This window comes from Streptomyces sp. NPDC001904 (assembly GCF_040297005.1).
Classification (GTDB): Bacteria; Actinomycetota; Actinomycetes; order Streptomycetales; family Streptomycetaceae; genus Streptomyces.
In genome coordinates this window covers 57,020-114,069 of the sequence record NZ_JBEOYI010000013.1, presented here as the reverse complement: position 1 = coordinate 114,069, position 57,050 = coordinate 57,020, and the positions used below count along the sequence as shown (strand labels likewise).

The following is a 57,050-nucleotide window of genomic DNA, read 5'->3' as shown; positions in this document are numbered from 1 at the left end:
CGCGCGCGTCACGTGTACGTGAATCGCGAACATATTCGACCACCGCAAGGATAGGGCGAAAACCGCGCAATTTGATTGCCAATTCTGGCCCGCGGGCGCCGGAAGCGTGGTGGATAATTGCGCCATGGACGCGATCGACCTGCATATCTTGCGCGAGCTCCAGAATGACGGCCGGCTCAGCAACCAGGAGCTGGCCCAGCGGGTGGGGCTGAGCCCGTCGCCCTGTCTGCGCCGGGTCCGCCAGCTCGAACAGGACGGGGTCATCCAGGGCTACCGCGCGATGGTCGACCCGACGGCGGTCGGCCGCGGTTTCGAAGTCCTCGTCTCCATCGAGGTCCGCCGCGACCGGGAGTCCGTCGAGGCGTTCGAGCAGGCGCTCCAGGACATCCCCGACGTCATCGAGGCCTACCGCCTCTTCGGCAGCCCGGGCTGCCTGCTGCGCATCGCGGTCGCCGACCTCGCCGCGTACGAACGCCTGTGGATCGAGCGGCTCACCACGCTCGGCGGGGTCACCGAGGTGAACTCCCAGATCATCATGAAGCGCGTGAAGGAGCCGCGAGGCCTGCCGGTCTGAGTCGACCGGCAGGCCCGAACGCCGTCAACGGCGCCTCCGCGACGACCGGCTGCGCGCCCAGCCGACCGCGCCCGCCACATGCAGGGCCAGTGCGGTGAGTCCGAGGAGCATGAGGTTCACGGACGTGAAGGTGTCGTTCGTCGAGATGTCGGCGGCGTTGATCAGGAACGCCAGGAAGAACAGTACGGCGGCGACTATGGCGAGCATGGGAACTCCAGTTCCTCGTCGGGATGTTGACGCCCGTGTGCCCCCGATCGTGTTCTGTAGTGCATCCCGGGTATGCGCAGGAGAGAGCGAGTTCGAAAGAGCCGAACGAGCCGAACGACACGACGGAGGCGTCATGCCGGGCATCCTGAACCGGATCAAGAACTACAGCCGCAGCCCGCAGGGCCGACGGGCCATCGCGACAGCGCGCCGGACCGCCTCCGACCCCCGCCGGCAGGCCCAGGCCCGCGCCTGGCTCGGGCGACTGCGCCGCCGCTGACGGTCCCGGGGGAGAGCGGTGAAAAACCACTGGCGCCGTCCCGGCGCGAGTGGCTAACGTCGGGTCCGTTCCCGCGGCGCCTTCGGGCTGCCGCTGCCGACCGTGTGATCTGGAGGTGTCGACCGATGGCTGTCGTCGCGCAGGGCTCTGCCCGCATCCGGAAGTTCGTCAAGTCCACCTCCGTGGCCACCGGCTGATCACACACGCTCGTTCTTCTCCGCGTCCGAGGACGCGGCGCCGGGGCCACCCCTGTGAAGGGTCCCCCTTGTCTTCCCTGTCTTCCTCTTCTTCGTTCTCTTCCCTTTCGGATTCCTCTCTCTCGGGCGCGGCACCGTCGCACCCGCTCACCCCGTACGGCTGGGACGCGGACCGGGCCTCCGCGTTCGCCCGGTACGACGCGCAGGGACTGGTGCCCGGCCGGGTCGTCCGCGTCGACCGCGGGCAGTGCGACGTGGCCACCCCCGAAGGCGTCGTCCGCGCCGACACCGAGTTCGTCGTGCCCCGCGACCCGATGAAGGTCGTGTGCACCGGCGACTGGGTGGCCGTCGACCCCGAGGGCGGCGACCCGCGGTACGTGCGGACGCTGCTGCCGCGGCGCTCCGCCTTCGTACGGTCGACCTCGTCGAAGCGGTCCGAGGGGCAGGTGCTGGCGACCAACGTCGACCACATCATCATCTGCGTGTCCCTCGCCGCCGAGCTGGACCTCGGCCGCATCGAGCGGTTCCTCGCCCTCGCCCACGCCAGTGCGAGCGGCGATGCCCTGCTGCACGACGCGGGTTTCTCCGCGGAGTCGGCCGCCCAGCCCCTCGTCGTCCTCACCAAGGCCGACCTCGTGCCCGACGCGGTCGGCCTCTCCTACCTGGTCTCCGACGTGGAGGCCGCCGCGCCCGGCGCCCAAGTGGTGGCCGTCAGCGCCCGTGACGGCGACGGCACCGATGTGCTGCGGGCCATCGTCGCGGGCGGCACGTCCGTGCTGCTCGGGCAGTCCGGCGCCGGCAAGTCGACCCTCGCCAACGCGCTGGTCGGCACCGACGTCATGGAGGTCCAGACCGTCCGCGACATGGACGGCAAGGGCCGGCACACCACGACCACCCGGAACCTGTTCGTGCTGCCCGGCGGCGGTGTCCTCATCGACACCCCGGGGCTGCGCGGGGTCGGGCTCTACGACGCCGAGGCGGGCGTGGAGCAGGCGTTCGCCGAGATCGCCGAGCTGGCGGAGCGGTGCCGGTTCCACGACTGCGGGCACCAGGTCGAGCCCGGGTGCGCCGTCCTCGCCGCCGTCGACGACGGATCGCTCCCGCAGCGGCGCCTCGACAGCTACCGCAAGCTGGTCCGCGAGAACCGGCGGCTCGCCGCCCGGACGGACGCGCGGCTGCGCGACGAGATGCGCAAGGTCTGGAAGCAGCGCGGACAGCAGGGGCGCGCCGCCATGGAGGCCAAGCGGGGGCGCCCCATGCGGTAGCCGTGCGGGTGCCGGCCGGTCCCACCGGTCGGCACCCGGCAACGCGGTGTCCGATTCCCGCCAGCCCGAGCGGCGCGGACCGGCGACACTTGAAGCGTGATGATCGACGAGGACACGCGCTACGAAGCCGTGCGCAGCCGGGACGCCCGGTTCGACGGGGAGTTCTTCTTCGCGGTCGAGACCACCGGGATCTACTGCCGCCCGAGCTGCCCGGCACTCACCCCGAAACGGCAGAACGTCCGCTACTACACGACGGCCGCCGCCGCCCAGGGCTCGGGCTTCCGGGCCTGCCGCCGCTGCCGCCCGGACGCCGTACCGGGCTCGGCGGAGTGGAACGTACGGGCGGACGTCGTCGGCCGCGCCATGCGGCTGATCGGCGACGGCGTCGTCGACCGGGAGGGCGTCGGCGGGCTCGCCGGCCGCCTCGGCTACAGCGCCCGCCAGGTGCAGCGCCAGCTCACCGCCGAGGTGGGCGCCGGGCCCGTCGCGCTCGCCCGCGCCCAGCGCGCGCACACCGCGCGGGTCCTGTTGCAGACGACACCGCTGCGGGTCACCGAGATCGCGTTCGCGGCCGGGTTCGCGAGCGTGCGGCAGTTCAACGACACCATGCGCGAGGTGTACGCCCGCACCCCCACCCAGCTGCGGGCCGACGCGCCCGGCCGGCGCAGGGCCGTCGAGGCCTGCGCGGGCATTCCGTTGCGCCTCGCCCACCGGGGCGCCTACCAGGCGGGGCCCGTCTTCGACCTGCTCGCCCGCGAAGGCATCCCCGGCGTCGAGGAAGTGACCGGTGACGGCGCCGGGTCGCGGATCTTCCGACGCACGCTGCGGCTGCCCCACGGCACCGGCGTCGTCTCCGTCGACGAGGCCGGGCACGAGCAGCCCGGCGCCCGCGCCGAGCACCGCGGCGGCTGGCTCGACGCCCGGATCCACCTCACCGACCTGCGGGACCTGACCACCGCCGTGGGCCGGCTGCGCCGCCTGTTCGACCTCGACGCCGACCCGTACGCGATCGACGAACGGCTCGGCGCCGACCCGCGGCTCGCCCCGCTCGTCGCCGCCCGCCCCGGGCTGCGCTCGCCCGGCGCCGTCGACCCCGACGAAGTCGCCCTGCGCCTCGTGGCCGGGACCGCCGGGGCGGCCCGGCTCGTCGAGCGGTACGGCAAGCGGCTCGACGCGCCCTGCGGCACCCTCGACCGGCTCTTCCCCGCCCCGGACGCCCTCGCCGACGAGCCCGGCACGCTCGGCGCCCTGGCCCGCGCCCTCGCCGACGGCACCCTGCGGCTCGACGCGGGCGCCGACCGCGACGACGCCGAGACCGCACTGCGCGCCCTGCCCGGCATGGACGCCCGCACCGCCGCGCTGATCCGCATGCGCGCGCTCGGCGACCCGGACGTGACGGTGCCGGGCGACGACAGCGCGGCGTGGCGGCCCTGGCGCTCCTACGCACACCAGCATCTCCACGCAGAAGGACAGTTGTGACCGCCATGAACGTCAAGGACGCACCCGCCGACCCGACCCCCCGCTCCACGACCCGCTACACCACCCTCGACAGTCCGCTCGGCGAGCTGCTGCTCACCGCCGACGCGTCCGGTGCCCTGACGTCCCTGTCCGTCCCCGGGCAGAAGGGCGGCCGCACGGTCCAGGACGGCTGGGTGCGCGACCCGGCGCCGTTCGCCGAGGCCGTGCGCCAGCTCGCCGCCTACTTCGCCGGTGAACTCAAGGAGTTCGACCTGGAGTTGCGGCCCGAGGGCACCGAGTTCCGGCGGCGCGTGTGGGACGCGCTGGACGACGTCCCCTACGGCTCCACGACCACGTACGGCGAGGTCGCCGCCCGGATCGGCGCCTCCCGTGCCGCCGTGCGGGCCGTCGGCGGCGCGGTCGGCGCCAACCCGCTGCTGATCCTGCGCCCCTGCCACCGCGTCATCGGCGCCGACGGCTCCCTCACGGGGTACGCGGGCGGCCTGGACCGCAAGGTGACCCTGCTGACCCTCGAAGGGGCCGGGAGTGAGGACTTTCGACACACGCCCTACCCCGGGGCGATCGCGACCGCCGCCAGATAGCCGTCCGGCACCGGCACGTCCCGGAGCGTCCAGCCGCCGGGCGCCCCGGGCGCGTCCGGCAGCGTTCCGACGTAGTCGAGGTCGGCGGCGCGGGCCAGGCCGGTGCCGAGGCCCTTGAGGTAGGCCTCCTTGCGGACCCAGGCGCGGCCGAGGGCGGCACGGTGCCCCGGCGTGGCGTCGAGCGCGTCGAGTTCGGCCCGCTCGCGCGGGTGCAGGACCGTCACGAGATCCTGGGCGGCGTCGGCCGACGGCAGTTCCTCCACGTCGGCGCCGACCGGGACGGGCGCGAGTGCGACCAGCGCCAGGTCGCCGCTGTGGGAGAGCGAGAAGTGCAGGTCCGGGGTGTCCGCGACGGCCGGCCGGCCGTGCGGCCCACCGCATTCCGGGCAGGGCTCGCGCACGAAGCGCACCGCACCGGGAGGGCACCCCAGCCGCTCGCCGAGGATCCCGCGCAGCGCCAGATGCGCGGCGACGTACCGCACCCGGTGCCGGGCGAAGCGGAAACCGGCGGCGCGCCGCGTCTCGTCCTTGTCGAGCACCCCGGTTCCGGAACCGGCGCCGTCCTCGGGCAGCCCGTCCGTCCGCACCAGCCACAGCCGGGCCCGGTCCCGCGGCGCCAGCTCCCTCACGTCGTCCATGTCACCCGCACGAGGAGCGAGCCTACCGGCCCTGTCCGGCCCGGTGGCGGCCCTTCTGCCGGGCCCCGCGCACCCGTACGACGACGTAGGCGATCACCGCGACGAGCGCCGCGCCGAGCACCACCTTCGACAGGACGCCCACGTACCGCTCGACCAGCTCCCACTGGTCGCCCAGCCAGTAGCCCGCGAGCACGAGCACGGTGTTCCACACGAGCGAGCCGAGTGCGGTGAGGGAGAGGAAGACCGGCAGGCGCATGCGTTCCACCCCCGCCGGGACCGAGATGAGACTGCGGAAGACGGGCACCATGCGGCCGAGCAGCACCGCCTTCGTGCCGTGCCGCCGGAACCAGGCCTCCGTCCTCTCCAGGTCGGAGACCTTCACCAGGGGCAGCCGGGCCCACAGCGCGTACATCCGGTCGCGGCCGATCGCCCGGCCGATGCCGTACAGGGCCGCCGCGCCCACCACCGAACCGAGCGTCGTCCAGAACAGCGCCGAGGCCAGACCGATCGCCCCCTGCGCCGCCGCGAAACCGGTCAGCGGCAGGATGATCTCGCTGGGCAGCGGCGGGAACAGGTTCTCCAGCGCGATGGCCAGGCCCGCGCCGGGACCGCCCGCCACCTCGACGAGACGGGCCGCCCACCCCGCGACTCCGGAGGTCGGCTCGCCAGGGGCGGCGGCCAGGGGCACGAGATGCATACGAGGTCTCCAGGCGGGGGAAAACGGCGGCCCGGCGCCACCACGAGGGTAAACGCTTGGCAAAGTCAGGAGTTCCCGGCCCGGCGGTTCCGCCCGCTCAGCCCCAGACGACCGCGCCGATCCAGGCCCCCGCGATCAGCAGGCACGCGAACAACTCGGCGAGGACGCTGGAGCCGCCCGCGCGCATGGCCGTCCGGGTGGAGGCGACCGCGTCGCCGTGGCTGCCGAGCCGCAGCCGCTCGTAGCCGTAGATCCCGCCGACGTACCCCGGGATCGCCCCGATCACCGGGATCACGCAGAACCCGACGAGCGCGCCGACCCCCGACCACAGCACCAGCCGCCAGGTCGCCCCGGCCTGCCGCAGCCGGCGCGGCGGCAACTGCCAGCGCAGCACCTGCGCGGCGAGCAGAACGGCGGTGGCGCCGACGAGGACCCCCCAGGCGAGGCCGCTGGGCTCACGCAGGGCCCAGACCGCGACCGCGGCCCACACCAGCCACGACCCGGGCACGCCCGGCACCAAGACTCCGCACAGGCCGAGGAAGAGCACCGCCCCGACCAGCAGGAGTTCCCACGTTCCCATGCGGTAACCGTGCCATGGTCATGCCGCTCCGGCACGGCCAGCGGAGCGTCACCGGGAGACCCAGCCCCGCTCGAAGGCGTGCCAGCCCAACTGCAGCCGCGTCGTCACTCCGGCCAGCTCCATCAGCCGTTTCACCCGCCGCTGCACCGTCCGGAGACCGAGATCGAGCTGCTTGGCCACGCTCGCGTCGGTCAGCCCGGCGAGCAGCAGCGAGAGGATCCCCAGATCGACGGAGTCGGGGCCGTCCGGGCCGTCCTCGGTCACCTGCCCGTCCCCGCCGAGCCGCAGCGGCAGCGACTGCCGCCACACCGCCTCGAAGAGCCCGCTCAGCGATTCGAGCAGCCCGCTCCCGTGCACCACGAGCGCGGCCGGCTCGGCCGACCGGGAGGTCAGCGGCACCATGGCGAGCGAGCGGTCGGCGATCACCAGCTTCGTCGGTACCCGGTCCACGAGCCGTACCTGCTCGTCCCGGCCGATCGCCGCGGACAGCTCCGCCAGGCCTCTGGGCAGGGCCAGCACCTCGCGCTCGATGACGACCCGGTAGCCCACCCCGCGGCTGACGGCCTGCGGCTCCGCCTCGTTGTCCGTGCCGGTCACCGCGATCGGATTGTCGGTGACCAGGGCGCAGACCTCCTCGGTCGCGCCGAGCTGGATCTGGAGGAAGCGCTGGGTGACGGCGGCCGCCCCGGTGACCACCTCGACCAGGTCGTGCACCGCCGTCTCGGACGCCTGCGCGCGGTACTCCTCGACGAGCCGCGCGGCCGTCAGCTCGGCCTTCTCCAGCTCGTGCCGCTGCTGGGCGAGCAGGGCGCCGAGCGCGATCCCGGGCGGCGCCGCCACCCAGCGGCCCGGCCGCGCGGAGGACCGCGCGGCGAGTCCGTGGCGTTCGAGGCGGCGCAGGATGCGCTCGGTCTCGTACTCGGCGTGCGAGAGCCGCAGCGCGAGATCCGGCACGTCGGCGGCCCCCACTCCCACCAGCGCGCGGTAGGCCGTCTCGTGCGCCTCGTCCAGACCTATCGCACCCAGCATGCGGTGATGCCCCTCCTTCGCCTCGTGCTCGCTCGCCCGGTGGCGGGAAGCAGCCACGGCACATTCCCGCCGCGCTCATCTTCCCCGCACCTGCCGTCACTCTGCCAATGTGGCGCCACCGCAGCACCAACACCCGCCGGGAATACGGGCTTTGCCCGGAATTCACCTGCGCATTCACCTGGGGAGAGCGATGCGCCCGATAGCGCGTACGGCCCTGGTGGCGGCGACCGCCGCCGTCCTGGCCGTCACGGTGGCCGTGCCGTCCGGAGCGGTGGAGGGGACCGCACCGGACCACGGCCGTCCACCGGTCGGCAGCACCGCCGCGGCCGCGAGAACCACGACCGCGACGGTGACCCTGGTGACCGGAGACCGCGTCCTGGTCACCACCGACGCCGACGGCAACAGCTCCGCGACGGCCCTGCCCGCCGAGGACGGCTCCACGCCGCTGCTGCAGACCCGCCGTTCCGGCAAGGACCTCTACGCCTATCCGGACGGCGCCGCGCGGGCGCTCGCCGCGGGCCGGGTCGACGAACAGCTGTTCAACGTCACCGGGCTGATCCGGCAGGGCTACGACGACCAGCACAGCGCGACGCTCCCGCTCATCGCCACCTACGCCCCGTCCGTCGACGTCGCCCGCAGCGTGCCCGCGGCTCCGCGCGGCGCGAAGCGCGGCCTCGTCCTCGACGCGATCGACGGCGTAGCCCTCAAGGCCGACAAGAAGAAGGCCGCCGACTTCTGGGCCGACATCGCCACTCCCCGCTCCCGCGCGGCCGGTGACCTCAAGAAGCTGTGGCTCGACGCCAAGGCCCGGTCGCTGCTCGCCGATTCGACGAAGCAGGTGCACGCCGATCAGGCGTGGGCGGCCGGCTACGACGGCAAGGGCACCAAGGTCGCCGTCCTCGACACCGGCGCCGACACCGAACACCCCGACCTCAAGGGGCGGGTCGCCGAGTCGAAGAACTTCACCGACTCCGCCGACGCCGACGACCACAACGGCCACGGCACCCACACCACGTCCACCGTCGGCGGCAGCGGCGCGGCGAGCGGCGGCAAGGAGAAGGGCGTCGCCCCCGAGGCCACCCTGCTCAACGGCAAGGTCCTGAACGACAGCGGCTCCGGGGCCACTTCGTGGATCATCGCCGGAATGCAGTGGGCCGTCGACGAGGGCGCCGACGTGGTCTCCATGAGCCTCGGCAACCCCTCCGAGCTCGACTGCTCCGACCCGATGGCGCAGGCCACCCAGGAACTCGCGCGGTCCGCGAAGAACACGCTCTTCGTGATCGCCGCCGGCAACGCGGGCCCCACCCTCAACTCGGTCTCCTCGCCCGGCTGCGTGCCCGAGGTGCTCACCGTCGGCGCCGTCGACGGCGACGACGCCACCGCGAACTTCTCCAGCCGCAGCCCCGTCCGGCGCACCCACACCCTGAAGCCGGAGATCGCCGCACCGGGCGTCGCCATCAAGGCCGCGGCGGCGGGCGGCCGGGGCGTGTACGCGTACCAGTCCATGAGCGGTACGTCGATGGCCACCCCGCACGTCGCGGGCGCCGCCGCCCTCGTCCGGCAGCGCCACCCCGACTGGAGCGCGGCCCGGATCAAGCAGGCCCTCGTCTCCTCCGCGGACTCCGCCGTCCCCGGCGACGTGCGCGAGACCGGTGGCGGCCGGCTCGACGTGAAGGCCGCGATCGACCAGAGCGTCCTCGGCGCCGACGCCGTGCAGGGCGGCACGTTCAACTGGCCGCAGGACAGGAGCGACCGCACCACCGTCCAGGTCCCGTACACCAACACCACCGGCAAGCCGGTGAAGCTGACCCTGTCCGTCGCCCGCGTCACCGGCAACGACGGCTCCACGGTCCGCTCCGGTGTCGCCGCCCTCGATGCCCGTACGGTCACCGTGCCCGCGGGCGGCACCGCCCAGGTCCCGCTGAAGCTCGACCCGGCGGCGTCCCTGAAGGCCGCCCAGTACGGCGACGTCACCGGCCGCGTCCTCGCCACCGGACCGGGCGGCCTGCACCTGAGCACGCCGTTCTCCCTCTACGTCCAGCCCGAGACGGTCACCCTGCGCGTCAAGGTAATCGACCGGCAGGGCCACCCCGCCACGGGCGCCTCCTCCCTCGACGTGATCGGGACGGACGTGGCCTCCGGCGAGCGGCGCGTGAACGACGGCGCCACCGACCAGACCTATCAACTGCGCCCCGGCGCCTACTTCCTGTCGAGTTTCGTCGCGACCCCGGCCACCACGGGCACGCTCGTCGACTCGGCGACCTTCCTCGCCCGCCCCCAGCTGACCCTCACCAAGGACACCACCGTCGTCCTCGACGCCCGCGAGGCCCACCGGCTGAGCGTCAGGACCGACCGGGACAGCGAGGTGCGCGGCGCCTCCCTCGGCTTCGCCCGCACCTTCGGCGCCGACAACTGGCTGCACTCGGCGACCATCCAGGGCTCGCGCACCGTGCGCGCCTACTACGCGGACGTCCAGGGCCGCGCCACCGACGGCACCTTCGAGTTCGACAGCTTCTGGCGCGCCGCCGCCCCGCAGATCAGCGCGTTCGGCGTGACCGGGGGACCCGCCCTGCACCCGGTGACCGGCTCCACCAACTCCGCCAACCTCGACGGCACCGGCAGCGCCGAGATCGTCGACGGCGGCTCCGGCACCGCCGCCGAACTGGCCGCCGCCGACGGCAGGCTGGCACTGGTGAAGCTGCCCGCGGGCGGCTCCGCGTCCGCCGTCACCCAGGCCGCGGCCAAGGCGGGCGCCAAGGGCGTCGTCCTCTACCGCGAGGCCGCGGGCCGCTGGTACCCGGCGACCGGTTTCACCGGAGGCCCGCTGCCGACGCTCGCCCTGGAGACCGCCGAGGGCACCGCGCTCGCCGCCCGCATCGCCTCCGGCACCACGACCGTCCACTGGAAGGCCACCGCCAAGAGCCCGTACAGCTACACCCTGGCGTTCCCCGAGAGCGGCCAGATCCGCGCCGACCGCGCCTACCGCGTCGCCGACCGCGACCTCGCCGTGAACACGGCGTCCTACCGCGCGATGGGCACCGCCGCCGACTACCTCGACTTCCCGTCGGTGTACCGCCCGAACGGCCTGACGGCCGGCTTCGGCGACCTCCTCACGATCGCCGCACCGTCCACCCGCACCGAGCTGTACTCCACGGACGGCACCACCTTCGGGCACGAGGTGTCCAGCGCCTTCCCGTTCGGCGAGTTCATGAGCGACACCGCGCGCACGTACAAGAAGGGCGAGCGGCGCACCGAGGAGTGGTACGGCGGCGTGCTCGCCCCCACCACGCCCCTGACCTCCACCGGAGAGCAGGCCCTCGCCGCCGAGCGGCAGGGCAACCTGATCGGGTTCGCGCCCGGCTTCTGGGGCGACGGACAGCACCAGGGGATCCAGGGTTCGTTCGGCGACATCGGGGGCGTCCTGCTGACCCGCGACGGCGAGGCCGTCGGGCAGAGCGCCTGGCCGTACGGGGTGTTCGAGGTCCCGGCCGACGACGCGGCGTACGAACTCACCCTCCAGACCGCCAAGATCGGCTCCAAGGTCTGGAACCGCTCGACCCGGACGTCCACCACCTGGTCGTTCCGCTCGCACCTCGACGAGGACGTCTACTCCCAGGGCGTCCCGCTGCTCTTCCCGCACCTGGCGCTGCCCGAGGACGGCCTCAAGACCCTCGCCGCGCGGGACGGACAGCGGATCGACCTGACGGCGACCGGCCACGCGGGATACACGCCCGGCCGGCTCACCGAGGCCGCGCTCTCGTACTCCTACGACGGCGGTGAGACCTGGACGGAGGCCAGGACCGCCCGTCACGACGGCAAATGGACCGCGACCGTGGACCACGCCGGCGCCACCGGCAAGCAGGTCACGCTGAAGGTGCGCCTCACCGACGCGAAGGGCGCCTCCGTCACCCAGACGGTGACCCGCGCGTACGACGTGCGCTAGTTCGAGCCGTCACACGAACCGGTCCGCCGGGCGGCCACCCTGTGGGGGGTGGGGCCGCCCGGCGGACCTTTTGTGCGGAGGTTTTTCCCGATGCCCCGTTTTCGGACGCCCCGGCATGTGGACAATAAGGGCATGAGCCAGCAGGGGGAGAGGCCCACCGGTCACCGGTCCCGGGAGTCCCACGCGTTGCGGGAGCCACGGGAGTCCCAGGAAGACGACTGGTGGGGGCAGTTGTACGAGGACGAAGGCGCCGCCGCCGACACGGGCCCCGCCCCGGCCGCGGACACGCTGGACGACCGCTTCGCCTCGGTCGGCTCGGTGACGACCCCGCCCGCGGACGCGGCGCCGAGCCCGCCCCCGCCACCGTGGGACCCACCACCACCCGATCCGCCCGCACCACCCGGCGGTCTGCCCTCGCTGCGGCCCGACACGGCCGGACCCACGGCGCCCACGGCACCGGCAGCACCGGAGGCACCGCCCCGGCCCGCCGAAGCACCCGCCGCCTCCGTACCCGCACCCGCCGGACCGCCGCCGACGCCACCCGCGGACCCGCGGTCCGCACTGCCCGCCCCGCCCGCCGGACCCCCGGACCCCGTCCTCCCTCCGGAGCCGTCCGTTCCGCCCGCCCCGCCCACGGTCCCGTACGTCGGCGACGGCCCGCCCACCTACGAGGCCGAGCCCACCGCGCTGCCCGTCGCGGACCCCGACGACCTGGACGACCTGGTGGCCGACACCGTGCTCGACGGGGCGCGGTACGGCTCCTGCGTGCTGCGGGCGGCCTCCGTGCGCGGCGACTCCGCGCGCTACCGGGGCGAGCCCCGCCGCGACTCCCTGCTGACCGCCCGCTTCGGCAGCGGGCCCGGCGCGCTGATCCTCGTCGCCCTGGCGACCGGCGCCCGCGCCACCCCGGGCGCCCACCGCGCCGCCGCCGACGTGTGCGACTGGATCGGGCGGGCCGTCGGTCTCAGCCACGCCCGGCTGGCCGAGGACATCAGGGCGGGCCGGCGCGGCGACCTCAAGTCGGGGCTGCACCGGCTCACCGACCGCAGCCTGGGCAAGCTGCGGGCCGCCGCGGCCGAGCAGGGCCTCGACCCCGACGAGTACAGCGCCACCCTGCGCTGCCTGCTCCTCCCCGCCGACCCCGACTGCCGCACCCGCGTCTACTTCGGCGTCGGCGGCGGCGGCCTGTTCCGGCTCCGGGACGGCGCCTGGCAGGACATCGAGCCGAGCATCGTCGAGCAGCGCACCGGCGCCCCCGTCGTCGGCTACGGATCCTCGCCGCCCGCCGAGACGCCCGAGGGCGACCGGCTCACCATGGACCTGGGCATCACCACCCCGCCCAGCCCCTACGAACCGGCGCCGGAGCCGCCCCGCGACCCGTTCCGGTTCCGCGCCTCCGTCGCCCGCCCGGGGGACACCCTGCTGCTCTGCACGGCGGGCCTCGCCGAGCCGCTGCGCGGCGAGCCCGCGCTGGCCGGCCATCTCGCGCAGCGCTGGGCGGACGCCGAGCCGCCGGGCCTGGCCGCGTTCCTCGCGGACACCCAGGTGCGGGTCAAGGGGTACGCGGACGATCGCACGGCCGCCGCCGTTTGGGAGGCGTAACACCGCCCCGTGTGAATTCATGGAACCCGGCAGCAGTGATCGGCACGAGACCGAGACCGAGACCGGGTTCCGAAGGGGCACACACGTCATGGCCAAGCAGAACGTCGCGGAACAGTTCGTCGACATCCTCGTCCGGGCGGGTGTCAAGCGCATGTACGGCGTCGTCGGCGACAGCCTCAACCCGGTCGTCGACGCCATCCGCCGCAACAGCGCCATCGACTGGATCCACGTACGCCACGAGGAGACCGCCGCCTTCGCCGCGGGCGCGGAGGCGCAGGTCACCGGGCAGCTGACCGCCTGCGCGGGCTCCTGCGGCCCCGGCAACCTGCACCTCATCAACGGCCTGTACGACGCCCACCGCTCCATGGCCCCGGTCCTCGCCCTGGCCTCGCACATCCCGTCCAGCGAGATCGGCCTCGGCTACTTCCAGGAGACCCACCCCGACCGGCTCTTCACCGAGTGCTCGCACTACAGCGAGATGATCTCCAGCCCGAAGCAGATGCCGCGGGTCCTGCAGACCGCCATCCAGCACGCCGTGGGCCGATCGGGTGTCAGCGTCGTCTCGCTGCCCGGCGACGTCGCCGACGAGGCCGCCCCGGACAGCGGCATCGAGACCGCGATCGTCACCTCACGGCCCACGATCCGGCCCGGCGACGCCGAGATCGACAAGCTCGTCGAGATGATCGACGAGGCCGGCAAGGTCACCCTGTTCTGCGGCAGCGGCACCGCCGGCGCGCACGCCGAGGTCATGGAGTTCGCCGAGAAGATCAAGTCGCCGGTCGGGCACGCGCTGCGCGGCAAGGAGTGGATCCAGTACGACAACCCCTTCGACGTCGGCATGAGCGGTCTGCTCGGCTACGGCGCCGCGTACGAGGCCACCCACGAGTGCGACCTGCTGATCCTGCTCGGCACCGACTTCCCGTACAACGCGTTCCTGCCGCAGAAGGACGTCAAGATCGTCCAGGTCGACGTGCGGCCCGAGCACCTCGGCCGCCGCTCCAAGCTGGACCTCGCGGTGTGGGGCGACGTCCGCGAGACGCTGCGCTGTCTGACCCCGCGCGTGAAGCCGAAGAGCAACCGCCGCTTCCTCGACAAGATGCTGAAGAAGCACGCCGACCACCTCGAGGGCGTCGTCAAGGCGTACACCCGCAAGGTCGAGAAGCACGTCCCGATCCACCCCGAGTATGTCGCCTCCGTCGTCGACGAACTCGCCTCCGAGGACGCCGTGTTCACCGTCGACACCGGCATGTGCAACGTCTGGGCGGCCCGGTACATCTCGCCCAACGGCCGGCGCCGCGTCATCGGCTCCTTCTCGCACGGCTCCATGGCGAACGCGCTGCCGATGGCGATCGGCGCCCAGTTCACCGACCGGAACCGGCAGGTGATCTCCATGTCCGGCGACGGCGGCTTCTCGATGCTGATGGGCGACTTCCTGACGCTCGTCCAGTACGACCTGCCCGTCAAGGTCGTCCTCTTCAACAACTCCTCCCTGGGCATGGTGGAGCTGGAGATGCTGGTGGCGGGCCTGCCCTCGTACGGGACCACCAACAAGAACCCCGACTTCGCCGCCGTCGCCCGCGCCGCCGGCGCCTACGGCGTCCGCGTCGAGAAGCCCAAGCAGCTCGCGGGCGCGCTCAAGGACGCCTTCAGGCACAAGGGCCCGGCGCTCGTCGACATCGTCACCGACCCGAACGCGCTGTCCATCCCGCCGAAGATCAGCGCCGACATGGTGACGGGCTTCGCGCTCTCCGCCTCCAAGATCGTCCTCGACGGCGGGGTCGGCCGCATGGTGCAGATGGCCCGCTCCAACCTGCGCAACGTGCCGCGCCCCTGACGAAGCGTCACCGGACGCGGCACCCGCGGCCGCGGCTCAGGCGGGCCGCAGCCGCAGCGTCAGGATCTGGAACGGGCGCAGGGTGAGCGCGAGCCCGCTGTCCGAGGTCACGGCGGGCCGCAGCGGACGCTCCAGGAGATCCGTCTCGTCGGCGCCCGCCACCGGGAACCCCGCCGTGAGCGTCGCTTCGGCCCGCCCGCCGCGCGACTCGTAGAGCCGGACCACGACGTCGCCGCTGCGGTCCTCGGCGAGCTTCACCGACTCCACCGTCACCGCCGGGTCGTCCACGGCGACGACGGGCGTCAGCGCCGGGGCCTCGGCGATCCGCAGCGGCAGGTTCAGCGCGAGCCCCTCCGCCACCGCGTCGCCGGTCGTGGCGCCCGGGAGCAGCGCGTACGTGAACCGGTGCGTGCCCAGATCGGTCCGGGGGTCGGGGGAGTGCGGGGCCCGCAGCAGCGTCAGCCGCACCGTGGTGCCCAGGACGTCTCCGTGCCGCGTGCGGGTCACGTCGTGCCCGTACGTCGAGTCGTTGACCAGCGCGACCCCGTACGCCTCCTCGGCCACCCGCAGCCAGCGGTGCGCGCAGATCTCGTAACGGGCCGCGTCCCAGCCGGTGTTGGCGTGCGTGGGGCGGTGCACATGCCCGAACTGGATCTCTGACGTGGACCGTTCGGCGTGCACGTCCAGCGGGAACGCCGCCTTCAGGACCTTCTCCGACTCCTGCCAGTCGACGTCCGTGACGATGTCCAGGCGCCTGCTGCCGGCCGCGAGCCGGTACTCCTGGGTGATCCGCGACGCGCCGAAGGAACGGGTGACGCGGACCGAGACCCGCAGCGGCCCCTCCTCCACCAGCTCCACCGACTCGGCTGCCGACAGGTCGGTGCGGGTGCGCCGGTAGTGGGCGTCCAGGTCCCAGGCGTCGTACTGGGTCGGATGGTCGGGGTGCAGCTGGAGCAGGTTCCCGCGTGCGCCGGGGGCCAGCACCTCACGGCCGCCGTGCTCCAGGTCCCGCACGGAGGCGAGCAGGCCGTCGGCGTCGACGGCCACGGTCAGGTACTCGTTGGCGAGCACGATCTTCTCGTCCGCCCCGCGGGTCGCCGCCGCGTGCGCGCCGGGGCCCCGGACGTGTCCGTCGGCCTCGGTCAGCGGGGCGGCGCCGAGCCCGTCGACGCGCACCTGCACCAACCGGCCCTCGTGCGCGACGACTTCACTGCGCGGGCAGGGCGAGGCGTTGAGCGCCGAGGGCTCGCCGCCGCCGAGCCGGCGTACGGCTTCCGCCGTGAGATCGTCCAGCTCGGCGAGGACGGCGGCGTAGGTCTCGCGGGCCTCCCGGTGGACCCAGGCGATCGACGAGCCCGGCAGGATGTCATGGAACTGGTGCAGCAGCACCGTCTTCCAGATCCGGTCGAGAGCGTCGTACGGATACGCGTACGACGGATCGCGCAGCGCGGCGGCCGTGCACCACAGTTCGGCCTCGCGCAGCGCGTGTTCACTACGCCGGTTGCCCTGCTTCGTCTTCGCCTGCGTGGTGTACGTCGCCCGGTGCATCTCCAGATACAGCTCACCGGACCAGACCGGCGCCCGCTCCCCGTACTCCTGATGCGCGGCCTCGAAGAACGCCGCCGGCTTCTCGATCTCCACCGTCGGTGAGCCCTCCAGCGACCGCAGCCGGCGCGCCTTCTCCAGCATCTCGCGGGTCGGCCCGCCGCCGCCGTCGCCCCAGCCGAACGGCACCAGGGAGCGCGAGGCGCCGCCCTTCTCCGCGAAGTTCCGCTCCGCGTGGGCCAGTTCACTTGCGTGGAACTGGGCGTTGTACGTGTCCACCGGTGGAAAGTGGGTGAAGACGCGGGTGCCGTCGATGCCCTCCCACCAGAACGTGTGGTGCGGCATCTTGTTCGTCCGGTTCCAGCTCAGCTTCTGCGTCAGGAACCACTTGGCGCCCGCCAGCTTCGCCAGCTGCGGGAAGGCGGCGGTGTATCCGAAGGAGTCCGGCAGCCAGACCTCCTCGGTCTCCACGCCCAGCTCGTCCCGGAAGAACCGCTTGCCGTGCACCAGCTGCCGGGCCAGCGCCTCCCCGCCCGGCATGTTGGCGTCCGACTCCACCCACATCGAGCCGACCGGCGCCCAGTTGCCGTCCGCCACCGCCTTCTTGATGCGCTCCCAGATGTGCGGCTGGTGCTCCTTCACCCACGCGTACTGCTGCGCCTGCGAGCAGGCGAAGACCAGCTCGGGGTAGTCCCGGGCCAGCGCCGTGACGTTCGCGAACGTCCGGGACGCCTTGCGGACCGTCTCGCGCAGCGGCCACAGCCACGCCGAGTCGATGTGCGCGTGCCCGGCCGCCGAGATCCGGTGGGCGCTGGCGTGCGCGGGCCGGGCCAGGACCCCGGCCAGCTCGGCGCGGGCCGCGGCCGCCGTGCCGGACACGTCGTGCAGGTCGAGCGCGTCCAGCATCCGCTCCAGGGCGCGCAGGATGTCGTGGCGCCGGCCCCGGTCCGCGTCCAGCTCGTGCATCAGCTCGGAGAGCACCTCGACATCGAGCACGAGATGCCAGACGGTCTCGTCCAGAACGGCCAGATCCGCGGCCCGGAACCGGTAGAGGGGCCGGTCCCCGGCCGTCAGCACGTCACCGAGCGGGGTGGGCGTGAAGTCCCGGAGGACCGCCGGATTGGCCGCCGTCTCCAGCAGCAGACGTACCGGTTCACCTCCGGCGGCGCGCTCGGCGACGGTGAGGTGCCGGTTGCGCGGGTGGATGCCCTTGAGGGGGACGCCCGAGGCGTCGTAGAGCAGCCCCTCGGCCTGGAAGCCGGGTCCCTGGCCGGTGAACCCGGGGTCGACGACGACCTCGACGTGCAGCCCGGCCCACTCCGCGGGCACCGTCCCCTCCAGCCGGAACCAACTCGTCGACCAGGGCTTTCCCCAGGCGGTGCCGGTCTCGAAGAGTGCGTACTCGCCCTTCAGCGCCTCGGCGACGGGCACGGGCTCGCCCGGCGCGTGCCACGCGCTCAGGGCCAGCGGGGTACGCCGCGCGTACTGCGCGGGCCGGACGAACTGACGCATCGCCCGCTCAAGTCGGCCCTCCACGAGTTGTCGGTCGTCGTGCACGGCGGCTCCTCCTCGGGTGGATCCGGTGGATCGGACGGATCGGATGGATCGGGTGGTTCGGATGGATCCTCCGCCTCCCTTCCCCGCGCCGCCGGAGGACACCCCGTCGGTGATGGACGAATCAACAGGAGTGCGGACAGAGCAGTGGGGAATGCATGCCCGTGTACGCGTTCGACAGACAGGCCGAGGAGTACGAGTCCAGAACGAGAGAGGTATTGATCGGCGTGTGGGCGGGGGTCATGAAACGGCAGGTGCACGACACCAAGAACGGGGTCGCCGCAACCGCTGACGGGGTGCCGCGGCAGCTCAAGCGAAAGCTGGGCCGCGCGGACCTGCGAGCGGTTCCGGAGACCAGGCGCGCACTGCGCGAGCTGCTCCTGCACTGGGGCAGGCCGGGAAGAACAGAGATAGCCGAGCTGCTCACCAGCGAACTGGTCACCAACGCGCTGGTGCACACGGACCGGGACGCGGAACTCATCGTGACCGTGGGCCCCCGGGGCCTGCGGGTCGAGGTGAGGGACAGGGCGGCACGCCGGCCGAAGCTGCGGGTACCGAACGCCGACGACGGTACGCACAGCACACACGGCCGGGGTCTGCTCCTGGTCCAGTCGCTCGCGGACGCCTGGGGCGTCGCGGCGCTCGGCGCCGGAAGGACCGGAAAGGTGGTGTGGTTCGAACTGCACACGGGTGCGGGCGGCGTCCTGTGACACCGCCCGCCCACCGGATGTGATGCTGCGTCAGCCGAACTGCTGCTCCAGATCCTTGAGCTTGCGCTCCAGGGTGTCGAGCCGGGGCAGCGCCTGAGTGTCGTCCTCGGCCGTCAGGTCGACGGTCACGGGCGTCTGCTCAGGGCCGCCCCTGACGGCCTGGAGCGAGGGGCGGGTGCGCAGCGGAAGCTGGTCCTGTGCGGGCTGGGTTCCCGCGGATATGGCAGGCTCCGCGCCACTCGGGGCGGAGCCTGCCGACGCGGCCACGGCCGGCACCTCCACCTGACGGCCGCCGCGCCCGGGCAGGCCGCGGTGCCCTCGGCTGAGGGCCCGCAGCTGCGCCCGCTCCAGCTTCTGGTGCTCCCGCTGCCGCATCCGGTTCTGCACCTTCTGCCGCTTGTCCTCGCGCACCTCGTCCACGGCCTCGTCCAGCGTCCGTACGTTCTCCAGGAGCATCAGCGACCAGGCGCTGTACGTCTCCCGGGGGGCGCGCAGCCAGCGGACGATCCGGATCTGCGGCAACGGCCGCGGCACCAGGCCCTGTTCGCGCAGCGCCGCGCGGCGCGTCTGCTTCAGGGCACGGTCGAAGAGGACGGCCGCCGACAGCGACATCCCCGCGAAGAAGTGCGGGGCGCCCGCGTGGTCGAGGCCGCGCGGCGCGTGCACCCAGTTGAACCAGGCGGCGGCACCGGCGAAGGTCCACACGAGTATCCGCGAGCCGAGTGCGGCGTCGCCGTGGCTGGCCTCGCGCACCGCGAGCACCGAGCAGAACATCGCGGCGCCGTCGAGGCCGAAGGGGACCAGGTACTCCCAGCCCCCGGACAGGCTCAGGTTCTGCCGGCCGAAGCCGACCAGGCCGTGGAAGGAGAGAGCGGCGGCGACGGCGGCGCAGCAGAACAGCAGCACGTACGAGGCGGTGCCGTAGACGGCCTCCTTGCGCCTGCGGCGCTCCTCGCTGCGTTCCCACGACTCGTCCATCGACGACCCGCCCTTCTTGCCGTCCCCCGAGCGCCGGCCGCGCGCGAGGACCGCAACCGCCGCCAGTCCGCCCAGAAGCAGCACGGCGGCCGGAAGCAGCCAGTCCAGCGATATGTCGGTCAGTCTCATCTGGGGTCCCTTGCATTGCGGTAGGGCTTTCGGGCGCCATAGTGGCCCAGCCGTCCGAGCCCGCAGGGGGTTTCGGGACAAGAGAACGCCATTGGAGTGCAAGGGGGCGCGTAAAGCGGTCGTACGCTCGAACTACCGCCCCAGAAAAGGCAGTTGGGTTCGATTTATGTCACTCGTACGAGTGGTTCAGGCTGCTGTGGTAGCCGTGAGGCGTGCGATGCGGTCCGCGTCGCAGGTGCGCGGGCAGGTCACGCAGGTGTCCTCGGGGCGCAGCGTGTAGAAGAGGCAGCAGCTGGCGCGGTCGCGGGTGGGCAGCGCCTCGCCCGCGGGGCCGGTCAGCTCCCGGAAGGCGGCCCGGCCGACGTACGGCTTCGTGGTGCCCGGCAGCAGCTCCTCCAGCTCGGTCATCGCGCGCCGCTCCTCGCCGAGCAGATGACCGACGTACCAGAGGCTCTCGACGATCTCGTCCGTCGCCATCCCCCACAGGGCGCGCGGGCCGCGCCGCATCCGGGGCCCGAAGCCGCTCAGGACGGGCTGCAGATGGTCGGCGACGGCCGCGCGGACCTCCGCGCGCAGGGCCTCCTCGTCGGGGACCACGTGGGCGCCGGGCAGGCTCGCCGCCGGGTCGTCGGGCAGACAGGCGAAGTCGGTGACGCGTACGGCCATCCGGCCGAGCGCCCGCTGGAAGGAGACGTGGGCGGCCGGGAAGCGCGGCACCCTGCGGTGCAGGAACCACGGGGCCGTGATCAGCAGGCAGGCGGGCCAGGCGTAGCGGTGCAGGCCGAAGCTGGCGATGACGTCGGGGCGGGCCTGCTGCCCGTAGTCCTTCAGGACCTGTGCGTGGTCCCAGGCCAGGAAGGCGTCGAGGGCGGGGCCCTGCTGCGCCAGGTCCTCGGCGCGGACCCAGCCCGCGCCGTGCGGCAGCGGCTCGTCCGGGCTCAGCTCGATGATGCGCAGGCTCGGGAACACCTCGGTGAGGCGGGCGTACGCGGCCGACGCCGCGCTGTCCGTCGCGGCGTGCGCCGGGGTGAGGAGAGTCATGCAGGGACCACCGAATCGCGATCGTTTGCAGGTAAGCCTTACCTTACCCGACGTTTTCGGGGTTTGAACTGCGGGCCGGGGCCCCTATGGTTCTGCGTTGGGATGGGGACAAAGAGCGACGAACGGCTAGGAACGGCGGCGATGGGGATGACCGGGGTGGAGCAGGCCAGATCGCGCGTGGCGCCTTTCGGGGTGCCGGAGCAGCGCGGCGCCGACTCCTCCGTGGCCGCGCACCGTGGTGAGCACACGCACAGCGAGCCGCCCGCGCCGCGGGTCGCCGTCACGCGGACGTCGGTGCGCGGGCAGGTCCTCGACGCCCTGCGGGCCGCGCTGCTCTCCGGCGAGCTGGTGCCCGGGGAGGTGTACTCGGCGCCGGTACTCGGCGAGCGGTTCGGGGTGTCGGCCACGCCCGTGCGCGAGGCCATGCAGCTGCTGGCCCGCGAGGGCGCCGTCGAGGTCGTGCCGAACCGGGGGTTCCGGGTGGCCGAGCGGACGGCCCGGGAGCTGGCCGAGCTGGCCGAGGTGCGGGCGCTCATCGAGGTGCCGGTGGTGCTGCGGCTCGCCCGCGCGGTGCCGGTCGGGCGCTGGGCCTCGCTGCGGCCCGCCGCCGAGGAGACCGTGGCCGCGGCCGCCCGTGGGGATGTCGCGCGCTATGCCGAGGTGGACCGGGCGTTTCACCGGGCCGTGCTGGGGCTCGGGGGGAACGAGGAGCTGGTGCGGGTCGCTGATGATCTGCGGGGGCGCATCGTGTGGTCCGCGTGTGACCTCGCGGTCGATGCCGGGCACCATGTGGCGCTCCTCGACGCCCTGGAGTCCCAGGACGTCCCTTCCCTCCACCACGTCCTGGACGCCCACTACACCGTGTAGCCCTGGCGCCCTGGCCCTGGGCTGGCGCCCCGCCTCGGTCTGGCGTCCTGCCCTGGGCTAGCGCCCCGCCTTGGGCTAGCCCCCTCGCCTTGGGCAGTCTGCCGCCTGGGGCGGCAGGGTGGGCAAGGCGGCACCCCGGTGCGGGGTGAGCGCCTCAGGGGGCGGTCGGTGCAGCGCCGTTCGCGGGTGCGGCCCCGGTGGGGCTTCTCGCGCAGTTCCCCGCGCCCCTGACGGGGCTGGTCGTGCCCCGCGGTGGAGCCGCTGATGTGTACAGTCCCGCGCCCCTGGCGGGGCTGACAGCAGCCCCCGCTCGGAGCGTGCCCCGGCCGGGGCGGACAGCGCCCCGCGTCGACACGGTCAGGCCGCCGCGGGCAATACCCCGGCCAACCACGTCGGCACGCCCCCCAGGAGGCGGAAGAGGCGGGTGGCCTCGGCGGTGAGGCGGGCCTTGGTCTCGGGCTCGGGCTCGGCCTCGGCGAGGGAGACCAGCGCGGGAGCGGTCCCCACGAGATAGCCCAGCTCCTCGCGCAGCCGCAGCGACTCGGAGAACCCCCGGCGGGCCTCCGCCAGCTCCCCCTCCCGCAGCGCGAGCCCGGCCAGATGCCGCCAGGTGAAGGAGAGCAGGAGGGGGTCGCCGTGAGCGGTGGCCCCGGCATGGGCGCGGCGGTACGCGGCGCGGGCCGCCTGCGGCGCGTCGGAGAGGTTCTCCGCCATCAGCCCCCGCCGGAAATCGAGCAGGGCCCGCCCGGCGGCACCGGGAGCGATCAGCGCCGCCGCCCGCCCGAACGCGGAGCGCGCCTCGTCGACCCGGTCCCGCACCTTCAGCAACGTGGCGGCATAGGCGAGCTGCCCCCGCTCACAGGCCGCGGCCCCCCGCTCCTCGTCGGTGTGGGCCAGCGCCTCGGCGGCCCGCAGCGCGTCCTCGGCCTCGGCCCAGCCCTGCTCCGTGTACAGGCAGCGCTCCCCGAGCAGCGCCGCCCGCTGGAGCGCGGCGGCCGGATCGCCGACCGCGAGCCGGTCGAGAAGCGCCGCCGCGTCGGCCCAGCAGCCGCGCGAGCGCAGCCGCCACACCGCGGTCTGGAGTGGATCGTCCCCTGCGTTCGTTCCGGTACCAGACATGGCGGGATGCGCCACGTTGCCCTCCCCGAGCACGCCATCGAGCCGAGTTGATGAGGGGCATCTCAGCACGGATCACGGCACCCGGCCAAGGGGATGGGTGAAAGAATTCACAAACGCGTGCGGTTGCGCGTCAGCTCATCCGCAGGGCCAGGAAGAAGTCCAACTTGTCCTCCAGGCGCGAGAGATCACGGTTCGTCAGCTGTTCGATCCGGCCGACGCGGTACCGCAGCGTGTTGACGTGGAGGTGCAGCCGCGAGGCGCAGCGGGTCCACGAGCCGTCGCAGTCGAGGAACGCCTCCAGGGTCGGGATCAGCTCCGCGCGGTGCTTGCGGTCGTAGTCGCGCAGCGGATCCAGGAGACGGGCGGTGAAGGCGCGGCGCACGTCGTCCGGGACGAACGGCAGCAGCAGCACGTGCGAGGCCAGCTCCTGGTGCCCGGCCGCGCAGACCAGGCCGGTGCGGGCCCCCGCGACCCGGCGGGCGTGCCGGGCCTCCTCCAGGGCGCCGCGCAGCCCCTCCGCCGAGTGCACGGCCGCGCTCACGCCGATGGTCAGCCGCCCGTCGTCGGCGAGCCCCGCCGACAGCGGATCCCGTACGGAGGCGAGCAGCGCGTCGGCGATCAGGTCCTGCTCCGCCCCGTTCTCCTCCGTGGGCACCGCGGGCAGCGGGACGAGCGCGATCGCCTCGTCGCCGGTGTGCGCCACGGCGATCCGGTCGGACGGCTCCGGGCCGAAGGACAGCGGATCGACGAGGATCTCCTCGAGCAGCGACTGGGCGACCGGGCCGCCCTCGATGTCACCGCCCTCCCACTCGACCTTCGCCACCACGACCTGCCAGTGCGGGGCCGCGCCCAGGCCGGGCAGCAGCACCGGGGCCGCGACCCGCAGCCGGGCGGCGATCTCGGCCGGGGCGGCGCCCGACTGGACCAGTTCGAGGACCTCCTGGGCGAGCCGGCGGCGCACCGTACGGGCCGCGTCGCGCCGGTCGCGCTCGACGGAGATCAGCTGGGTGACGCCCTGGAGCAGGTCGAGCCGCTCCTCGGGCCAGTCGCCGGCGTCCGCCTCGACCGCGAGCAGCCAGTCCGACAGGACCGTCTCGCGCACGTCGCGGGAGCCCGCGAGGGCCGCGCCGCGGGCGCCGGAGCGGATCGGGAACAGCGAGTACGTGCTGCCGCCGACGGTGACCCGGTGCGGGGCCCTGCGGCCCGTGCGGGTCGCCGACAGGTGCTCGGCGGCCAGCCGGGCGCAGACCTCCGGGGACAGCTCGGGCCCGCTGGCTCCGGAGCCCGCGATCGCCCGGCCCGCCGGGGAGAGCACCCACGCGCTCAGGTCGAGGTCGCTGCCGAGCAGATCGAGGACGACGTCGGGGCCGCCGCCCGTGGGCCCGGACGTCATCAGCCGCCGGTGCCGGTCCACGACCGCCGCGAGGTCCCCCGCGCGCTCGCCGGAGACCTGGCGCACCACGTGCTCCGTGATGGTCGCGAACGCCACCGACTCGTTCACCGCGAAGAGCGGCAGGCGATGCTGGGCGCAGGCCTGGACGAGGTCGTCGGGGACGGCGCCCAGCTCGGCCTCGCCGGCCGCGAGAGCCGTGACCCCGGCCGCGTTGAGTATCCGTACGAAGGGTTCCGAGTCCGCCGCGTCCCGGCGCCAGGCGAGGCCCGTGAGGACCAGCTCGCCGCCGGACAGATAGCGGCTCGGGTCCCGCAGGTCCGTGGTCATCACGCCCCGGACGGTACGGTCGAGCTCTTCCTCGCCGCCGAGGAGCCTGAGGCCCAGCGCGTCCGTGTCCAGCAATGCGCGCAGCCGCATGTCTTCGTCGCCGCCGATCTGTCTCGAAGTGTGCGTGGGGGAGTGCGTCGTCCGTTTCCCACGAGAAACGGAGAGGTTACTGATGCCCTCCGTTCATACGAATCTACAAGACACCCGTCTTGGTCAGCCAACTCCTTCATGGTTTCCGTGACTGACCCCCATGCGGTACACCCCTGTGTACTGGGCCCACTCCGCGTGAACAGCACATGAACGAGCCTCTGTGATCCGCACATCCGTGGCTCGATCGCTTCGCCAGACGCTCATAGAACATCTGTACGACGCGAACGATTCGAACGATCCACGCACGACGCCGAACGATTACGAAGAAGAGAGCCGCTCATGGACTTCCTTCGCCCCGCCAGCTGGGAGGAGGCGCTCGCCGCCAAGGCCGAGCACCCCACGGCTGTGCCGATTGCGGGTGGCACCGATGTGATGGTCGAGATCAACTTCGACCACCGGCGGCCCGAGTACCTGCTCGACCTCAACCGCATCAGCGAGCTGAGCCAGTGGGAGGTGGGAGAGGGAGCCGACGGCACGGTCCGGCTCGGCGCCTCCGTCCCGTACACCAAGATCATGGAAGAGCTGCGCGGCGAGCTGCCCGGTCTGGCGCTCGCGTCACACACCGTCGCCTCGCCGCAGATCCGCAACCGCGGCGGCGTCGGCGGCAACCTCGGCACCGCCTCCCCGGCCGGTGACGCCCACCCCGCGCTGCTCGCGGGCGGCTGCGAGGTCGAGGCCGAGTCGGTCCGCGGCACCCGCATGATCCCGATCGACGAGTTCTACACGGGCGTGAAGCGCAACGCCCTGGCGCCCGACGAGCTGATCCGCGCCGTGCACCTGCCCAAGGCGCAGGGCCCGCAGCAGTACTCCAAGGTCGGCACCCGCAACGCCATGGTCATCGCCGTGTGCGCCTTCGGGCTCGCCGTGCACCCCGAGACGCGGACCGTGCGCACCGGCATCGGCTCCGCCGCCCCCACCCCGATCCGTGCCAAGGAGGCCGAGCAGTTCCTGAACGCCGCGCTCGACGAGGGCGGGTTCTGGGACAACGGCAAGATCATCACCCCGTCGGTCGCCAAGCAGTTCGCGGCCCTGTGCGCCGCGGCCTGCAACCCGATCGACGACGTACGCGGCACCGCCTCGTACCGCCGGCACGCCGTCGGCGTCATGGCCCGGCGCACGCTGACCTGGGCCTGGGAGTCCTTCCGCACCACGAACACGATGGGGGGCGCGGCGTAATGCGCGTCAATTTCACGGTCAACGGCCGCCGGCAGGAAGCCGACGACGTGTGGGAGGGCGAGTCCCTGCTGTACGTGCTGCGCGAGCGGATGGGCCTTCCCGGCTCCAAGAACGCCTGCGAGCAGGGCGAGTGCGGTTCCTGCACCGTCCGCCTCGACGGCGTGCCGGTCTGTTCCTGTCTGGTCGCCGCCGGACAGGTCGAGGGCCGCGAGGTCGTCACCGTCGAGGGGCTCGCCGACTACGCCAACCAGCGCGCCTGCGGCTCCCACGAGGGCGGTGCCTGCGGCACGTCGCTCCAGGAGGCCCAGGGCTGGTCCGCCAAGGGCACCGACTCGCAGACCGGCGAGGGCGCCGAACTCGCCCCGATCCAGCAGGCGTTCATCGACGCGGGCGCCGTCCAGTGCGGCTTCTGCACCCCGGGTCTGCTGGTCGCCGCCGACGAGATGCTGGAGCGCACCCCGAACCCGTCGGACGCGGACATCCGCGAGGCGCTCTCGGGCAACCTGTGCCGCTGCACCGGCTACGAGAAGATCATGGACGCGGTACGGCTCGCCGCCGCGCGCCAGTCCGAGGAGGTCTGAGGACATGGCTGACACACGCACCACCGGCATCCCCTTCAACGTCACGCAGGGCGCCCCGACCAAGGGCGGCATCGGCGAGTCCACGCTCCGCCCGGACGGCACCCTCAAGGTCACCGGCGAGTTCGCGTACTCGTCCGACATGTGGCACGAGGACATGCTGTGGGGCCAGATCCTGCGCTCCACGGTCGCGCACGCCGAGATCGTCTCGATCGACACCGGCGAGGCCCTCGCCACCCCCGGCGTCTACGCGGTCCTCACCTACGACGACCTGCCGACCGACGTGAAGAAGTACGGCCTGGAGTTCAAGGACACCCCGGTCCTCGCGCACGGCAAGGTCCGCCACCACGGCGAGCCGGTCGCGCTGGTCGCGGCCGACCACCCGGAGACCGCGCGCCGCGCCGCCGCCAAGATCAAGGTCGAGTACCGCGAGCTGCCCGTCATCACCGACGAGGCGTCCGCGACGGCTCCCGACGCGATCCTGGTCCACGAGGGCCGCGACGACCACCACGCCGGTCACGTCCCGCACCAGAACATCGTGCACCGCCAGCCGATCGTCCGCGGCGACGCCGTCAAGGCCGCGCTCCGCGCCGACCACATCGTCACGGGCGACTACTACTTCGGCATGCAGGACCAGGCGTTCCTCGGCCCCGAGTCGGGTCTCGCGGTGCCGTCCGAGGACGGCGGCGTCGACCTGTACGTGGCCACCCAGTGGCTGCACTCCGACCTCCAGCAGATCGCGCCCGTGCTCGGTCTGCCCGAGGACAAGGTGCGCATGACGCTGGCCGGCGTCGGCGGCGCGTTCGGCGGCCGCGAGGACCTGTCGATGCAGATCCACGCCTGCCTGCTCGCCCTGCGCACGAACAAGCCCGTCAAGATCGTCTACAACCGGTTCGAGTCCTTCTTCGGGCACGTCCACCGCCACCCCGCCAAGCTCCACTACGAGCACGGAGTGACCAAGGACGGCAAGATCACGCACATGAAGTGCCGGATCGTGCTCGACGGCGGCGCCTACGCCTCGGCCTCCCCGGCGGTCGTCGGCAACGCGTCCTCGCTGAGCGTCGGCCCGTACGTCATCGACGACGTCGACATCGAGGCGATCGCGCTCTACTCCAACAACCCGCCCTGCGGCGCCATGCGCGGCTTCGGCGCGGTCCAGGCGTGCTTCGCGTACGAGGCGCAGATGGACAAGCTCGCCGACGTCATCGGCATGGACCGGGTCGAGTTCCGGCAGCTCAACGCCATGGAGCAGGGCACCATCATGCCGACCGGGCAGCCGGTCGACTCCCCGGCGCCGGTCGCCGAACTGCTGCGCCGCATCAAGGCGATGCCGCTGCCGATGGAGCGCCAGTGGGAGTCCAGCGAGGGCTCCGACGTGCGCCAGCTGCCCGGCGGCCTGTCCAACACCACCCACGGTGAGGGCGTGGTGCGCGGCATCGGCTACGCGGTCGGCATCAAGAACGTCGGCTTCTCCGAGGGCTTCGACGACTACTCCACCGCCAAGGTGCGCATGGAGGTCATCAACGGCGAGGCCGTCGCCACCGTGCACACCGCGATGGCGGAGGTCGGCCAGGGCGGCATCACCGTCCACGCGCAGATCGCCCGCACCGAACTCGGCGTCGCGCAGGTGACCATCCACCCCGCCGACACCCAGGTGGGCTCGGCCGGCTCGACGTCCGCCTCCCGGCAGACGTACGTCACCGGCGGCGCCGTCAAGAACGCCTGCGAGCTGGTGCGCGAGAAGGTCCTGGAGATCGGCCGCCGCAAGATGGGCACCTACCACCCGGCGTGGGCCACCGCCGAACTCCTCCTGGAGGGCGGCAAGGTCGTCACCGACGGCGGCGAGGTCCTCGCGGACCTGGTCGACGTCCTGGAGGGCGAGACCGTCGAGCTGGAGGAGGAGTGGCGCCACCGGCCCACCGAGGCCTTCGACCTGCGCACCGGCCAGGGCAACGGCCACGTGCAGTACTCCTTCGCCGCGCACCGCGCCGTCGTCGAGGTCGACACCGAGCTCGGCCTGGTCAAGGTCATCGAACTGGCCTGCGCCCAGGACGTCGGCAAGGCGCTCAACCCGCTGTCCGTCGTCGGACAGATCCAGGGCGGCACCCTCCAGGGCATGGGCATCGCCGTGATGGAGGAGATCGTCGTCGACCCCAAGACGGCGAAGGTGCGCAACCCCTCCTTCACCGACTACCTGCTCCCCACGATCCTCGACACGCCGACCATCCCGGTCGACGTGCTCGAACTCGCCGACGACCACGCCCCGTACGGGCTGCGCGGCATCGGCGAGGCACCGACCCTGTCGTCCACCCCGGCCGTCCTCGCGGCGATCCGGAACGCGACGGGCCTGCAACTCGACCGGACTCCGGTCCGGCCCGAGCACCTGACGGGCACGGCCTCCGCCTAGTCCCGTCGGTCACGGGGTGCCGGTCAGGCCCGGCACCCCGTCCCCCCCCCACCTTGCGCCTCGGGCCGTCCCCCGGGTCGTGCAGCCATCCCAAAACCCGCGCTCCGTCGTGATGTTCGCGGGTGCCCCTTTGAACCTTGGGAAACGAGGCACCATGACCCAGCAGTCCGTGGAGCCGAAGACCACCGCGGAGGACGCGGGCGCGGGAACGCGCCAGCCCTCCGGCCGGTCTTGGCTCGACCGTTACTTCCACATCTCCGAGCGAGGGTCGACCTACGCGCGCGAAGTGCGCGGCGGCATCACCACCTTCATGGCGATGTGCTACATCCTGCTGCTGAACCCGCTGCTGCTCGGCGGCCCCGACGTGGACGGCAACAAGCTCAGCCACGCCGGGCTGATCACCGCCACCGCGCTCGCCGCGGCCGTCTGCACCCTCCTGATGGGCTTCGTCGGCAAGGTCCCGCTCGCGCTCGCCGCGGGCCTGTCCGTCTCCGGCGTCCTCGCCACCCAGGTGGCGCCCAACATGACGTGGCCGCAGGCCATGGGCATGTGCGTGCTGTACGGCGTCGTGATCGTGCTGCTGGTCGTCACCGGCCTGCGCGAGATCATCATGAACGCGATACCGCTGGCCCTGAAGCACGGCATCACCATCGGCATCGGCATGTTCATCGCCCTGATCGGGCTGGTCAACGCCGGATTCGTCGGCAAGGGCAACCCGGTCACCCTGGGCACCGGCGGTCAGCTCTCCGGCTGGCCCGTGCTCCTCTTCAGCGTCACCCTGCTGCTCATCTTCATGCTCCAGGCGCGCAACATCCCCGGCGCGATCCTGATCGGCATCGTCGTCGGCACGATCCTCGCCGTCATCGTCAACGCGGTCTTCGACCTCAACCCCAAGGTCTGGGGCGGCAGCCCGCCCGAGCTGTCCGGCAGCGCCGTCTCCATGCCCGACTTCGGACTCTTCGGCCACGTCGAGTTCGGCGGCTGGGACTCCATCGGCGGCATGACCGTCGGCATGATCGTCTTCACCCTGGTGCTCGCCGGCTTCTTCGACGCCATGGCCACCATCATCGGCGTCGGCACCGAGGCCAAGCTCGCCGACGACAAGGGCCGCATGCCGGGCCTGTCCAAGGCGCTGTTCATCGACGGCGCGGGCGGCGCGATCGGCGGTGTGGCCGGCGCCTCCGGGCAGACCGTCTTCATCGAGTCGGCGACCGGCGTCGGCGAGGGCGCCCGCACGGGCCTGTCCTCGGTCGTCACCGGCCTGTTCTTCGCCCTCGGCCTGTTCTTCACGCCGCTCGCTCGGATCGTGCCCGGCCAGGTGGCCGCCGCCGCGCTCGTCGTCATCGGCGCCATGATGATGCAGAACGCCCGGCACGTGGACTGGTCCGACCGGTCCGTGGCGGTGCCGGTGTTCCTCACCGTCGCCCTGATGCCGTTCACCTACTCGATCACGGCCGGCGTCGGCGCGGGCGTCATCTCGTACACCGCGATCAAGGCCGCGCAGGGGAAGTTCCGCGAGATCGGCGCCTTCATGTGGGTGCTGACCCTCGTCTTCCTCGTCTACTTCGGCCTGCACCCCATCGAGAGCTGGCTGGGCGTCAAGTAGGCCCCGCCCGCCATCCACTGCGTATCCGTGAGGAGACCGAGACATGCTGGACATCGCCGAAGAGCTCGACCGGTGGGTCGAGCAGGGACGCGACTTCGCCGTGGCCACCGTGGTGGCCGTCGGCGGCAGCGCGCCCCGGCAACCGGGAGCGGCGCTCGCCGTCGACAGCGAGGGCACCGCGATCGGCTCGGTCTCCGGCGGCTGCGTGGAGGGCGCGGTCTACGAACTGTGCCGACAGGCCCTTGAGGACGGCGAACCGGTCCTTGAGCGGTTCGGCTACAGCGACGACGACGCGTTCGCCGTGGGACTCACCTGCGGCGGCGTCATCGACATCCTCGTCACCCCGGTACGCGCCTCGGACGAGGCCGTCCGCGGGGTGCTCGGGTCCGCGCTCGCCGCCGCCGCACGGGGGGAGGCGGCGGCGCTCGCCCGGATCGTGTCGGGCCCCGCCGAGTTGAGGGGCCGGGCACTGCTCGTCCGGCCCGACGGCTCGTACGAGGGCGGGTTCGGGGCCCACCCCGAGCTGGACCGCACCGTGGCGGCGGAGGCGGCGGCGCACCTCGACGCCGGCCGCACCGCCACCCTGGAGATCGGTGAGCAGGGCTCGCGCTGCGGAGCACCGCTCACCCTGCTGATCGAGTCGTCCGTCCCCGCGCCCCGCATGATCGTGTTCGGTGCGATCGACTTCGCGTCGGCGCTGGTCCGGATGGGCAAGTTCCTCGGCTACCGCGTCACCGTGTGCGACGCCCGGCCCGTCTTCGCGACGGCCGCGCGGTTCCCGGACGCCGACGAGATCGTCGTCGAGTGGCCGCACAAGTACCTGGCGCGCACCGACGTCGACGGCCGCACCGTGCTGTGCGTCCTCACCCACGACGCCAAGTTCGACGTCCCGCTCCTGCAGCTCGCGCTGCGGCTCCCCGTCGCGTACGTCGGCGCGATGGGCTCCCGCCGCACCCACCTGGCCCGCAACGAACGCCTGCGCGACGTCGGCGTCAGCGAACTGGAACTGGCCCGCCTGCGCTCACCCATCGGCCTCGACCTCGGCGCCCGCACCCCGGAGGAGGTCGCGGTGTCCATCGCCTCGGAGATCGTGGCCGCCCGCCGCGGCGGCACCGGGGTCTCCCTGACCGGGGCGCACACGCCGATCCATCACGAGGCGGGGGCGACGGCGCGGATCGGGTCGGTGGCCTGAGGGGGATCGCGCGCCGGCGGGACGCGGCGGGTGCTGCGGCGGGGAGTGCCCCCGGCGCCCTCTCGTGGATCGCCGGCATCTCCCCGCGCCCGGTCCGCGGCAACAGGAGTCTCGTGCACCGTACTTGACGCCACGCGGCGCTCCCACGACCCTGGCGTGGGAGCGCTCCCGCACGTTTCCCGAACGCTCTTCCGTGATCGCCGAGGACCACAGGAGTGAACCCGTGCGAGAACCCGTCAGAGGCACCCTCCGCCGCGGCGCGACGGTCGTGGCCGCCCTGTCCGTCGTGCTGTCCGGGCTGCTGGCCGGCGGCCCCGCCGCCGTCGCCGACCCGGCGCGGCACGACGCCCGCCTCTACACCCCCGCCCCCAACCCCGATGCCGTGCGCCAGGCGCTCGGCCTGGCCAGGGCCGGGCAGTACAAGGACGCCGCGGGTATCGCGGCCATGGTCGCCACGCCGCAGGCGGTCTGGTTCGACGGCCAGAACCCGGACGACGCGGAGCGGCTCGTCCGGGACGTGACGAAGGACGCCGCCCGCGCCGCCTCCGTCCCGGTCCTCGCGCTGTACAACGTCCCCGGCCGGGACTGCGCCAACTACTCGGCGGGCGGCGCCGCGAACAGCGCCGAGTACCGGGCCTGGATCGACGCCGTCGCGCGCGGCATCGGGTCCCGGGACGCCATGGTGGTCCTCGAACCCGACTCGCTCGCGCTGCTGCCCGCCGACTGCGGCCAGGACGACGCCGAGGGCACCAGGACCGCCGCGCGGTACGCCGAGGTGAACTACGCCGTCGACACGCTGGAGCCGCTGCGCGGGACCCGCGTCTACCTCGACACCGGGCACCCGGGCTGGCACTCCGTCGGCTCGATCGTGCCGAGGCTCGTCGAGGGCGGCGTCACCCGCGCCTCCGGCTTCTTCACCAACGTCTCGAACTACTACTCCGACGACGCCGGTTCCTGGTACGGGAAGCTGATCTCGTCCTGCGTCGCCTACGTCGAAGGGGGCGGGGACGCCGCCGTGTGCCCGGACCAGTACTGGCCGCGGGCCGACGCGCAGGCCTGGCTCGACGCCCACGTCCGTGTGCCGGCCTCCCGGATGGCGCACTTCGTGACCGACTCCAGCCGCAACGGACAGGGCCCGTGGACCGCGCCGGCGGGCAAGTACAGCGACGCGCAGGAGTGGTGCAACCCGCCGGGCCGCGGTCTGGGCGCCCGGCCGACCCTGCGGACCGGCGACCCCCTTCAGGACGCACGCCTGTGGATCAAGACGCCGGGCGAGTCGGACGGGCTGTGCCTGCGGGGCACGAGCGGCCCCGAGGACCCCGAGCGCGGCACCGTCGACCCGGACGCGGGGGACTGGTTCCCGCAGCAGGCCCTGGAACTCGTACGGAACGCCAGGCCGCCGCTGCTGTGAGAGGCGGCGCGCCTCGTCAGCCCGTCACCCGCAGCAGCCCGTCCACCGCCCGCCCGAACATCCACCGCCCCGCCGTCGCGAGCACCGGATCCGCCGCCCGCGGCAGCCCCCGGACCGCCAGCTCCTCGCGCCACTCCACCCGGGATCCGCCGCCGTCCAGCGCCCGGACCTCGAACTCCGCCCAGCCGGTGACCACACGGCCGCGCTTCTCCAGGCGGCAGCGGTGCGGGGGCTGCCAGACGACGACCTCCATCGGGTCGTCGAAGCCGAGCCCGCGGGCGGTGCCGGTGCGGGCCGTGAACACGGTGCCGGCGGCCGTCGGCGGCGGGGTGGTCACGGTGACCCGGGTCAGGGGCACGACGTCGCCGTGCCGCTCCCAGTCGGTCAGCCGCAGCCAGGCCTCGTCGGGGCTGAGCGGGGTCTCGCGGACGATCCGGATGCGGGCGGTCATGCCGCGATGCTAGGCCGTCGGCGGCGTCAGGGCTTGTAGATCCTGCCCGGCTCGGCCGTGCCGGGTGCCAGCAGCTGGGGGACCGTCACGAAGACGTAGCCCTTGGCCTTGAGCCGGTCGATGATGGCGGGCACCGCGGGCACGGTGTTCCGGTAGATGTCGTGCAGCAGGATGATCGAGTCCCGGTGCGTCTGCGTCACGGCCCGCTCGGTGATCGTCCTCGACGGCGGCAGCGTGTAGTCCTTCGTGGTCACGTCCCACAGGACCTGCGCGAGCCCCTCCTCCTTGGCCAGCTCGCTCACGTGGTCGTTGGTGCGGCCCTGCGGCGGGCGCATCAGCGTGGGGCGCTTGCCGGTGAGCTTCTCCACCGCGTCGTCCGTGCGCCGCAACTCGTCCCGGACCGCGTCGTCGTCGAGGTCGGTGAGGATCTTGTGGTCCCAGGTGTGGCTGGCGAGTTCGTGCCCCTCGCGTGCCATCCGCTCGACCAGCTCGGGGTGTTCGGCGATGTGGTTCTTGCCGAGCAGGAAGAAGGTGGCCGGAACCTTCTTCTCCTTCAGGATGTCCAGCAGCCGGGGGCTGTTCTCGCTCGGGCCCGCGTCGAAGGTGAGCGCGACGCACTTGGAGCGGCGGCAGTCGACCGTGCCGAATGCCGCCGCGGGTCTGGCGGCGGCCGTGCGGGCGGCGCTCGGTCTGGACGTGTCGTACTTCGTACAGCCGCTCAGGGCGACGGAAAGGGCTCCGGCGGCGGCGAGGGCCGCCGCCGTCCGGAACCCCTTTCGTATTTTCATCATCTTCTCATGTGCAGCAGACATGGCGCGCACTATACACATGGGTTGTACACCCAGTGTATAGCTGCTTGAGCTGCACGTTTACTGTCAGACGACCTGCCTATGCTGCCTTGTAGGCGGTGATCAGCTCGGCCAGCGCCCCGGCGTAGTCGCCGCTGAGCGACAGATGGTCGGCCTCCGCGAACGGCTTGGCCCACGCCTGACGCACCGAGCCGCCCGCCTTCTCCTGGACGATCAGCCGTGCCGCCTTCACGAGCGCCTGTCCGGCCTTCGCGTCGTGCGCGTGCCGCGCCGAGCGCGCGAGCGCCCTGAGCGTGCCTTCGCCTCCGGCCGACGCCTTCGTCAGCGTCGTCAGCCCGTACCCGTAGGGGAACTGCGGGTCGTACGAGGCGTCGCCCACGTTGATCGGCAGCTGGGACTCCGACTTCGGCCAGGTGACCGGGAGTTGGCCGGTGAAGGGCTTCCTGCCGTAGAGCACGTCGGCGACACCGTCGCCCTCCGTGCCGGGCAGCCAGGACGCCACGAGCCCGTCGATCTCGCCGAGCCGGTCGCCGATGAGCTGCGGCCGTCCCGAGACCATGAGCACCACGCACTTCATCGCGCCGCACACCTTGTCCACGGCGGCCTTGTCGGCCGCGGTCAGCTCCAGGTCGTTGCCGTTGCCGACGTCGCCGATGCCCTCCGCGTACGGGGTCTCGCCGACCACGACCACACCCACGTCGTAGCCGTCCGTCGGCGCCGAGGCGTCCTTCGAGTACGCGACCGTGGCGCCGGGAGCGGCCTTCTTCATCGCCTGGAGGACGGTCGTCCCGTCGGTGATGTTCCCGGACGAGCCCTGCCAGGTGATGGTCCAGCCGCCGCTCTGGTTGCCGATGTCGTCGGCGTTGGACCCGGCGACGTACACCTTCTGCGACTTCTTCAGCGGCAGCACGTTCCCGTCGTTCTTCAGGAGCACCTGCGACTCGGCCGCCGCCTGCCGGGCGACGGCGCGGTGTGCGGCGCTGCCGATCCGGTCGGCGTTCGCGGTGTCCGCGTACGGGTGCTCGAACAGGCCCAGCCTGAACTTCTGGGTCAGGATGCGCGACACGGCGTCGTCGATCCGCTTCCGCGAGACGTTGCCGGCCTCGACCTCGCCGACCAGGTCGTCACGGAACTCCTTGTAGGAGTACGGCGCCATCACCATGTCGACACCCGCGTCGACCGACGTCCGCACATCGCTCTTGTAGTCGCCCGGGATCTGGTCGATGCCGTTGTAGTCGCTGATGACGAAGCCCTCGAAGCCCAGCTTGTCCTTCAGCTCGCCGTTGATCATCTTGGCGTCGGCGTGCATCTTGACCGGGCCCTCGCCGTCACCGATGACGTCGAGCGACGAGTACGACGGCATCACCGTGCCGACGCCCCGCTCGACCGCGTCACCGAACGGCGCGAGGTGCACCGCCTCCAACTCCTTGCGGGTCACGGTCGTGACGCCCTGGTCGACGGTGTACGAGCCCGTCGTCGATGAGCCGTAGGCGGTGCCGCCGTCGCCGACGAAGTGCTTGGCGGTGGCCAGGACCTTGTCGTCACGGTCCAGGTCGCTGCCGTCGGCGCGGCCCTGGAAGCCCTGGATCATCGTCTCCATCTTCTTCACGAGCGCCGGGTCCTCGCCGAACGACTCGTAGGAGCGGCCCCACCGCTCGTCGCGCGAGACGCACAGGCAGGGCGCGAAGTCCCAGGGCACACCGCTCGCGCGCACCTCGGACGCGGTCACCGCGCCCGTCTTCTCCGCGAGCGCGGCGTCACGCGTCGCGCCGATGCCGATGTTGTGCGGCATGATCGTCGCGCCGGTCAGGTTGTTGTGCCCGTGCACCGCGTCCACGCCGTAGATCAGCGGGATCTGGAACCGGGTCGCCTGCGCCCGCAGCTGGAAGCCGTCGATCATCTTCGCCCAGGCCGCCGCGGTGTTCGGCGTCGGTGTCGAACCGCCGCCGGAGAGCAGCGAGCCCAGGTCGTACGAGGACACGTCCCCGCCGGCGCCCACACCGCCCCGCTCGGCCTGCGTCATCTGACCGGCCTTCTCCGCGAGGGACATCCGGGAGACGAGGTCGGCGACCCGCTTCTTCACCGGAAGCCTGGCGTCGAGGTACGGCAGGCCGTGCGCGTCGACGACCACCCGGGGTGTCTCGGCGGGCGCCTTGGCGCCGGTCACGGTGAGCTTCAGCGGGATCGTCTCGGCGCTCTCCGCCTTCTCCCGGTCCTTCGTCGTGGCGACCGTCACCGTCTTCGTCGCGCCGGACGCCGTGCCCGCCGGGAAGGTGACCTTGCCGCTGACCGGGGCGTAGTCCTTGCCCGCCGTCGCCGTGCCGCCCTCCGTGGCGTACGCGACGGTGACGTCGTCGGCGACCGGCACGTTGCCCGTGGTCGTCACGGACAGCTTCACCTTCGCCGAGCCGCCCTCCTTCACCGGGTACACGGCGGCGTCCGTCGTCACCGACGCACGCAGCGCCGGGTCGGCCTTGCCGTACAACTCCACGCCGTCCATGGCGAACTGCGATTTCGTGCCGGTGGGCAGCGTGACCGCGTAGCCCCACATCTTGTCGAGGCCGAGGACCTGGTCGATGCCGCCGACCGGCTGGTAGTCCGTGCGGTACGCGAACTGCGTGAACGGCAGCTCGATCTGCTTCCATCCGGAGAAGTCGTCGGTGAACCGCGTGTTCCACAGCTCGGACGCCTCGCCGTGCGCGCCGCCGTCCTTGATCTCGAAGGTGAGCGCGCGGCCGGAGCCGTCCCCGTACCACCAGAAGCGGATGCCGCGGTGTGCCGACCAGTCGTGGGCCGGCTGGCCGGCGGCGAAGTCATGGCTGAACCCGCCGTAACCACTGATGTCGTACGACCCTTCGAGCACCTTGGCGCCCTCGGGTGCGTCCGTGCGCTCCTTCAGCTCCAGCTTCGGCGGATCGTCCGTGTCGCCGCCCCAGGTGAAGATGCCCTCGGCGGGCTGGTTGGCGAAGGGCACCTCGCCCTCGAAGCGGTCGACCGGCACGGGGGCCGGATCGTCCGCGGAGGCGGCCGGTCCGGCGGTGGTCAGGGGCAGCAGTCCCGCGGCGAGCGCGGAGACGGCCAGCAGAACCGCCCGTCTTCTCCTGCTCTGACGGTGCGGGGATGTGACGTGACGCAAGATTCCCTCCCGATGGTCCCGATACGGGTGTTGGTGGTGCGTCTGGTGCGTCGCTGTGTGCCCGAGCGTCTTAATTCAAGAGTTGAGTTAATGGGGGCGGCTCGAGGGCGTCAAGTCGTCGGAAAGTAAAGGCAGTTGAGGATGATCGTCCGGCCGTGCCCGATTGACAGGCCCGGCGTCCGACCGGATCGTTGAGCTGGGCTGTGACACCTGACGGTTGGGGGACCGCGATGGGCTGGCCGGGGGACACGTTCGGGAACGCGGGACGGGACGGCGGAGCGGACGACGGCGGGAGCGGGGCCGACGGGAGCCGGAGAGGCGGGGGCGGCGAGGGCGGCGGGGGTGACGGCCGGTTCGGGCCGCCGCCGCAGATGCCGCCGCCCGCGGTGCCGCCCATGCCGTCGGGACCACCGCCCGCCCCGCCGGAGCACGGGCCCACGCAAGTGCTGTCGTTCGGGCCGCCGCCCCCGCCCCAGGCGCCACCGGGGCCTGCCGATCCCGTCCGCGCCGTCGCCGCCGGCCTGCTCAACCTCTCGGGTCTGGGCCTCGGTTACGCCCTGCTGCGCCACTGGGCGCTCACCGCGCTCTGTCTCGCGGCGACCGCCGGACTGCTGATCGTCGCGCTGCCCGCCGACCCCGACGGTGTGCCCGCCTGGGCGGTCGTCGGGTACCTCGTCCTGCTGCTCGTCGCGGCGGCGGACGGCGCCCGCCGGGGCCTGCGCGCACCGTCGACCGCCGGGCGGGTCAGGCCGGGTCTCGCCCTCGCGCTCGGTGTGCTGCTGCTCGCCGTGCCCGCCGGTGGCGCGGTCGGGTACGGGGCGCTGCGCGACGACGCCGTGGAGGCGATGCTGCTCGACCGGCTGGCCCGGACCGACGCCCTCGTCGAGCGGACCGCGGGCGAGGACTTCGCCCAGGCCCGCCCCGACTACCGCACCGCGCTCGGCCGCTACCACGACCTCACCGAGAACCACCCCGGCTCCCGGGCCGCGCACCGGGTCCACGACAGCCTCGTCGTGTACTACCGGACCGTCGCCGCGCCCTACGCCGGCCACGACCACTGCGCGGCCGTCGCGCCCCTCGCCTATCTGCGGGACGTGCCGAGGTCCATCGACCGTGCGGTCCTCGGCGACCTGGCCGGCTGGCCCGACACCCGGCTCGCCGCCTCGCTGCTCGCCTGCGGCACCGGAAAGCTCGGCTCCGGCGAGAGCGACGGCACCGGTGGCGAACTGGGCCAACTCCTGCGGACGTTCCCGGAGTCGAAGCAGGCCGCCGAGGTCGAACCCGCCCTGCACGACGCCGTCGACGAGCACGCCGGGGAACTCGACGGCGCCGAACCCTGCCGCGCCACCGACGCGCTGCGCAGGATCGGCGACACCGCGAAGGAACTGCCCGCACCCACCCCCGCCCATCTGCGCGGCGACGTCGACCGGGCCGTGCGCGACGGCGAGTACGCCTGCGGCATCGACCAGTTCGAGGACAAGGAGTTCGGCGCGGCGCGCACGACGCTGACCGGCTTCGCGGGCGACTACAAGAGCGACAAGCGGCGCGGCCGGGCCCAGCAGGTCGCGATCGCCGCCGAGATCGCCGAGCAACGGCCCGCGGCCGGTCTCCGGCTGCCGCCCGCGCACTCCCCGGGCGGCTCCCGCATGGAGCTGGTGATCAGCAACGACGGCCCGGATCCCGTCGAAGTCCTGTACACCGGACCGGTCACCGGGCGGATCACCATCCCCGGCTGCGGCTCCTGCCGGACGTACGCCACCGAGACAGCAGGGCGCAGCAGGGCGTGCCGCGCGGGCGGCAAGACCTACCCGCACACCACGCTCCGGCTGCCCGCGGGCCGGTACGACTTCCTGCACAAGCCCGGCAGCGGCGGCTCGGCGACGGCCAACAGCCGCGCCGCGGGCGGCACCATCGAGCCCGGATACACCTACACCCAGTGCAGTTACGTGGTGAGCGGCGGGGGGCTCGGACAGAATCTGTGACGCCCGCGCGGCGCACCGGGCCGCGTCGGTACTGGTTCGGCCACCGGGATAGGGTCGGAGATCCCCGCACGTGAAGAAGGCCCGCACCGCCATGCCGAACGAGCCCGTAGAGACGGCCCAGGCCGCCCCGGCCCCCGCCGCCCCGCGCGCCGCGCCCTGGCGGGACCAAGCACCGGTGATCGGGGTGGTCGCCGTCGGCGGCGCCGCCGGCGCCTGCGCCCGGTACGGCGCCGCTCTCCTGTGGCCCACGGCGAGCGGCGCCTTCCCGTGGACGACCCTGTGGGTGAACGTGGCCGGCTGCGCCGTGATGGGCGTCTTCATGGTCCTCATCACGGAGGTGTGGTCCGTGCACCGCCTGGTCCGCCCGTTCTTCGGCACCGGCGTCCTCGGCGGCTTCACCACCTTCTCGACGTACGCCGTGGACATCAGGACCCTGACCGACGGCGACGAGGCGCGCATCGCGCTCGGCTATCTGGCCCTGACCGTGTGCCTCGCCCTCACGGCGGTCTGGACGACGACCCATCTCACCCGCCGTGTCGCCGCCCGCGTCCGGCGCACCGGCGGGACCGACGGCGGGGGAGCGGCGTGAACTGGCTTCTGGTGATCGCGGGCGCGATGGTCGGCGCCCCGCTGCGCTACCTGACCGACCGCACGGTGCAGACCCGGCACGACACGGTGTTCCCCTGGGGCACGTTCGCCGTGAACGTCGTCGGCTCGCTCGTCCTCGGCCTGCTCACCGGCGCGGTCATGGCGGGCGCGGCCTCCTCCCACCTGCAACTCCTCATCGGCACCGGCCTGTGCGGGGCGCTGACCACGTACTCCACCTTCTCGTACGAGACCCTGCGGCTCGCCGAGACGGGCGTCCGCTTCTACGCGCTGGTCAACGTGGTCGGCAGCGTGCTCGGCGGCCTCGGCTCCGCGCTCGTCGGCGCGGCCCTGGCCCAGGCGATCTGGAACTGAACGGGACGGCCCCGAAAGGGCGTCAGAAGTACCGCGTGAACGGATCCGGGCCGACGGCGAACATGCCGCTGAACGGCGTGTTCAGCTGGTAGATCAGCACCACCGTGAAGGTGATGAGGGCGGACAGGCCCATCACCATCACCACGTGCGTGACGCTGCGCGTCACCCCGAACATGAACATGAAGGCCACCGTGAGGAAGCCGCCCACGATCAGGCCGAACCAGATCACGGGCGAGAGCCGCTCGCCCGCGTCCGCCTCCCGCCCGCGGCGCGCCTCGTCCAGAACACTCAGCTGCGCCAGCGTCTCCTGCACGGTGGCCTGTTGGGCGGGGGCCGCGTCGGCCGGCGTCTGGGCCGCGGCCCGGATCCCGTCGAGCATCCGCCAGCCCGCCCGGTCGGGCCCGCGCTCGTCGGCCATCCCGGCCCACTCCGTGTCCGTGACGTGCCGGACGTAGGTCTCGATGCCGCCCCGCAGTTGAGCGGCCTGCGCGGCGGGCAGCCCGGCGGCCAGCAGCCGGACCTGGTGCGCGGCGCCCGCCTCGGCCGCGACGTGGTCCTCGGCGCCGGAGTGGGTGTCCCACACGGAGACCAGGGCGAGGCCGAGCACGAGCGCGTAGAGCACGCCGACCATCATCGAGATGTACTCGGCGACGTCCTCGCGCGGTTCGTCGTCCGGGCCCATCGGCCAGAAACGGTGCTTGAGCAGGACGACCGCGGCGGCGAGCAGCGCGACACCGAGGACGACGGCAAGGATTTCGGTCATCAGGGATCCCGGTCGGATGGGGGCGGGCGGAGGGCGTCGGGCGAGGTCGGTCAGCGTCCGCGGGAGCCGAGCAGGACCGCCGCGAGGGCGGCCGGCAGCAGCACCAGGAACAGCGCGGTCAGCAGCCCCAGCCCGGTCGGCCGGTGATCCGCCCGGACGAACCGGCGCAGCAACGCCACGCGGGGCGGCGCCGGTTGATGCCGTCGTGCCTCCGGCCGGGGCGGCGGCCTTCCTCCGGGCGGCCGCCCGGCGTCCGGGGGCGCGATGCCCGGCAGAGGCGGCACGGCCGGTACTGCCGCAGCCACGGGTGGTACCGGCGCCGGGACGGCTCCGGGCGGTACGCCGACCGCGCCCGGCGGCAGGTCCAGCGCCTCGGGCGGCACGCCCGGCGCCCCCGGCGGAAGGGCGAACGCCCCGGGCGGCACCGGAGCCGCCTGTCCGCCGGGGCCGGGCGGGAGCGCGCCGGTCCGTTCGTCGCGGCCGGGCGGAGCCACCGCCGCCGAGGACGGCCGGGACGGCGGCTCGGGTCTCCGGTCCCGTCCGCCGGGCAGCGTGAAGCGCGCCGTGGCCCGGGCGGTGAGCGGCGGCGGCGCCACCCGTCCGCCACGTGGACCGAGCGTGCGCAGCCCGTCGGTGCCCCGGGCCAGACCCCGGCCCGTGTACGTACCGGGAGCCCGCCGCACCTCCGTGGCGCACACGGCCGTCGTCCCGGGATCGATCCGGGCCATGACCGGGCAGCCGGCGGGCCCCCGCCGCGTCGGGGCGAGCCCCGGGTCGGTGACCCGGACGCCGACGACGGGCCGGTTGCCGATGTTGGTCACGGCGTAGCGGACCCGTGCCCGCCCCGGTCCCGTCACCCGCGCGGTCTGTACGAGGGCCAGCGCGCCGCCCACCCCCGTGTACCCGGAGCGCGCGCTCGCCCGCACACCGGCCCGCAGATACGGCAGCCGCCCCGTGGCCACCGCCGTGCCGACCCGGGTGCCCGGGCGGGCCCGGCCCGTCGCCGTGCAGGACACCGAGCGCAGTCCGGTCAGCCGCGGCACCCGGTTCCCGCCGCCGGGGCAGCGCATCCGCGCGCCCGGCAGCGCGGGGTCCTCGACCCGGATCGCCCAGAGGTCGGCGCCGCCGCGGTTGGTCAGCAGGTACGTCTTCACGACCGGCCCGCCGGTCCGGATCCCGGGGCGCAGCGCGCCGAGCCCCGGCCGGGTGTTGACGCTGACGACCAGTGCGAGACCGTGCGCGCCGGTGCCGTCGGCCGACGTGGGCGGCGGTGCGGGCCAGCAGGCCAGGCCGAGCAGCAGTGCGACGACGATGCCGCGCACGCGCGCCCGTCGCCGGACCCGGCCCGCTCGTCCGATGATCACTCCGCAGATGCTGGCCGCGGCCCGCCGCACCGCCCGTCCTGGCACGCGCACACGCTGCGCGATTCACCCGACCGGCCGCCATGTCCTGCCGGACGGCGCCGCCCCGGGTCTACTTCTGAAGGCGGCGGGGCAGCCCGGGACAGGCCGGGACACAGTCAGGCCCGTACCGACACGCACAAGAACGAGGTGGCCGTGATGGCAGCCCCGACAGCGCCCCAGGCGCACCAGCGGACCGAGCGGACCGAGCCGTCGGGCCGGACCGAGCAGACCGATCCCGAACTCCTGATCGCGGCCTCCGTGCTGCTCGCCGACGCGGCGCTCGCCACGCGCAGGACCGGCGCGGAGCTGACCGCCGCCTGGGCCAGCTGGCGCGTGGGCCTCCAGGCGCTGCGCCGGCCCGGCTGGGCCGCCGGCACCGCCCTGGCGGCGGCCCGCGCGCTGACCAACCCGGCGGGGCTCGGCATCGCCGTCAACGGCGGCCTGGTCGGTGAGACGGTCCGCTCGATGGGCGCGATGGCCCGGCGCCGGCCGGCCTGCGTCGTGATGGCCGTCGACGCGTTCGCGCTGCGGATCGAGGCCGCCGCCCGCGCCCACCCCAATCTGGCCGGGCCGCTCGCCCGGCGGCTCACCGACGCCGTCGTCGCGGGCCGCAGGATCGAGGCGGTGCGCGCCGCACGGGAACTCACCGATCTGCACGGCGTCACCCGCACCCTCACCACCGTCAGCCCCGTCATCATGGAACTGCTCGCGCTGAACGGGCTCCTCGACGAGAACCCCACCAACGACAGCTTCGCCTGGGTCACCCTGGCCGGCGGCGTGCCCACCACGGACCCGATCCTCGGGCTGCCCGCCGCACTCGTCCGGCACCTCAACCCCGGCCGCGGCCGCGCCGAACGCGTCGACCCCGACCCGCTGCTCACCAAGGTCCTCACCCGCTCGGCCAACGACATCGTCCGCTACATCGACGACATCTCGGCCCTCGGCAACCACGGCCTCGCCCTGCTGCGCCGCGTCGCCTGCGCGGACGGCACCGAACGGCACGTGGTGCTGCTGCCGGGCACCAGTTTCGGACGGCTGAGCAACAGCACCCCGCAGGACGTCGTCGGCGCGTTCGACGGGATGCTGCGCACCGACACCACGTACACCCGCTCCGTGAAGCAGATGCTGCTGCGCGCGGGCGTGCCCGACGGCGCCGAGGTGATGATCGTCGGGCACAGCCTCGGCGGCATCACCGCCGTCAACCTCGCCTGCGACCTGGACTTCGTGTCGCGGTACCGGCTGACGCACGTGATCACCGTCGGCTCGCCCATCGACAACAAACGCCCCGCGGACCCCACGACCCGGGTCGTCAGCCTCGTCAACGAACACGACGTCATCCCCGGCCTCGACGGGCGCGGTCCCGCCTCCGCCAACGACATCCCCGACAGCTGGATCGAGCTGGCGTGGACCGACGAGACGTACGACTACCCGCTCTCGCACGCCCCGCAGGCCTACGCGGACACCCTCAGCGACTCCCAGCAGGCCCACCGTGCGCGGGTCAACGAACTCATCACGGCCTACGACGGCGAGATCGCCGCCAACCAGCCCTATCTGCTCCGCGACAAGTGACCTCCCCGGACCTCAGAGCCAGGCCGACCGCACCGTAGGAGAACGACCATGACCACCGCCACGCGGCCCGCCACGGCCTGGCCTCTGGAGAACGCCCTCGTCAGCGCCGCCCTCGCGGCCCGGCGCGTGGGCTGGATCGACGCCCCGGCGCGCGCCCTGGGGCTCAGGCCGTTCACCCGGCAGGAGCTGACCCGGCAGATCCTCGGGCAGGTGCGGCGCACCGGTTCCGGGCGGCCGACCCGGCTGCGCACCGCGTTCGGCACCTTCCTGATGCCGCTGAACCGTGCCGACGCGGCGGGGCTGGTCGCCGCCGCCGAGGAGGCCGGTGCCCGCGGCGCCGTCACCGCCTTCACCGACCGGGGACGCCGGCTGCACCTGACCGCGCACGCCCCGCTGCCGGTGGCCGCCGCGTCCTTGAGCGGCAGGGTGCGCAAGGCCGCCGACGCCGAGGCGCACCGGCTGCTCGCAGCGCGGCAGGGCGACGCCACCCTCGACCGCGACGACTGGAACGCCGCCGCCCGCCGCCTCGCCCGCCGGATCGTGCTCGGCGCCGCGGCCGCCGACGACACCCTCGTCAGCGACATCCTCGACGCCACCGCCCGCGCCGCCGACGACGCCGAACTCGCCTCGCGCCGGGACGCGTTGAGCCGCCGCCTCGCCCCGTACCTGGCGGACATCCCGGCCGACGGGACCGTGGTCGTGCACGCCCTGGAGACCGTCACCCGCGCGCTCACCGACACCGCGGCACAGGCGCTGGCCCTGGTGTCCTGCGGCCGTGACCCGGAGGGCGCCGTGACCGAGGCGCTGCTCCGCTACCCGCCGCTCGCGGCCACCGTGCACCGCGTCGACGCGCCCTTCGTGTGGGACGGCACGGCCGTCGACGCGGGGACCGAGATCCTGTGTGCCACCGGCTGGCTGCGGGACCTCGAAGAGGCCGACGATCCCGACGACGCCGACGACGCCGACGGGTACGACTCCTCGGAAGGCGATGACGATATCGACGACGAGAGCGCCGCTGCCGAGGACCCCGAGGACTCCGACGAGCTCGTCGAGGACGACGAGCGCGACGACTTCGACGGCTTCAGCGGCTCCGCCGCGGAGGCGGCCGCGGCCCTGTGCGCCGCTCCCGTCCCCTGCGCCGCCGCCGACCTCGCCGTACTCGCCGCGGGAGCACTCGTCCGCGCGCTGACCCGGGACGCCGTGCCCGCCGTCCTCGCGCCGCGCCTCGGCCCCGGGGCGCCGCCCGCCGAACTGCCCGCGGACACGCTGCGCCTCGCCCTCGTGAACACCGGCGCCGACGCCCACGTACCGGACGACTCGGACCTGATGCGGACACCGCCCGCCGGGCAGAGTCCCGCCCACTACGCCGCGCTCGCCGCCGCCTCCGCGCGCCGCCTGGAGGGCCATGCCCGCAGGCTCGCCGAGTTCGCCCGGCAGCCCGGCTTCAACCACGACGCCTTCGGCGAGCGCTGCCGGATGACGCTGCTCGGCCACGCCGAACGGTGCGCCCGCGCCGCCGCCGACGCCCGCCGCGCGGCCGACTGGCTCACCAACTGACGTGTCCGCAGCGGCACGTGGCTCACCAGAACGGGGTGGTGCGGCGGCCCCGGTCCCGGTCGACCATGCCCTGCACCGTGAACCAGACCTCGTCGCACAGCCGCCGCGTCGCCTCCGACCGTTCGGCGAACGACGCGGCGCGGGCCGGGGCGGGGATCGGCTCCCCGATGCTGATCAGCCACTTCGACGGCAGCGGCAGCGGTGTGGTGACCGGGAAGAACGGGAGGTCGAACCGGCGGGCCAGCGAGCCGATCTCGCCCAGCTTCGGATACGCCTCCTCGGCGCCCACGATCGACACCGGCACCACCGGAGCCCCCGTCAGCACGGCGGCGCTCGCGAACCCGGGGCCGAACGGCCGCAGCCGATACCGCTGCGAGAACCCCTTGCCGACCCCGCTGAACCCCTCCGGGAAGAGCGCGACGAGCTCGCCCGCCGCCAGCTGGTCGCGGCCCAGGGTCGGATCGTCGGTGAGCATCCCGTGCCGGCGGGCGTACGAGGCGAGCAGCGGGATCCGCAGGATCAGCTCGGAGGCGTACACCCGCACCGGCCGCCGCACCTGACGGCTCAGCACCTTGTGCAGGACGAAACCGTCCAGGCCCCAGGCGCCCGAGTGGTTGGCCGCGAGCAGGGCCGGGCCGGCCGCCGGAATGTTCTCCAGACCGGTCACCTCGACCCGGAACCAGTCGTCGGCCAGCCAGCCGAGGAGCGATTCGGCCAGGTCCGTCGCGTCCGGGCCGTGCGGTTCGGAGTTCACATGTGTCACGGAATCCCACTTTCTGCTGAAAATGGGCGGCCGCAAGGCTAAAGGTGCCGTTGGGGTGGTTCCTTCCAGTATGACCATCTCCTCTGCCGCGTCCCCGACGCCCACCACCGATCTGATCACCGGTCTCCTCGTCGACAAGTTCGAGGTCGACCCGGCCGCCGTCCTGCCCGACACCCGGATGACCGAGCTGCTCGTCGATTCCCTGATGGTCGTCGAGATGGCGATCTCCCTGAAGGACGATCTCGGGGTCACCGTCACCGAGGACGAGCTGCGCGACCTCGGGTTCGCCGAGTTCGCGGCCCGCGTCGACGCGCGGCGCGCCGGATGACGGGCGTCGTGGTGACCGGCCTCGGTCTGGTCACCCCGGCCGGCCGGGACGCCGACACCACCTGGGCCGCCGTCCGCGCGGGGCGGGCCTTCGCCGCCCCCGACCCGACCCTGAGCGCGCTGCCCGTCTCCCTGAGCTGCCGGGTCGCCGACGCGGACCGGCTGCCCCTGCGGCAGCACGGCGTCGCGCACCTGGACCCGAGCGTGCGGATGGGGCTCGCCGCCGTCACCGAGGCGCTCGACCGGGCCAAGCTGGATCCGGCGGAGTGGGACGGCACCCGCGTCGCCGTCGTCGCCGGTGTCGGCACCGGCGGCATGCACGCGCAGGAGCGCGCCGCCGCCCGGCTCGCCGCCGACGGGCCGGGCTCCGTCTCCCCGTACTTCCTCACCGGCTACCTGCCCAACATGGTGTGCGCCACCGTCGCCCTGCACGTGGGTGCCACCGGACCCGCATTCGCCGTCGCCACCGCCTGCGCGTCCGGCGGCACCGCCATCGGTGCCGCCCGCGACCTGCTCGCCTCCGGGCAGTGCGACATCGCGGTGGTCTGCGCCGCCGAGGCCTCCGCGACCCCGCTGATCGTCGCCGGCTTCAGCCAGCTCGGCGCGCTGTCCGACACCGGGTCCCGCCCCTTCGACCGGTCCCGCGACGGCTTCGTCATCGCCGACGGCGCGGGCGCGCTCGTCCTGGAGCGGGCCGAGCACGCGAACGCCCGCTCGGCGCCGGTGCTCGCGCACCTCGCCGGCTACGGCGCCAGCAACGACGCCCACCACCTGGTCGCCCCGCACCCCCGGGGAAGCCTGGCCGAGCGGGCCCTGCGCGCCGCCCTCAGCGACGCCGGCCTGACCCCGGCCGACGTCGACCACGTCAACGCGCACGGCACCTCGACGCCACGCGGCGACGCGATGGAGGCCGCGCTGCTCGCCCGTGTCCTCCCGCACCGCCCGCCCGTCACCTCCGCCAAGGGCAGCCTCGGCCATGCGCTCGGCGCGGCCGGCGTCATCGAGGCGGCCCTGACGACACTGGCCCTGCGCGACGACGTCGTCCCCCCGATCGCGGGCCTCACCGACCCCGACCCGGCCTTCGACCTCGACACCGTGATGGGCCGGCCCCGCCCGCTCTCCTCGGCCGTGGCCCTCAGCACGTCCTTCGGGTTCGGCGGACACAACGCGGTGGTGGTGCTGGCGCGGACCTGAGCGGGATCAGGACCGGGTCGCCGTCCCGCACTCCGGGCCGCCCTCGGCGCCCGACTGCTCCACGAGCGACCGGCTCCGGTCTGAGTCCGGCGCATGAGGACTCAGGCCACGGACACCCGGCGGCCCGGTCGCTCCGCGCCGTCATGCGTGTCCGGCCCGCACCCGGGGAACGCGGTGCTCATGGCTCTACTGAGGAAATACGCACGTCCGATGCTCGCCTCCGTCTTCGTCACCGGAGGAATCTCCACCGTCCGCGCCCCCGGGCGTGTGGCGTCCGCCGTCGAACCGGCCGTCGCGCCGCTGGCCTCCCGCGTGCCGCGGCTGCCCGACGATCCGGAGCAGCTCGCCCGGCTGAACGGCGCGGTGCAGATCGGCGCGGGCCTGCTGCTCGCGACCGGCATCGCGCCGCGCGCCGCCGCGCTCGCGCTCGCCGGCTCGCTGGTCCCGTCGACGCTGGCCGACCACGCCTGGTGGAAGGAGGACGACCCCGAGCGGCGGAGCCTGCAGCGCGCCCACTTCCTGAAGAACGTCTCCCTCGTGGGCGGGCTGCTGATCGCGGCTGCCGACACCCACGGCAAGCCGTCGCTGGCCTACCGGGCGCGTGGAGCGGCGACCTCCGGACGCAAGCAGGCGGCGCGGGCCCGGCGCGAGACCGCGCACACGGTGCGGGACGCGGCCGACACCGTCCGCGCCCTGCCCGACCGCGCCCGCCAGACCGTCACCGGCTGAGCAGCCGCCCCGGCACGAACCCCTCGTCCGCGAGCCGCCGCCACAGCGCGTCGGGGACCGGGAAGCGGGCCGCCTCCGTGTTCGCGGTCACCTCGGCAGCCGAGCGGCAGCCGACGACGACGGAGGCGACGGCCGGGTGCAGATACGGGAACTGGATCGCCGCCGCGGGCAGCGGCACCCCGTACTCCGCGCACAGGGCCCGGCACCGCCGGGCCCTGTGCAGCGCCTCGGCCGGCACCGGCCGGTAGTTGAACATGGCGTCCGGTGAGGGATCGGCCAGCAGACCGGTGTTGAAGACGCCGCCGACCACCACCGCCGTGCCGGTCCTGGCACACAGCGGCAGCAGCGTGTCCAGCGCCTCGTGGTCGAGGAGCGAGAACCGGCCCGCGATCAGCACGACGTCGACCTCGAACTCGTCCACGTAGGCGGCGAGTTGCGCACTGTGATTCATCCCGAAGCCGATCGCCCGGATCAGCCCCTCGTCCCGCAGCCGGCGCACCGCCGGGTACGCGGTGCGGCGGATGTCGTCCGGGTAGTCGTCGGGGTCGTGGAGGTAGAGGATGTCGACGCTGTCGCGGCCCAGACGGGTCAGGCTCGACTCCAGGGACTCCCGGATGCCGCGCTCCGTCCAGTCCGTGACGACCTCGCCGGGCGAGCCGTCCGGCTTCGGCCGCAGCAGCCACCCGGTCTTCGTGGAGATCACCGGATCGCTGATCCCGGCCGGGCCGAGCAGCCGACCGAGCCGCCGCTCGGCCTGCCCGTGACCGTAGCGGGGCGCCGTGTCGAAGTACCTGATCCCCGCCCGCGCCGCCGCCTCGACGGTGGCCGCCGCCTCCTCCTCGGCGACCTCCTCGAAGAGGCCCCCGAGGGGCGCGGTGCCGATCCCGAGGCGGGGCAGCGCGAAGGGCAGTCGGTGCGTCATGCGGTCCCCCAAGGGGAGGAGATCGCCGCGGCGTGCGCGCGCAGCGTCATGGTCAGGGTCAGCCGCAGCCGGGTGTGCCCGGGCAGGGCGACCCGGACGTACGGGCCGTCGGCCGGCTGTTCGGGTCCGTCGTCCGCACGGACGCCGGTGATCCGGTGCTCGGCGAACGAACCCGCCTGCACCAGCAGCGAGCGCGCCGCGCCGCCGAGGTTCACCAGCTCCACCACCGTGTGCTCCGGGCGGATGTCCGACACGAGGGCCGCCACGTCCTGCGGCAGACCCGGGCGCCGCTCCCCGATGTCGTGGTAGCGGACGTGCAGCTGGGCGAGGCCGCCGTTGTAGAGGACCTGCGGGGAGCCGGTCGTCAGCTGCAACAGGGCCTCGGTGACCACCGGGTTGAGGCGCTGCCAGTGGTGGATGTCCAGGACGTCCGGGCCGACCGCCGGGTCCGTGGTGTCGCCCTCGATGGCGGCGACCCGCTCCGCGCAGCTCGCCAGCGCGCTCGTCAGCATCCGCTCGGGGAAGTCCGGATTGCGGCCCTGCAGATACTCGTACCAGGGCTCCTCGTGCCCGGCCTCGTCCTTGATCCGCTGAGTGTGCACGGCCGTCCAGTCCCACGCGGCCCCGGCCCGCAGCTCCTCGATGCGATCCTGGTCGGCCTGCTCGCGGCTGAAGTGCCACAGTGTGAGCGGGAGTTGGCCCGGCATGACGGTGAAGTCGAACCAGCCGGAGTCGTCGTGCCGCTGCGGCACCATCAGAGTGCGCTCGGCGTCCATCGCCCGCAGATGCGGCTCCCAGCGCTCGCCGAGGGTGCCCATCCCGTCCGCGCCGCGCCGCTCGGCGTGCCGCAGCACCGCGTCGAGCGGATTGCGGGCGAGGTCCAGATAGCCGCGGTCGCCGGTGAGCAGCGTGGCGTTGGCGGCACCGATGATGGCCGAACTGCCGACGGGGGACAGCCCGTGCGGCCACGACCAGCCGTAGTGGCCGCCGTACCAGCGGCCGTCCAGATAGGCGCCCACCTCGCCGTCGAGCCCCGCGTTGTCGGGGACGACCTCGCGTCCCGCGAGGCGCTCCTGCCAGACCCCGACGTACTCGGCCACCCAGTCCGCGTAGGCCTGCTCACCACTGAGCAGGTACGCGTTCGTGGCGAGGCCCGTCGCGCCCAGGTTCACCAGGGTGTCGCCGCGCCCCATCCGGTCCCACATCGCCCGGCCGTAGGCGCGGGCCAGCTCCGGCGACTCGGCCAGCTGCCGGAACGAGGTGACGCCGTCGTACCCGTCCAGCGGCAGCCCGTACGGATGCAGGGCCAGGCTCCACGGGAAGTACGGCTCCTCGTCGCTGAACCCGAACCGGGGGCCCGCCGCGCCGTTGTGCGGGGCGCGCAGCACGCGGTGCTCGGGGTCGTAGTTCGGGCCGCCGGGCAGATAGAAGTCGGCGAACCGGCGGGCCAGTCGGCGCAGTTCCGGGTCGTCCGGGTCGGCCAGGCACAGGCCGTAGAAGAGCAGCAGGCCCTCGCCCTGGTGGAACCAGTCGTAGCCGCGCTCCAGGCCGTCCACCAGCATGCCCATCTCGGTGAGCTGGGTGCTCACCCCCTGCCAGTGGCGGCGGGCCGCGGTCAGCAACTCGGCGCTGCCGCCCAGCAGATACAGCGTCGGCCAGTTGAAGAACGGCTCGTAGAAGTCGTCCACGCCGTCCCGGCCGTCCATGCCCTCGCCGAGCCGGCCACGGAAGACGAGCCGTCCGTCCCCCTCGGTGTACCGGTCGGCGAACAGCCGCCACGCCTTCTCCTGCGTCGCGAACAACTCCCTTTCCAGCAACGCCCATCGAGGCGTGTCGGTGAGGGTCCTGCGGGCGCTCAGCAGAGGCCCGTGCGCCTCGCCGCCTGCCCGTGTGCCGCCGGTCGGCTCAGACCTGAGCATGGAGAACACCCGCTCCTTCGTCGCATGCGGATTGCCGTATTGAACAATCGCCCATCGATAGCCGATGGTTAGAGTCACCGGCGGGGAGCCGACGTGTCAATACTCGGGAGCGGACCGTGATCGACTGCCATGCCCATCTGTGGGACCCGGCCCAGGGGTTCGGCTGGATCGGACCCGACAGCCCGCACCGCCGCCCTTACGGGGAGGCCGACTTGGCCGGTTCCGGCGCCGGAGTCGACGAGCTGACCGGCGCGGTCCTCGTCGAGGCGTCGCGCGGAGACACCGGTGAGACCGACGCCCTGCGCGCGCTGCGGCTGCGCCGCCCGGACCTGGTCGCGGGGTACGTGGGCAATCTGCACGTGCACGGCGACGAGGGCCCCGAACGCTTCGGGCGGCTGCTGCGGGAGTGGGGCACGACGCGCCCCAACGGAATGCGCATGGGCGGCAGTTCACTGCCGGACACCCCGGCGTCGGCCCGCGCGCTGATCCCCGTCCTGGACGCGGCGGGCCTGGTCCTCGAACTGAACCTGCACCGCGCGGCCCTGGCGTCGGCCGCCGACCTCGCGCGGCGGCACCCCGGCCTCACCGTCGTCGTCGACCACCTCGGCAATCCGCCGCACCTGGGCACCGGCGACCCGGGGGAGTGGTACCGCGACCTCGCGGAGGCGGCGGCCGCGCCGAACGTGCTGGTCAAGATATCCGGCCTGCTGACCCAGCAGCACGGCGTGGCCCCCGGACGCGTCGCCGACCTGGTGCGACACGTGGTCGACGTGCTCGGCCCCGACCGCTGCCTCGTCGGCTCCGACTGGCCGATCTGTCTGCCGCGCGGCACCCGCGCCGATTCACTGGCCCTGTCCCGCGCCGGACTCGACCGCCTGACCGTGCCGGAACGCGAGCGCGTCCTGCACGGCAACGCCGTCCGGGCGTACCGGCTGGGCTGTTGACAGTGCTCGAACGCCCCTGATTCGATTCTCTCGATGATCGATAGGCGATGACCGACCCACGATCCGGCCCCGACCTCCGCGGAGATGCCCCATGGCCCATTTCGACCTGCCCCTGGACGAGTTGGAGAGGTACCGCCCCGACCTGCCCGAGCCGGCCGACCTCGACGGGTTCTGGCGGGAGACGCTCGCCGAGCAGGAACGATTCGCCCTCGACGCGACGTTCACCCCGGTGCACAACGGCCTTGCGACGATCGACACCTTCGACGTGACCTTCGCCGGGTACGGCGGCCACTCCGTGCGCGGCTGGTTCCACCTGCCCGTCACCCGCACCGGCCCGCTGCCGGTCGTCGTCGAGTACCTGGGCTACGGCAGCGGCCGCGGCGCCCCGCACGAGAAGCGGCTGTGGGCCGACGCCGGGTACGCGCACCTCGTCATGGACACCCGGGGCCAGGGCGCCGACACGCCCGACCCCGACCCGGCCACCGGCGACATCGCCGCGCCCGGCTTCCTCACCCGCGGCGTCCTTGACCCGCGGCGCTACTACTACCGGCGGCTGTACACCGACGCCGTGCGCGCCGTCGCCGCCGCCCGCTCGCACCCGGCCGTCGACCCGGCGCGCACCGTGGTCACCGGCACCAGCCAGGGCGGCGGCATCGCGCTCGCCGCGGCGGGGCTCGTCCCCGACCTGGTGGCCGTGATGCCGGACGTGCCGTTCCTGTGCCACTTCCCGCGGGCCACCACGATCACCGATGCCGTCCCGTACGTCGAGGTTACCAAGTTCGTGAAGCTGCACCGCGAGCACGCCGCCACGGTGGCCCGCACCCTGTCCTACTTCGACGGCGCCTCGCTGGCCCGCCGGGCGGACGCCCCGACGCTGTTCTCGGTCGGCCTGATGGACCACATCTGCCCGCCCTCCACCGTGTACGCGGCGTTCAACCACTACGGTGCCGAGCGGGGTGTGGACCAGGCCGACAAGCGGATCGAGGTCTACCCCTTCAACGACCACGAGGGCGGCGGCCCGGACCACGAGGTCGTCAAACTGGCCTGGCTGGCCAAGCAGTTGGAAAGCTCGATGTGACTCCATCGATAGACGATGGGCGCGTACGATGGGCCGCATACCCGTATCCGGACCAACTGGCGTGCCCCAGCGCAGGATTGGGATTTCATGGCATCTAACGCGTCGGGTGGCTTCGTCTCCACGCTGGCCACCAACAAGGACCGGTTCCGCAAGACCCTGATCTCGGACCAGGTGTACGAACTGCTCCGCCAGGCGGTCGTGGACGGTGACCTCGGTCCCAACGACCGGGTCGTGGAGTCGGAGATCGCCCGCCGGCTCGGCGTGAGCCAGGCCCCGGTGCGCGAGGCGGTGAAGCGGCTCGCCCGCGAGGGGCTGCTGATGCACGTCCCGCGGCGCGGCCACTTCGTCGTCGAGATCTCCTCCGAGGACGCCGAGTACGCCCGCCAGGTGCGCGAACCGCTGGAGCGGCTGGCCGCGCAGCTCGCCGCCCAGCACATCACGGACGAGCAGCTCGCCGAGCTGGACGCGCTGGTGGAGCGGATGCACGAGGCGGTCGCCGCGAGCGACGTCAGCGCCTTCCGCACCGCCGACATCGAGTTCCACACCGTGGTCAGCCAGTGCGCGGGCAACCCGTTCCTGACCCGCATGTGGGAGGTCATCGAGCCGAGCCTGCGCACGCTGCGGGCCATCTCCGACCCGCTCTTCGACGGCGACTGGCAGGCCATGGCCCATGAACACGGGCGCCTGGTCGACCTGTTGCGGGACGGGGAGGCCGACAAGGCGGCCGCGGCGTTCGCCGACCACGCCGCGGGCCGCGGACCGGTGCCGGACGCGCGGGAGACGAAGAAGCCCCGCAAGAAGGCGGCCGCGGCCAGGCGCCGCTGAACCGACCGCTGGAGAGGGCCCGAGCCGGACATCCGGCTCGGGCCCTGTGCGTCTCGCCCTCAGGTCAACGGCGGGCGCCCGCCGTCCACTTGGGCGCTCCGTACTGGTACGCGCCCAGGCTCGGCGCCGGATCCGTGGACCCGTCGTTGACGCCCGGCACCGCGAGGCCCACGTTGCGGGCCGGGGAGTCGGCCGCCAGCCGGTAGTCGTGCCCGGCGGCGTCGACGAAGCGCGGGTCGACCGTCTCCAGCATGTTGTGGTCGGCCACGAGCCCACCGGCCGAGGCGCCGTCCAGGCCCTTGATCGGGCCGATGTTGTTGGCGAGGTGCGTGCCCGTGGACTGGCCGGCCTCCTTGACGTAGAAGAGCGTCATCCCGCCGGTGTTGTTGTACACGCCGTTGTCGTGCGAGCCGGTGCCCAGACCGTTCAGCATCACCGTGCCCTCGCGGTTGCCCCAGCCGACGTTGTTGGCGATGACCAGATCGCTCTGCCCGTTGTCGGCGTAGACCCCCGAGATGCCGAACGTCGTGGACGTCGTGGTCGGCGACGGGTCGTGCAGCACGTTGTGGTCGATGGACGTGCCCATCATGTACGCGCTGCAGCAGGTGTAGACCGCGGCGACGTCCAGGCTGAGCCGTGCGTACCCGGAGATGTCGTTGTACGCGATGGTGTCCTTGCCCGGGGTGAGGCCGTCCACGGTGTTCCACTGCAGGTTGATGCCGCTGCGGCCGACCCGCGAGATCGTGTTGTGGGTGACCGTCTGGCTGTTGCCCTGCACCGCGACACCGGCCGCGTAGGTGCCCATGTAGTCGACGTCGTGGATGACGTTGTCGGTGGCCGTGTTGTTCTGGCCGCGCAGCGCGACCCCGTTCCCGGCGCTCAGTGACAGATCGCTGTTCACGATCTTGTTGTACGTGCCGTCGAGGACGATGCCGGTGTCACCCACGCCCCGTGTCACCGTCGACCCGCAGTCCGTCGCGCCGCGGGTGATGTCGGTGTAGTGCGACAGGTAGGTGCCGGTGAGGCCGTCGAGCGTCACGCCCGTGCTGGTGGCGCCCGTCCTGATCGTCGTCGCGAAGAGCTTCAGGCCCTTGACGGTGGTGTGGCTCGTGTTCGTCAGGTCGAAGCCCAGGGTGCGCCGCTTGACCTGCACCGTGTGGTTGTCCGGGTCGTCGTCCCCGTACACGTACAGGCGCTTGGCCGTCGGGTCGTAGAACCACTCGCCGGGGTGCGCGAGTTCACCGATCTTCCCGGACAGCGCGTACCGCGTCTCCTTGGGCACGACCTTGTGGACGCACGGCGGTGCCACGTCGAGGGTCACCGAGCCGACCGCCGAGCTCTGCACCGTGCCGGTGGCCGAGACGTACCAGTAGCCGGTGAGGGCTCGCGCGCCGTCCCAGTACCCGGCCGGGCGGGTCAGGGCCGCGTCGGCGATCGTGGCGTCCGCGCTGCCCGTACCCGCGTACTGGAGCGTCGGGTTGAGCAGGTCCAGGCCCGGATAGGGCCATTGGGCCTCGACGTCCATCTTCTTGTCGGTGAACACCTGCACCGTGGACACGTCGGAGCCCAGGTCGACGTCGGTGCTGTAGATGTGGCCCGCCGCCACCGCGTCGCTGAACGGCGAGTCGGCCGCGTACGGATCGCTCTGCGCGATCGCGGTGACGTCGGCGGCGGTGACCGGGGCGAATCCGGTGACCTTCGACGCGCCGTTCACCGTCACGTCCGCGCCCACCGCGGCCCGGTAGATGATCGGCTGCGCGGCGGTGCCGGAGCGGGCCGGGACGACGGTCTCCTCGTAGCTGCCCGACACGATCTCGCACGTGTCACCCGGCATCATCACGTCGGCGCACTTCTGGATGTGCCGGAACGGGTTCGTGGCGTTCGTCCCCGCGTTGGCGTCGTCGCCGTAGGGGCCGACGTAGTAGGTCGTGGCCGCCTGGGCGCCCGCCGGGGCGGCCGCGGCCGGATGGCCGGCCGCGACCACGGTCAGCGCGGTGAGCAGGGCGGCTGCGGACAGATGTCTCCATCTCCTGGGCACAGCGTGATCCTTTCTTCTGAGGTCGACGAGGAGGTCAGCCCTTCACGGCACCGACCGTGAGACCGCTGATGATGTGGCGCTGCATGTAGATGAAGAAGATGACGACGGGCGCGACGGCCAGCAGCAGGTTCGGGAACACCTTCGTCAGGTCCGTCGAGTACTGGCTGATGCCGGCGTAGATCGCCGTCGTCACCGTGTAGTGCCCGGAGGACGGGCTGAGCAGGATCTGCGGCGACACGAAGTCGTTCCAGATTCCTATGGAGTTGAGGATCAGCACGGTGACCACCGCCGGACGCATCAGCGGGAAGATGATGGTCCAGAAGGTGCGGTAGCGGCCCGCGCCGTCGATCGTCGCCGCGTGGTCGATGTCGACCGGGATCGTGCGGATGAACCCGACGAACAGGAAGATGCTCACCGGCAGCGTGGACGCCACGTCGTGCGCCACCAGACCCGTCACCGTGTTCGCCAGGCCGATCTCCCGCAGGACGTAGATCACCGGGATGATCACGGCCGCGCCGGGGATGAACGTGCCCGCGAGGAAGTACAGCAGCACCAGCTGCGTGCGCTTCTTGAGGCTGCGGGCGATCGCGTACGC

47 protein-coding genes (1 of these 47 cut by a window edge) are annotated in these 57,050 nt (G+C 73.1%); 27 read left to right on the top strand and 20 right to left on the bottom strand.

All coding sequences use genetic code 11. The features are described 5' to 3' along the window. The first annotated feature begins 124 nt into the window (after window positions 1-124). Window positions 125-574 carry an Lrp/AsnC family transcriptional regulator gene (locus tag ABT127_RS21850; protein WP_351452487.1) on the top strand — a complete coding sequence of 150 codons (450 nt, stop codon included), beginning with the start codon at window positions 125-127 and terminating at the stop codon, window positions 572-574. Between the two features lie 24 nt (window positions 575-598). Here ABT127_RS21850 and ABT127_RS21845 read toward each other — a convergent pair whose 3' ends face one another. Continuing rightward, the gene (locus tag ABT127_RS21845) at window positions 599-781 is read right to left on the bottom strand and encodes a hypothetical protein (protein WP_351452484.1); all 183 of its coding nucleotides are present in this window, start codon (window positions 779-781) and stop codon (window positions 599-601) included. A 133-nt stretch (window positions 782-914) separates the two neighbouring features. Between ABT127_RS21845 and ABT127_RS21840 the strand changes: the two genes are divergently transcribed. The 4 genes from ABT127_RS21840 to ABT127_RS21825 all read left to right on the top strand — a co-directional run bounded on the left by ABT127_RS21840 (window position 915) and on the right by ABT127_RS21825 (window position 4,580). Beyond that, window positions 915-1,058: a hypothetical protein gene (locus tag ABT127_RS21840; RefSeq protein WP_181512498.1), complete on the top strand. Its 144-nt coding sequence runs from the start codon at window positions 915-917 to the stop codon at window positions 1,056-1,058. A 274-nt stretch (window positions 1,059-1,332) separates the two neighbouring features. Further along, window positions 1,333-2,520 carry a ribosome small subunit-dependent GTPase A gene (gene rsgA / locus ABT127_RS21835; protein ID WP_351452751.1) on the top strand — a complete coding sequence of 396 codons (1,188 nt, stop codon included), beginning with the start codon at window positions 1,333-1,335 and terminating at the stop codon, window positions 2,518-2,520. A 99-nt stretch (window positions 2,521-2,619) separates the two neighbouring features. Beyond that, window positions 2,620-3,999, top strand: coding sequence for a bifunctional transcriptional activator/DNA repair enzyme AdaA (locus ABT127_RS21830; RefSeq protein ID WP_351452749.1), 1,380 nt, complete (start codon window positions 2,620-2,622; stop codon window positions 3,997-3,999). A 5-nt stretch (window positions 4,000-4,004) separates the two neighbouring features. Beyond that, entirely contained in the window at window positions 4,005-4,580 is a 576-nt protein-coding gene (locus ABT127_RS21825) for a methylated-DNA--[protein]-cysteine S-methyltransferase (protein WP_351452747.1), read from the top strand. Here ABT127_RS21825 and ABT127_RS21820 read toward each other — a convergent pair. The 4 genes from ABT127_RS21820 to ABT127_RS21805 all read right to left on the bottom strand — a co-directional run bounded on the left by ABT127_RS21820 (window position 4,547) and on the right by ABT127_RS21805 (window position 7,524). Further along, on the bottom strand, window positions 4,547-5,218 hold the full coding sequence (locus ABT127_RS21820; protein ID WP_351452480.1) for a 4'-phosphopantetheinyl transferase family protein: 672 nt from the start codon (window positions 5,216-5,218) through the stop codon (window positions 4,547-4,549). The two genes, ABT127_RS21825 and ABT127_RS21820, sit on opposite strands and share 34 nt — an antisense overlap. Window positions 5,219-5,240: 22 nt before the next feature. Continuing rightward, window positions 5,241-5,915: a DedA family protein gene (locus ABT127_RS21815; protein WP_351452476.1), complete on the bottom strand. Its 675-nt coding sequence runs from the start codon at window positions 5,913-5,915 to the stop codon at window positions 5,241-5,243. Between the two features lie 97 nt (window positions 5,916-6,012). After that, window positions 6,013-6,495 carry a DUF456 domain-containing protein gene (locus ABT127_RS21810; protein ID WP_351452473.1) on the bottom strand — a complete coding sequence of 161 codons (483 nt, stop codon included), beginning with the start codon at window positions 6,493-6,495 and terminating at the stop codon, window positions 6,013-6,015. A gap of 48 nt (window positions 6,496-6,543) precedes the next feature. Continuing rightward, on the bottom strand, window positions 6,544-7,524 hold the full coding sequence (locus tag ABT127_RS21805) for a helix-turn-helix transcriptional regulator (protein WP_351452466.1): 981 nt from the start codon (window positions 7,522-7,524) through the stop codon (window positions 6,544-6,546). 190 nt (window positions 7,525-7,714) lie between these two features. Here ABT127_RS21805 and ABT127_RS21800 point away from each other — a divergent pair, with 190 nt between their 5' ends. The 3 genes from ABT127_RS21800 (at window position 7,715) to ABT127_RS21790 (ending at window position 14,903) form a co-directional block, all read left to right on the top strand. Continuing rightward, a complete protein-coding gene (locus ABT127_RS21800) occupies window positions 7,715-11,467 on the top strand; it encodes a S8 family serine peptidase (protein ID WP_351452464.1) in 3,753 nt (1,250 codons plus the stop codon). 132 nt (window positions 11,468-11,599) lie between these two features. Beyond that, on the top strand, window positions 11,600-13,069 hold the full coding sequence (locus ABT127_RS21795; protein WP_351452463.1) for a protein phosphatase 2C domain-containing protein: 1,470 nt from the start codon (window positions 11,600-11,602) through the stop codon (window positions 13,067-13,069). Window positions 13,070-13,157: 88 nt separating this feature from the next. Continuing rightward, window positions 13,158-14,903 (top strand): pyruvate dehydrogenase, encoded by a 1,746-nt coding sequence (locus ABT127_RS21790; RefSeq protein WP_351452460.1) that lies wholly within the window; start codon window positions 13,158-13,160, stop codon window positions 14,901-14,903. A 36-nt stretch (window positions 14,904-14,939) separates the two neighbouring features. Here ABT127_RS21790 and ABT127_RS21785 read toward each other — a convergent pair whose 3' ends face one another. Next, window positions 14,940-18,005, bottom strand: coding sequence for an alpha-mannosidase (locus tag ABT127_RS21785; RefSeq protein WP_351452457.1), 3,066 nt, complete (start codon window positions 18,003-18,005; stop codon window positions 14,940-14,942). Between the two features lie 239 nt (window positions 18,006-18,244). Here ABT127_RS21785 and ABT127_RS21780 point away from each other — a divergent pair, with 239 nt between their 5' ends. Further along, a complete protein-coding gene (locus ABT127_RS21780; protein WP_351452744.1) occupies window positions 18,245-18,712 on the top strand; it encodes an ATP-binding protein in 468 nt (155 codons plus the stop codon). A 30-nt stretch (window positions 18,713-18,742) separates the two neighbouring features. Here ABT127_RS21780 and ABT127_RS21775 read toward each other — a convergent pair whose 3' ends face one another. Both ABT127_RS21775 and ABT127_RS21770 read right to left on the bottom strand, forming a co-directional pair. Beyond that, window positions 18,743-19,819, bottom strand: coding sequence for a DUF2637 domain-containing protein (locus ABT127_RS21775; protein WP_351452454.1), 1,077 nt, complete (start codon window positions 19,817-19,819; stop codon window positions 18,743-18,745). A 186-nt stretch (window positions 19,820-20,005) separates the two neighbouring features. Then, window positions 20,006-20,860, bottom strand: coding sequence for a (2Fe-2S)-binding protein (locus ABT127_RS21770; RefSeq protein ID WP_351452451.1), 855 nt, complete (start codon window positions 20,858-20,860; stop codon window positions 20,006-20,008). A 147-nt stretch (window positions 20,861-21,007) separates the two neighbouring features. Here ABT127_RS21770 and ABT127_RS21765 point away from each other — a divergent pair, with 147 nt between their 5' ends. Next, window positions 21,008-21,727 (top strand): GntR family transcriptional regulator, encoded by a 720-nt coding sequence (locus ABT127_RS21765; protein WP_502971759.1) that lies wholly within the window; start codon window positions 21,008-21,010, stop codon window positions 21,725-21,727. A 357-nt stretch (window positions 21,728-22,084) separates the two neighbouring features. Here ABT127_RS21765 and ABT127_RS21760 read toward each other — a convergent pair whose 3' ends face one another. After that, on the bottom strand, window positions 22,085-22,846 hold the full coding sequence (locus ABT127_RS21760) for a hypothetical protein (RefSeq protein WP_351452445.1): 762 nt from the start codon (window positions 22,844-22,846) through the stop codon (window positions 22,085-22,087). Between the two features lie 130 nt (window positions 22,847-22,976). Then, a complete protein-coding gene (locus tag ABT127_RS21755; RefSeq protein ID WP_351452443.1) occupies window positions 22,977-24,656 on the bottom strand; it encodes a PucR family transcriptional regulator in 1,680 nt (559 codons plus the stop codon). Between the two features lie 339 nt (window positions 24,657-24,995). On the opposite strand from ABT127_RS21755, the gene ABT127_RS21750 reads away from it, so the two are divergent. The 6 genes from ABT127_RS21750 (at window position 24,996) to ABT127_RS21725 (ending at window position 33,086) form a co-directional block, all read left to right on the top strand. Then, entirely contained in the window at window positions 24,996-25,892 is an 897-nt protein-coding gene (locus tag ABT127_RS21750) for an FAD binding domain-containing protein (protein ID WP_351452440.1), read from the top strand. Continuing rightward, window positions 25,892-26,473 carry a (2Fe-2S)-binding protein gene (locus ABT127_RS21745; RefSeq protein WP_351452437.1) on the top strand — a complete coding sequence of 194 codons (582 nt, stop codon included), beginning with the start codon at window positions 25,892-25,894 and terminating at the stop codon, window positions 26,471-26,473. The genes ABT127_RS21750 and ABT127_RS21745 overlap by 1 nt, the downstream gene beginning before the upstream one ends. 4 nt (window positions 26,474-26,477) lie before the next feature. Further along, window positions 26,478-28,877 carry a xanthine dehydrogenase family protein molybdopterin-binding subunit gene (locus ABT127_RS21740; protein WP_351452434.1) on the top strand — a complete coding sequence of 800 codons (2,400 nt, stop codon included), beginning with the start codon at window positions 26,478-26,480 and terminating at the stop codon, window positions 28,875-28,877. A 154-nt stretch (window positions 28,878-29,031) separates the two neighbouring features. Next, window positions 29,032-30,483, top strand: a complete 1,452-nt coding sequence (locus ABT127_RS21735; protein ID WP_351452432.1) for an NCS2 family permease — start codon at window positions 29,032-29,034, stop codon at window positions 30,481-30,483. Window positions 30,484-30,526: 43 nt separating this feature from the next. Beyond that, complete coding sequence (locus tag ABT127_RS21730) at window positions 30,527-31,675, top strand: XdhC family protein (RefSeq protein WP_351452429.1); 1,149 nt, start codon at window positions 30,527-30,529, stop codon at window positions 31,673-31,675. Between the two features lie 223 nt (window positions 31,676-31,898). Further along, entirely contained in the window at window positions 31,899-33,086 is a 1,188-nt protein-coding gene (locus ABT127_RS21725; RefSeq protein ID WP_351452426.1) for a glycoside hydrolase family 6 protein, read from the top strand. Between the two features lie 16 nt (window positions 33,087-33,102). On the opposite strand, the gene ABT127_RS21720 is transcribed toward ABT127_RS21725, so the two are convergent. The 3 genes from ABT127_RS21720 to ABT127_RS21710 form a co-directional block, all read right to left on the bottom strand. Continuing rightward, on the bottom strand, window positions 33,103-33,537 hold the full coding sequence (locus ABT127_RS21720) for an SRPBCC family protein (RefSeq protein WP_351452423.1): 435 nt from the start codon (window positions 33,535-33,537) through the stop codon (window positions 33,103-33,105). Window positions 33,538-33,563: 26 nt separating this feature from the next. Beyond that, window positions 33,564-34,349 carry a polysaccharide deacetylase family protein gene (locus ABT127_RS21715; protein WP_502971754.1) on the bottom strand — a complete coding sequence of 262 codons (786 nt, stop codon included), beginning with the start codon at window positions 34,347-34,349 and terminating at the stop codon, window positions 33,564-33,566. A 76-nt stretch (window positions 34,350-34,425) separates the two neighbouring features. Beyond that, the gene (locus ABT127_RS21710; protein WP_351452420.1) at window positions 34,426-37,482 is read right to left on the bottom strand and encodes a glycoside hydrolase family 3 protein; all 3,057 of its coding nucleotides are present in this window, start codon (window positions 37,480-37,482) and stop codon (window positions 34,426-34,428) included. Between the two features lie 203 nt (window positions 37,483-37,685). On the opposite strand from ABT127_RS21710, the gene ABT127_RS21705 reads away from it, so the two are divergent. The 3 genes from ABT127_RS21705 to crcB all read left to right on the top strand — a co-directional run bounded on the left by ABT127_RS21705 (window position 37,686) and on the right by crcB (window position 40,424). Further along, the gene (locus ABT127_RS21705) at window positions 37,686-39,464 is read left to right on the top strand and encodes a hypothetical protein (protein ID WP_351452417.1); all 1,779 of its coding nucleotides are present in this window, start codon (window positions 37,686-37,688) and stop codon (window positions 39,462-39,464) included. A 91-nt stretch (window positions 39,465-39,555) separates the two neighbouring features. Next, window positions 39,556-40,053 carry a fluoride efflux transporter FluC gene (locus ABT127_RS21700; protein WP_502971758.1) on the top strand — a complete coding sequence of 166 codons (498 nt, stop codon included), beginning with the start codon at window positions 39,556-39,558 and terminating at the stop codon, window positions 40,051-40,053. Further along, window positions 40,050-40,424 (top strand): fluoride efflux transporter CrcB, encoded by a 375-nt coding sequence (gene crcB / locus ABT127_RS21695; protein ID WP_351452412.1) that lies wholly within the window; start codon window positions 40,050-40,052, stop codon window positions 40,422-40,424. Before ABT127_RS21700 ends, crcB begins: the two co-directional genes overlap by 4 nt. 22 nt (window positions 40,425-40,446) lie before the next feature. Here crcB and ABT127_RS21690 read toward each other — a convergent pair whose 3' ends face one another. Together ABT127_RS21690 and ABT127_RS21685 are read right to left on the bottom strand one after the other, a co-directional pair. Next, on the bottom strand, window positions 40,447-41,187 hold the full coding sequence (locus tag ABT127_RS21690) for a bestrophin-like domain (RefSeq protein ID WP_351452409.1): 741 nt from the start codon (window positions 41,185-41,187) through the stop codon (window positions 40,447-40,449). A 50-nt stretch (window positions 41,188-41,237) separates the two neighbouring features. Then, a complete protein-coding gene (locus ABT127_RS21685) occupies window positions 41,238-42,551 on the bottom strand; it encodes a hypothetical protein (protein WP_351452407.1) in 1,314 nt (437 codons plus the stop codon). A 195-nt stretch (window positions 42,552-42,746) separates the two neighbouring features. Here ABT127_RS21685 and ABT127_RS21680 point away from each other — a divergent pair, with 195 nt between their 5' ends. Beyond that, the gene (locus tag ABT127_RS21680; protein WP_351452404.1) at window positions 42,747-44,159 is read left to right on the top strand and encodes a lipase family protein; all 1,413 of its coding nucleotides are present in this window, start codon (window positions 42,747-42,749) and stop codon (window positions 44,157-44,159) included. A gap of 48 nt (window positions 44,160-44,207) precedes the next feature. Next, window positions 44,208-45,716 carry a hypothetical protein gene (locus tag ABT127_RS21675; protein WP_351452401.1) on the top strand — a complete coding sequence of 503 codons (1,509 nt, stop codon included), beginning with the start codon at window positions 44,208-44,210 and terminating at the stop codon, window positions 45,714-45,716. 22 nt (window positions 45,717-45,738) lie between these two features. Here ABT127_RS21675 and ABT127_RS21670 read toward each other — a convergent pair whose 3' ends face one another. Further along, a complete protein-coding gene (locus ABT127_RS21670) occupies window positions 45,739-46,479 on the bottom strand; it encodes a 1-acyl-sn-glycerol-3-phosphate acyltransferase (RefSeq protein ID WP_351452398.1) in 741 nt (246 codons plus the stop codon). 70 nt (window positions 46,480-46,549) lie between these two features. Between ABT127_RS21670 and ABT127_RS21665 the strand changes: the two genes are divergently transcribed. The 3 genes from ABT127_RS21665 to ABT127_RS21655 all read left to right on the top strand — a co-directional run bounded on the left by ABT127_RS21665 (window position 46,550) and on the right by ABT127_RS21655 (window position 48,729). Next, window positions 46,550-46,807: an acyl carrier protein gene (locus tag ABT127_RS21665; RefSeq protein ID WP_351452395.1), complete on the top strand. Its 258-nt coding sequence runs from the start codon at window positions 46,550-46,552 to the stop codon at window positions 46,805-46,807. After that, window positions 46,804-48,000: a beta-ketoacyl-[acyl-carrier-protein] synthase family protein gene (locus ABT127_RS21660; protein ID WP_351452392.1), complete on the top strand. Its 1,197-nt coding sequence runs from the start codon at window positions 46,804-46,806 to the stop codon at window positions 47,998-48,000. Before ABT127_RS21665 ends, ABT127_RS21660 begins: the two co-directional genes overlap by 4 nt. Window positions 48,001-48,210: 210 nt before the next feature. Continuing rightward, the gene (locus tag ABT127_RS21655; protein WP_351452389.1) at window positions 48,211-48,729 is read left to right on the top strand and encodes a DoxX family protein; all 519 of its coding nucleotides are present in this window, start codon (window positions 48,211-48,213) and stop codon (window positions 48,727-48,729) included. On the opposite strand, the gene ABT127_RS21650 is transcribed toward ABT127_RS21655, so the two are convergent. Both ABT127_RS21650 and ABT127_RS21645 read right to left on the bottom strand, forming a co-directional pair. Then, window positions 48,719-49,651 carry an aldo/keto reductase gene (locus ABT127_RS21650; RefSeq protein WP_351452386.1) on the bottom strand — a complete coding sequence of 311 codons (933 nt, stop codon included), beginning with the start codon at window positions 49,649-49,651 and terminating at the stop codon, window positions 48,719-48,721. The two genes, ABT127_RS21655 and ABT127_RS21650, sit on opposite strands and share 11 nt — an antisense overlap. Further along, a complete protein-coding gene (locus ABT127_RS21645) occupies window positions 49,648-51,570 on the bottom strand; it encodes a DUF8034 domain-containing protein (protein ID WP_351452383.1) in 1,923 nt (640 codons plus the stop codon). The genes ABT127_RS21650 and ABT127_RS21645 overlap by 4 nt, the downstream gene beginning before the upstream one ends. A gap of 116 nt (window positions 51,571-51,686) precedes the next feature. On the opposite strand from ABT127_RS21645, the gene ABT127_RS21640 reads away from it, so the two are divergent. The 3 genes from ABT127_RS21640 to ABT127_RS21630 all read left to right on the top strand — a co-directional run bounded on the left by ABT127_RS21640 (window position 51,687) and on the right by ABT127_RS21630 (window position 54,417). Further along, entirely contained in the window at window positions 51,687-52,514 is an 828-nt protein-coding gene (locus ABT127_RS21640; protein ID WP_351452380.1) for an amidohydrolase family protein, read from the top strand. A gap of 91 nt (window positions 52,515-52,605) precedes the next feature. Continuing rightward, a complete protein-coding gene (locus tag ABT127_RS21635) occupies window positions 52,606-53,592 on the top strand; it encodes an acetylxylan esterase (RefSeq protein ID WP_351452377.1) in 987 nt (328 codons plus the stop codon). Window positions 53,593-53,679: 87 nt separating this feature from the next. Next, a complete protein-coding gene (locus ABT127_RS21630; RefSeq protein ID WP_351452374.1) occupies window positions 53,680-54,417 on the top strand; it encodes a GntR family transcriptional regulator in 738 nt (245 codons plus the stop codon). Window positions 54,418-54,481: 64 nt separating this feature from the next. Here ABT127_RS21630 and ABT127_RS21625 read toward each other — a convergent pair whose 3' ends face one another. Next, window positions 54,482-56,455, bottom strand: a complete 1,974-nt coding sequence (locus tag ABT127_RS21625) for a right-handed parallel beta-helix repeat-containing protein (protein ID WP_351452371.1) — start codon at window positions 56,453-56,455, stop codon at window positions 54,482-54,484. Window positions 56,456-56,489: 34 nt separating this feature from the next. Next, window positions 56,490-57,050, bottom strand: the 3' portion of a protein-coding gene (locus tag ABT127_RS21620; protein ID WP_351452368.1) for a carbohydrate ABC transporter permease. The gene runs 363 nt beyond the window's last position; 561 of the gene's 924 nt are visible here — the last part of the coding sequence; the start codon falls outside the window, past its right edge; its stop codon occupies window positions 56,490-56,492.

Bases quoted from the DNA above. Each gene is read 5' to 3' on its own strand.
- ABT127_RS21850 (WP_351452487.1), top strand. From the start codon at position 125: ATGGACGCGATCGACCTGCATATCTTGCGCGAGCTCCAGAATGACGGC.
- ABT127_RS21845 (WP_351452484.1), bottom strand. From the start codon at position 781: ATGCTCGCCATAGTCGCCGCCGTACTGTTCTTCCTGGCGTTCCTGATC.
- ABT127_RS21840 (WP_181512498.1), top strand. From the start codon at position 915: ATGCCGGGCATCCTGAACCGGATCAAGAACTACAGCCGCAGCCCGCAG.
- ABT127_RS21830 (WP_351452749.1), top strand. From the start codon at position 2,620: ATGATCGACGAGGACACGCGCTACGAAGCCGTGCGCAGCCGGGACGCC.
- ABT127_RS21825 (WP_351452747.1), top strand. From the start codon at position 4,005: ATGAACGTCAAGGACGCACCCGCCGACCCGACCCCCCGCTCCACGACC.
- ABT127_RS21820 (WP_351452480.1), bottom strand. From the start codon at position 5,218: ATGGACGACGTGAGGGAGCTGGCGCCGCGGGACCGGGCCCGGCTGTGG.
- ABT127_RS21815 (WP_351452476.1), bottom strand. From the start codon at position 5,915: ATGCATCTCGTGCCCCTGGCCGCCGCCCCTGGCGAGCCGACCTCCGGA.
- ABT127_RS21810 (WP_351452473.1), bottom strand. From the start codon at position 6,495: ATGGGAACGTGGGAACTCCTGCTGGTCGGGGCGGTGCTCTTCCTCGGC.
- ABT127_RS21805 (WP_351452466.1), bottom strand. From the start codon at position 7,524: ATGCTGGGTGCGATAGGTCTGGACGAGGCGCACGAGACGGCCTACCGC.
- ABT127_RS21800 (WP_351452464.1), top strand. From the start codon at position 7,715: ATGCGCCCGATAGCGCGTACGGCCCTGGTGGCGGCGACCGCCGCCGTC.
- ABT127_RS21795 (WP_351452463.1), top strand. From the start codon at position 11,600: ATGAGCCAGCAGGGGGAGAGGCCCACCGGTCACCGGTCCCGGGAGTCC.
- ABT127_RS21790 (WP_351452460.1), top strand. From the start codon at position 13,158: ATGGCCAAGCAGAACGTCGCGGAACAGTTCGTCGACATCCTCGTCCGG.
- ABT127_RS21780 (WP_351452744.1), top strand. From the start codon at position 18,245: ATGAAACGGCAGGTGCACGACACCAAGAACGGGGTCGCCGCAACCGCT.
- ABT127_RS21775 (WP_351452454.1), bottom strand. From the start codon at position 19,819: ATGAGACTGACCGACATATCGCTGGACTGGCTGCTTCCGGCCGCCGTG.
- ABT127_RS21770 (WP_351452451.1), bottom strand. From the start codon at position 20,860: ATGACTCTCCTCACCCCGGCGCACGCCGCGACGGACAGCGCGGCGTCG.
- ABT127_RS21765 (WP_502971759.1), top strand. From the start codon at position 21,008: ATGACCGGGGTGGAGCAGGCCAGATCGCGCGTGGCGCCTTTCGGGGTG.
- ABT127_RS21760 (WP_351452445.1), bottom strand. From the start codon at position 22,846: ATGTCTGGTACCGGAACGAACGCAGGGGACGATCCACTCCAGACCGCG.
- ABT127_RS21755 (WP_351452443.1), bottom strand. From the start codon at position 24,656: ATGCGGCTGCGCGCATTGCTGGACACGGACGCGCTGGGCCTCAGGCTC.
- ABT127_RS21750 (WP_351452440.1), top strand. From the start codon at position 24,996: ATGGACTTCCTTCGCCCCGCCAGCTGGGAGGAGGCGCTCGCCGCCAAG.
- ABT127_RS21745 (WP_351452437.1), top strand. From the start codon at position 25,892: ATGCGCGTCAATTTCACGGTCAACGGCCGCCGGCAGGAAGCCGACGAC.
- ABT127_RS21740 (WP_351452434.1), top strand. From the start codon at position 26,478: ATGGCTGACACACGCACCACCGGCATCCCCTTCAACGTCACGCAGGGC.
- ABT127_RS21735 (WP_351452432.1), top strand. From the start codon at position 29,032: ATGACCCAGCAGTCCGTGGAGCCGAAGACCACCGCGGAGGACGCGGGC.
- ABT127_RS21730 (WP_351452429.1), top strand. From the start codon at position 30,527: ATGCTGGACATCGCCGAAGAGCTCGACCGGTGGGTCGAGCAGGGACGC.
- ABT127_RS21720 (WP_351452423.1), bottom strand. From the start codon at position 33,537: ATGACCGCCCGCATCCGGATCGTCCGCGAGACCCCGCTCAGCCCCGAC.
- ABT127_RS21715 (WP_502971754.1), bottom strand. From the start codon at position 34,349: ATGTCTGCTGCACATGAGAAGATGATGAAAATACGAAAGGGGTTCCGG.
- ABT127_RS21700 (WP_502971758.1), top strand. From the start codon at position 39,556: ATGCCGAACGAGCCCGTAGAGACGGCCCAGGCCGCCCCGGCCCCCGCC.
- ABT127_RS21690 (WP_351452409.1), bottom strand. From the start codon at position 41,187: ATGACCGAAATCCTTGCCGTCGTCCTCGGTGTCGCGCTGCTCGCCGCC.
- ABT127_RS21680 (WP_351452404.1), top strand. From the start codon at position 42,747: ATGGCAGCCCCGACAGCGCCCCAGGCGCACCAGCGGACCGAGCGGACC.
- ABT127_RS21675 (WP_351452401.1), top strand. From the start codon at position 44,208: ATGACCACCGCCACGCGGCCCGCCACGGCCTGGCCTCTGGAGAACGCC.
- ABT127_RS21665 (WP_351452395.1), top strand. From the start codon at position 46,550: ATGACCATCTCCTCTGCCGCGTCCCCGACGCCCACCACCGATCTGATC.
- ABT127_RS21660 (WP_351452392.1), top strand. From the start codon at position 46,804: ATGACGGGCGTCGTGGTGACCGGCCTCGGTCTGGTCACCCCGGCCGGC.
- ABT127_RS21655 (WP_351452389.1), top strand. From the start codon at position 48,211: ATGCTCGCCTCCGTCTTCGTCACCGGAGGAATCTCCACCGTCCGCGCC.
- ABT127_RS21650 (WP_351452386.1), bottom strand. From the start codon at position 49,651: ATGACGCACCGACTGCCCTTCGCGCTGCCCCGCCTCGGGATCGGCACC.
- ABT127_RS21645 (WP_351452383.1), bottom strand. From the start codon at position 51,570: ATGCTCAGGTCTGAGCCGACCGGCGGCACACGGGCAGGCGGCGAGGCG.
- ABT127_RS21635 (WP_351452377.1), top strand. From the start codon at position 52,606: ATGGCCCATTTCGACCTGCCCCTGGACGAGTTGGAGAGGTACCGCCCC.
- ABT127_RS21630 (WP_351452374.1), top strand. From the start codon at position 53,680: ATGGCATCTAACGCGTCGGGTGGCTTCGTCTCCACGCTGGCCACCAAC.